This is a genomic window from Burkholderia arboris (genome assembly GCF_902499125.1).
Lineage (GTDB): Bacteria > Pseudomonadota > Gammaproteobacteria > Burkholderiales > Burkholderiaceae > Burkholderia > Burkholderia arboris.
Genome location: NZ_CABVPX010000008.1, coordinates 225,262 through 272,623, shown reverse-complemented (window position 1 = coordinate 272,623; position 47,362 = coordinate 225,262). Strand labels below are relative to the sequence as shown.

The following is a 47,362-nucleotide window of genomic DNA, read 5'->3' as shown; positions in this document are numbered from 1 at the left end:
GGCCGCGCCGGACGGCTGCGGCGCGGCCGCCGATTTCATCGAACGATTCGTGCCGACGCGCGCTCGCGTGGCCGCGCGGGCCGATCTCGCGGTGGCCGGCGCATGAGCACCGCATCGCCGCTTCACGACGGGCCCGTCGCGCCGTCCGCGTTCGACGCGCCGGCGCCTGCGCCGGCCGCGCAGCCGGTGCGCGGGATCCGGCTCGCGCTGCTGACGTTCGCGCTGTCGCTCGCGACCTTCATCGAGGTGCTCGACTCGACCGTGACGAACGTCGCGGTGCCGGCCATCTCCGGCAGCCTCGGCGTATCGAACAGCCAGGGCACGTGGGTAATCAGCTCGTATTCGGTCGCGGCCGCGATCGCGGTGCCGCTGACGGGCTGGCTCGCGCGCCGTGTGGGCGAGCTGCGGCTGTTCGTCGGCGCGGTGCTGCTGTTCACGCTCACGTCGCTGCTGTGCGGGTTCGCGCGCGACCTGCACGTGCTGGTAATTTGCCGCGCGCTGCAGGGGCTGTGCTCGGGGCCGATGGTGCCGCTGTCGCAGACGATCCTGCTGCGCACGTTCCCGCCCGACAAGCGCACGATCGCGCTCGCGCTGTGGGCGATGACGGTGCTGCTCGCGCCGATCTTCGGGCCGGTGGTCGGCGGCTGGATCGTCGACAACTTCTCGTGGCCGTGGATCTTCCTGATCAACTTGCCGATCGGGCTGTTCTCGTTCGCGGTGTGCACCGCGATGCTGCGCCCCGACGCGCAGCGCGGCGCGGCCGGCCCGATCGACGTGCCGGGCATCGTGCTGCTCGTGATCGGCGTCGGCTCGCTGCAGGCGATGCTCGACCTCGGCCACGACCGCGGCTGGTTCGGTTCGCCGCTGATCGTCACGCTCGCGGCGGTCGCGACGCTCGCGATCGTGTCGCTGCTGATCTGGGAGGCGGGCGAAGCGCATCCCGTCGTCGATCTCAGCCTGTTCCGCGACCGCACCTTCTCGTTCTGCGTGCTGATCATTTCGCTCGGGATGATGAGCTTCTCGGTGGTCGGCGTCGTGTTCCCGCTGTGGATGCAGGCCGTGATGGGCTACAACGCGTTTCATGCGGGGCTCGCGACCGCGTCGCTCGGCGTGCTCGCGCTCGTGTTCTCGATCCTCGTCGGGATCCACGCGCACCGCTTCGACGCGCGCGTGCTCGCGACCTTCGGCTTCCTCGTGTTCGCGGCCGTGCTCGCGTGGGATGCGCATTTCACGCTGAAGATGACGTTCGCGCAGATTGCCGCGCCGGGGCTGATCCAGGGGATCGGGCTGCCGTGCTTCTTCATTCCGCTGACCGCCGCGACGCTGTCGCGCATTCCGGACGACCGGCTCGCCGCCGCGTCGAGCCTGTCGAACTTCCTGCGCACGCTGTCCGCTGCGTTCGGCACCGCGATGAGCGTGACGCTGTGGGAAAACCGCGCAACCTATCACTACGACGTCGTGTCGCAATCGGTCACGCACGCATCGGCGAACACGCAGCGATTCGTCCACGCGCTGAACGCGATGGGCGTGGACGGTGTGCGCGAGCTATCCACGCTGCACCAGGTCGTGATGCAGCAGGCGTACATGATGGCGACCAACGACATGTTCTGGATGGCGAGCATGACGTGTCTCGCGCTCGCGGCGATGATGTGGCTGACGCGGCCGAAGCGTGGCGCGGCCGCGTCGTTCGGGCATTGAGGAGAAGACCATGACGACACTCGGCGCACTCGTGATCCTGTATCACCCGAGCGATGCGCAGCTCGATGCGCTCAAGGCATGGCGGCACGCGTGCGACGCGCTGCTCGTCGTCGACAACACGCCGCAGCCCGATGCACGGGCGCGCGCGCTGTGCGACGGGGAAGGCATCGCGCTGCTGCATCACGGCAATCGCGGCGGCATCGCGGGCGCGTACAACGCGGGGCTCGCGGCGCTGTTCCGCGACCGCATCGACGCGGTCGCGCTGTTCGACCAGGATTCGTCGGTGCCGGCCGCGTATTTCCCGGTGATGCGCGACGTGTGCGCGGGGCTCGCGGGGCGCGCGTTCCTGGCCGGCCCGCGTATCTTCGACGAGAACGCGCGCAGCTTCCTGCCCGAACTCGCGACGAACGGCATCGGCTTGCGCCGCCTGCGCATCGAGCCGGGCGCGCCGCTGCAGCGCTGCGCATTCCTGATCTCGTCGGGCTGCGTGGTGTCGCGCGACGCGTTCGATCTGCTCGGCCGTTTCGACGAGACGCTGTTCATCGATCACGTCGACACCGAATACAGCTTCCGCGCGCTGTCGCGCAACGTGCCGCTCTATGTCGTGCCGTCGCTGGTGCTGCCGCACCGGATCGGCGCGAAGCAGCGGCATGCGATCGGCCCTTTCGAAATGACGTCGATGAATCATTCGTGGCAACGGCGCTACTACAGCGCGCGCAATGCGGTGCAGCTCGGGATGCAGTACGGGCTGCGCTTTCCGGTGGCGATCGTGCCGAACCTGCTGACGGTGTGGCAGGTCGTGCAGATCGCGCTCGTCGAGCGCGACAAGCGTGCGAAGCTGGCCGGCATCCTGTTCGGCGTCGCGGACGGCCTGTTCGGCCGGCTCGGCCCGCTCGAGCGCACGCGGCCGCGTCTGGCCGCGCGTGCACAGCGCGTTCAGCAGGGGTGACGATGCGGCGCATGGGGAAAGCGGCGGGCTCGGCGCGCGGCGTGAAGGGCGGCTCGATGATCGCAGCGGCGGTTGCGCTGCTCGCAATGAGCGGATGCGTGCCGTCGGGCTTCCTGCCTTCGCTGTCGCTGCGCGCGCCGGCCGACGATGCGCTCGCGCATGCGACCGGCCCCGGTGCGAACGGCGCGTGGCCGGCGCCGGATTGGGTGAAGCAGCTTCAGGATCCGCAGCTCGACGACCTGGTGGCCGACGCGTCGCAGAACAGTCCCGATCTACAAGTCGCGCAGGCGCGGTTGCGGATCGCGCAGGCGCAGCTTCAGCAGTTCGATTCGCTGACGGGACTCACGGGCACGGCCGGCGCGACGATCAGCCGCGCGCGGATGCCGAAGCCCGGCGACATCGCCGACGTGACGGCCGGCGGCTATCGCGTGCCGGTACAGATCTTCGGCGATCCGAACGTGTCACCGTCGTCGATCTTCGTCGGGCTGAACTACCAGCTCGACCTGTGGGGCAAGAACCGCGCGGCGACGAAGAGCCTGATGTCGCTGCGAGATGCGGCCGGCGTCGAAGCCGAACAGGTGCGGCTGACGCTCGCCGTTGCGATCGTCACCGTGTACTGCCAGCTCGATCAGGCGTACGCGGCGCGCGACCTGTTGCAGCAGAAGCTGAAGATCGGCCAGCGCGTGACGGCCGTGCTGCGCGAGCGCACCGCGCGCGGCCTCGACAACGCGTACGACGCGAGCGACGCATCGATCAAGCGCAGCCGCCTGCTCGAACAGATCGCGTTGAACGACGAGCAGATCAAGCTCGCGCAACTGCAGCTCGGCGTGCTGTCGGGGCGTGGCCCCGAGCGCGGGCTCGCGCTGCAGCGGCCGCGCGTCGGCGCGTTCGCGGGCGGTGCGGTGCCTGCGCGGCTGCCGGCCGATCTCCTCGGCCGCCGGCCCGATATCGTCGCCGCACGGCTGCGCGTCGAAGCCGCGTTCGCGAATGCCGATTCGACGCGCGCGCAGTTCTATCCGGACGTGAACCTCGTCGCGCTCGGCGGCGTATTTGCGCTGACGCCCGCGTCGTTGTTCTCGCGCGATTCGCTCGCCGGCTCGGTCGGCCCGGCGATCTCGCTGCCGATCTTCGATCGCGGCCGGTTGAAGGCGAAGCTCGGCGCGGATGTCGCGCAGGCCGACGTCGCGATCGGGCTGTACAACAAGACGGTCGACGACGCGCTCGGGCAGGTCGCGCAGCTCGTCACGTCGCTGCAGACGTCGCAGACGCTCGTCGCGCAGCAGCAGGACGCGGTCGCGGCCGCGCAGAAGATCGTGCAGATCGCGGCCGACCGCCACCGGCGCGGCGTGCTGATGCAGAAGGATGTCGATGTCGCGGATCTCACGCTGATCGACGAGCGCGCGCAGATGATCGCGTTGCTTGGCCGGCAGCGGTCGCTGCGCGTTGGGCTGATCGGTGCGCTCGGCGGCGGGTTCGATGCGGGCGCAACGGTGGCGCAGGCGCAGATACCGGCGGTGCATCGGGCGCATAGCGGGGCGGCGCGGCGTGGCACAGCGACCTCGGCGTCTGCTGCTGCCGCGAACCGCGCTGCGGCCGCCGGACCGGCGGACGACGGACGCGCGGGGAGCACGGCCACGTCACCGGCCGGAGCCGCGGCGAGCGCCGCCCCCGTCCTTGCGCGGCGTGACGATTCGGCGCGCCGGTCGACGGCCGGTGCGACGCCTCGCAGCACGCCGGTTCTCGCCCGTGCGGCAGCGACGATCGCGGTACCGGCCCCGTCGATTCCCCAGCCGATCCCCCTGTTCCAGCACGATCGACTGATTGTTACGCAAAGCGACTGATGCACCACGACAACCTCCATACCGCCGCGCCGCCGGCCGCACCGACCGGCTCGGCACTCGATGCGCGCCGTGCGACGCGCCGCAAACGCTTCACCGTATTCTTCGCGATCGTGCTGCTGGCCGCGATCGCATGGATCGCGTACTGGCTGCTGAGCGACCGCTATTACGAAGACACCGACGACGCATACGTCGCGGGCAGCATCGTGCAGGTCGCCGCGCAGACTCCGGGTGCCGTGACCGACGTGCTGGTGGCCGATACGCAGGCCGTGCGCGCGGGGCAGACGCTCGTGAAGCTTGACGACACCGAAGCGTCCGTTGCGTTCGCGCAGGCGAAGGCGCAGCTCGCGCAGGCCGTGCGGCAGGTCGCGAACGCGAGGATCTCGAACACGATGTACGTCGAGGCCGTGAATGCGCGGCGCGCCGACCTGTCGCTCGCGCAGCGCGCGTTCGTCGCCCGCTCGGGCGCGTCGGTCGAGATCGTCGCGCCCGAGGAACTGGCGCGCGCGCGTGCGGCGGTGGCCGGCGCGCAGGCGAACCTCGCGGCCGCGCAGGCGCAGCTCGACGCGGCGCGCGCGCTCGGCAGCAAGCTGCCCGTCGACGAAAGCCCGGCCGTCGTGCAGGCGGCCGCGCAGTTCAAGCTCGCGTACCGGAACCTGAAGCGCACGACGATCGTCGCACCCGTCGACGGCACGATCGGGCAGCGCTCGGTGCAGGTCGGCCAGCAGGTCGGGCCCGGCGTGCCGCTGATGTCGGTCGTGCAGCTCAACCGGCTGTGGATCGAGGCGAATTTCAAGGAAGGGCAGATTCGCCACATGCGCGTCGGCCAGCCGGTCGAGGTCGTGTCGGATCTCTATGGCTCGCGGATCGCCTATCGCGGCCGCGTGCAGGGCTTCTCGGCCGGCACGGGCAGCGCATTCTCGATGCTGCCGTCGCAGAACGCGGCCGGCAACTGGATCAAGGTCGTGCAGCGCGTGCCGGTCGTGATCGCGCTCGATCCGCGCGATCTCGCCGCGCATCCGCTGCGCGTCGGGCTGTCGATGCGCGCGACGGTCGATACGCACGACCGCAACGGTCATGCACTCGACAGCGAGCCGCCGACGCCGGCCGTCAGCACGCGCGTGCACGACGGCGTCGCGAGCGAAGCGGAAGCGGCGGCCGCGGCGATCGTCCGCGAGAATCAGGGCGGGTAACGCCCGTCAGCAAAGGAGCGGACCGTCCGCGAACGGCGGTCCGACCCTCGGCACGGCGCACTCGCGGCCGAAGCCTTCCCGTCGTTTCCCGCCCGACTTTCGTCTTTCCGCCATCGATGTCGGCGCCGATCAAACGCATGTCGCGTTTGAGACATCGGCGCCCCTGCCTCCGGGACTACTCTCGAACAGCACGTTGCGTGTGCGCCGCATGAGCCGGCGCGCCGCGACGCCATCCAACGAGACATGGAGACAATACGATGAGCAGCAATCGAGGTGTCGTCTATCTTGGACCGGGCCAGGTCGAAGTCCAGAAAATCGATTATCCGAAGATGGTCGACCCGAGCGGCCGCGCGATCGGCCACGGCGTGATCCTGAAAGTGGTCAGCACGAACATCTGCGGCTCCGACCAGCACATGGTGCGCGGCCGCACGACCGCACCGGTCGGCCTCGTGCTCGGTCACGAGATCACCGGCGAAGTGGTCGAAGTGGGCCGCGACGTCGAGACGCTGAAGATCGGCGATCTCGTGTCGGTGCCGTTCAACGTCGCCTGCGGCCGTTGCGCGATGTGCAAGGACACGCATACCGGCGTGTGCCTGAACGTGAACCCGTCGCGTGCCGGCGGCGCGTACGGCTACGTCGACATGGGCGGCTGGATCGGCGGCCAGGCCGAGTACGTGCTCGTGCCGTACGCCGATTTCAACTTGCTGAAATTCCCGGACCGCGATCAGGCGATGTCGAAGATTCGCGACCTGACCTGCCTGTCCGACATTTTGCCGACCGGTTATCACGGTGCGGTGAGCGCAGGCGTGAAGCCGGGCTCGACGGTCTATATCGCGGGCGCGGGCCCGGTCGGCATGGCGGCGGCCGCATCGGCGCGCCTGCTCGGCGCGGCCGTGACGATCGTCGGCGACATGAACGCGGAACGTCTCGCGCATGCGCGTGCGATGGGCTTCGAGACGGTCGACCTGTCGAAGGACGCCTCGCTCGGCGAGCAGATCGAACAGATCCTCGGCGTGCCCGAGATCGACTGCGCGGTCGATTGCGTCGGCTTCGAGGCGCACGGCCACGGTTCGTCGGGCCATTCGGAGGAAGCGCCCGCGACGGTGCTGAACTCGCTGATGGAAATCACGCGCCCGGCCGGCGCGATCGGCATCCCGGGGCTGTACGTGACGGACGATCCGGGCGCGAAGGACAAGGCCGCGCAGCACGGCAGCCTGAGCATCCGCTTCGGCCTCGGCTGGGCGAAGTCGCACTCGTTCTTCACGGGCCAGACGCCGGTGCTGAAGTACAACCGCAACCTGATGCAGGCGATCCTGTTCGACCGGCTGCCGATCGCGAAGATCGTCAACGTCGAAGTGATCTCGCTCGACCAGGCGCCGGAAGGCTACAAGAAGTTCGACGGCGGCGCACCGCGCAAATTCGTCATCGACCCGCACGGGTTGCTGGCGGCCTGATGCACTAGCGTTCGTTCGCTACGCGTGCGACGACACGGGCGGCTCCGGAAACGGGCCGCCCGTTTTCGTTGGAGGCATGCCGGTGCGGGAGAGTGACCCATTGAACGTCATGCGTCCGTCGCGGCACAAACGAGGTTTTATGAAGGGTGGGTCAGAAGAATGAATCGTCGGCCGAGAAGGCGCGAATCGCGCGCTCAGTGGCCGCGATAGAGTTTCGCGATCCCGGCGTTGCCGGATGCGGTGTACCGCCCGTGGCGCGCATGCAGGCTCACGCGGCGGATCGGATGCGAGCGATGCGCGGCATCGCGGCTGCCTTTCCAGTCCGCCACGCGAACCGTGCTGGCGTGTGTCCGGTCGGGTACGCGCATCGACGTTGCGGCTTGCGCAACCTGCATCTTGCCTGCAGGCGGGCTGGCATTCGCGTCGTCGTGTGGCGGAATGGCTGCCGGTTGCGGCGTTCCGTCGGGCGCATGAAACGGAAAAACGGGCGTCGGCAATACCGGCAGTACCGGCTCGTTCACGGTATGCAAGCCGGATTCGGTCGCGGCCGCTGCCGGCGTACCGGAACCGCGGCAGACGGGATCGGCCTTGCACGTTCGATCGACCACCACGTAACCGCCGACCAGCAGGACGAGCGTCAGGATGCTCAGGATCGGTGCGCTCGACGCACTCGGCCGCCGGAACGCCGCATCGCGCAGCGCGTGCGCGACGCGCGACGACCACGAACGGACGGCATGCGGCGCCTGTGCGGCGTGCGCAGGGTCGGGCGTATGGCGAATCGGATCGAACGGCCAGTCCCACTGGCCGCAGACGGGGCAGCGCTCGAGTGCGCGGAGCGTGACGAATCCGCATTCCCGGCAACGGCAGCTCGCGGCGTGCCGCGATTCGGCGCGTGAGTTCAACACGGCGCGCCACGCATCGCGCGTGCGCACGTTCCGGTTGGGCAGGACGCGCATCGTCAGCGGCGGGCGGGCGCCATCAACGGAGCACACGCCGGCTGTCGTTCGCATTCGGTGTTCATGTGATTCTCCATAACATCGGACGCGAGGAATCCGTTCGTCCGCGGCTGCCTGTCGCTTCATTCTTTGCCGCTTGCGCGTGAAAGGCAAGGACGATGTCGGTCGTCGTGGGCCGCGCGCCGGGCGCTAACCGTCGTGCCGCTGGCGCGCCGCAAGCGTCCCGATGGTCTCCATCGCGCGCTCGACGGCCGGTGTCCACGGCCGGCCGTAGTTGAGGCGCAGATAGCGGCGGAATCCGCCGGTCGCGGAAAAGATCGGCCCCGGCGCGATGCTGACGCCGCTTGCCATCGCGGCGTCGAACAGGTGCATCGCGTCGACGCGCGGCGGCAGTTCGAGCCACAGGAAATACCCGCCGCGCGGCGCGAATACTTCGGTGTCCGCCGGAAAATACGCGCGCACGGCCGCGAGCATCTGCTCCTGGTGCGCGGCGAGATTGCGCCGCAGCTTGCGCAGGAAGCGGTCGTATGCACCGTCGCGCAGGTAGCTCGAGATCGCCAGCTGCGCGGGCACGTCGGCGGCCGGCGCGCTCGCGCCTTTCGCCTGACGGATCTGCCGCACGAAGCGTCCGGCCGCGACCCAGCCGATCCGGAACCCGGGCGCGAGACATTTCGAGAACGACCCGCAATGCAGGACGAGCCCACTGTCGTCATACAGTTTCGCGGGGCGCGTGGGCGCCGTGCCGAAATGCAGTTCGGCGTATACGTCGTCCTCGATCAGCGGCACGCCGCGCGACGCGAGCAGGTCGATCAGCGCGCGCTTGCGCTCGTCGGACAGTGTCGCGCCGGTCGGGTTGTGGAACGACGTCATGAACCAGCACGCGCGCACCGGATGCGTGTCGAGCACCTGCGCGAGCGCATCGAGATCGAGGCCCGTGCGCGGGTCGACCGGAATCTCGACGGCTTTCAGGTGCAGGCGCTGCACGGCGTGCAGCACCGCGTGGAATGCCGGGCGTTCGATCGCGACGATGTCGCCGGGGCGCGTCAGCGCCTGCAGGCAGAGTGTCAGCGCTTCGAGCGCGCCGGTCGTAATGACGATCTCGTCCATCGGCAATGCAGCGCCCGCATTCAGGTAGCGCAGCGCGATCTGGCGCCGCAATGCGTCGTTGCCGGGCGGCAATCCCGACAGCAGTTTCGTGCGATCCATGCTGCGGGCAGCCGACGCCACGTAGCGCCACAGGCTGCTCATCGGGAACAGCGAATAGCTGGCGAATGCCGAGCCGAGCGGGACGATGTCCTCGCATTTGAGGGAATCGAGCAGGCGGAGCAGCGTATCGTCGTCGCCGGCCGGCGGGGGGGCGGGCTTGCGCGGGGGATCGTGGCCGATCCGCACGCGCTTGTCTTCGACGTTCGCAACGAAATATCCGGACCGCACCCGCGCGACGATCAGACCCTCGCTCTCGAGCGCGTAGTACGCGCGGAACACGGTGGACGGGCTCACGCCATACGCGCGGCACGCGGCGCGCACGGTGGGGATGCGCGCACCGGCCGCCAGGTCGCCGCGCCGGATCGCGTCGGCGATCGTCTGTGCCAGCGCCGCATATCGCTTCATGCCTGCCCCCCGGCCGCTCGAAGCCTCGCTGAAAAAAGAGTAGGGCACCGCACCCGTCGCACGCAAGCGCACCCCCAATCGCTGATCCGTATGTTTTTTGAGCGCTCTGATGCTGTTCTTTCGTCTGACAAGCAGGCATCCTGCAGCACGTTTTATTCCCGATATCCAACCGAGACGGAATCCACGCTGCCTGGCAGCGGCTCCGTGACCCACGCGCGTCTTGCATGGGTTCTTGTCTGCGGCGTCCTGACCCTACCCGGAAGCATCCAGCGTGAAACTGAAGACCCTCGCCGCCGGCCTCGTGGCCGGCATCGCACTCAACCTGTTCAGCGGCGTCGCAGCCGCGGCCTGCATCAACAATCCGGCGGCGCAGCCGAACGCGACGTTTCCCGCCGCGCTGACCGGCAAGCTCGTGTACCACAGCTACGTGAAGTACGGCGACGGCACGAGCCAGCTGTTCCTCTACGACTTCTCGGCCCATACGCTGACGCAACTGAGCAAGAGCACGTGGGGCATCACCGATCCGATGAACGGCGTGTTCAGCCCCGACGGCAAGTGGCTGGCGTTCATGGGCATCAGCAACGGCGCGTGGAACGTGTTCATGCTGCAGCTCGGCGCCGGCACGCCGCCCGTCAACCTGACGAACAGCACGGGCGCGACGCGCAACGAGGACCCGAAGTTCAGCGCGGACGGCAAGACGCTGGTGTTCAAGCAGAACGGCGACGTCAAGCAGGCGACGCTGTCGTACACGAGCGCGGGCCCGACGTTCACGTCGGTTGTGAGCCTGACGAATGCACCGGCCGGCGCCGAGTATTCGATGCCGTATCTCGCGCCCGATTCGAGCGCCGTGTACTACGCGACGGGCACCGGCGCGAACATGGGGCTCATGAAGCGCACGCTCGCGACTGGCGTGACCGCGACGTTCGACAATCCGGCCGGGCTGCAGACGTACTACCCGATCGTGCGTGCGGACGGCATGGTGTTCTACGCGCGCTGGAAAGACAGCGGCCAGGCCGACCAGATCTATACGAAGACCGCGGACCCGGCTTCGACGCCGAACGCGTTGCCGATCAACGACTGCGTGAGCAACAACTCGGATCCGGCGCCGGTGAGCGGCACGAACTACGTGTTCTTCTCGTCGACGACGGCAGGCGGCTATCAGCTCTACGTCGGCGACGTGACGACCGGCCAGCGCTGGAGCCTGTCGCAGTTCGGCGTGAACGCCGACACGACGAAGGCCAAGCTTGGGTCGAGTTACTACGGCGGCCCGGCCGCCGCGCAGCCGACGCTGCTGTCGCAGGGGCACCCGGCCGCCGCGTCGGCGAGTTACAACGCGTCGCTTACGCCGGACAAGGCGTTCGACGGCAACACGACGAGCACGCGCTGGGATTCACCGGAAGGCGCCGGTGTCGGTTCGCAATGGATCTCCGTGGATCTCGGCGCGGTGAAGCACATCGATCACGTCGATCTGTACTGGGATGCGGGCGCGCTCGTTTATCAGATCCAGACGTCGAACGACAACGTCAACTGGACGACGATCTATTCGACGAGCAACGGCGTTTCATATACCCACGTCACGCTGCCGCATCTCAACGGCAGCGGTCGTTACGTGCGGATGCTCGGCACGCAGCGCGCGACGCAGTGGGGTTACTCGCTCTATGAAATGCAGGTGTGGGGATCGTAATCGCAAAGAAAAAAGCGGCCGCCAGGGCCGCTTTTTTCATGTGCCGGTCGCGGTGACGCTTATGCGTGCAGCACATGCGCCGGAAAGGCGGGGCTGGCGCTCGCCACACCCTGCGCGAGCGGCGCGACCTGCTTGCGGCGTTCGCGCGTCGGCGCAACGCCGAACGCGTCGCGATAGCTCTTGCTGAAATGGCACGCCGACTGGAAGCCGCACGCCATCGTGATGTGCATGATCGACATGTCGGTCTGCAGCAGCAACTCGCGCGCACGGCGCAGCCGCAGCGTCAGGTAGTAATGCGTCGGCGTCATGCCGAGGTGTTCGCGGAACAGGCGCTGCAGTTGCCGCTGCGACATGTTCGCGAGCCGCGCGAGCTCCTCGCGCGACAGCGGCTCCTCGATGTTGTTCTCCATCAGCGAGATCACTTCGAACAGCGACTTGTTCGCCGAGCCGAGCCGCGCGACGAGCGGCATGCGTTGCTGCGCGCTGGTGTCGCGCACGTGTTCGACGATGAACTGCTCGGCGATCTGCGTGACGCGCGCGGTGCCCACGCGCGCGGCGATCAGGTTCAGCATCATGTCGAGCGGCGCGACGCCGCCCGTGCACGTGATGCGGTCGCGGTCGATCACGAACAGTTCCTTCAGGAAGCGCGTGTCCGGAAACTCTTCCTTCAGCGCCGACATGTTTTCCCAGTGGATCGCGCACGCGTAGCCCGCGAGCAGCCCCGATTTCGCGAGTGCATAGGTGCCCGTGCACAGGCTGCCGAGCGGGATGCCCGAGCGCGCGAAGCGGCGCAGCGTCGACAGGTGGGCCGGCGTGGTTGCGCGCTGCACGTCGACGCCGCCGCACACGAAGACGATGTCGGGCTGCACCACGCATTCGGCCGGGCCCGTGTCGACCGTGAGGCCGTTGCTCGCCGTGACCGGGCCGCCGTCCGGGCTGATCACCGACCAGCGGTAGAGCGGCTGGCCGCTCAGGTAGTTCGCCATCCGAAGCACCTCGATCGCATTGGTGAACGCGATCATCGTGAAATTCGGTAACGGCATGAACGCGAAGTGGGACAGCGACGCTGTGCGGTCGGGCGACATGGGGAGCGTTCCTAGAATCTCTAATAGCTATACGCCCGGGAGGCACGGATCGGGCTGCGGTATTGTGTGAGCGAGCGCAACAAGCGTGCCATACGGCTAAACCCTAGCTCCATACGTTGTCTGGGTGTAAGGGCGATGTTGCACTGCACCGCATCCGGGAGATGTCGCACCCCGAACGGGCGGCAAACGCACTGCCGGTGTGCGTGTCCATAGGTGAACAGCCGACGCCGTTTTGGTGGGTCATCCGAAAAAGCACGACCGGTCACTTGTATAAAACGGACGTGCATGGCGGAAAAGGCAAAGAACGCGTCTAAATTCATCAATCCGCCGAAAATCCGAACGACAAGAATAGAGCCGTCGGCAACCTTGCACTGGCGTAGCGGGAAACCCAGGCAGGGCGGGCCTTGAGCTTTGGTTGCAGCCCTTTATTCTTCGTCACGGACGCACTATGTCGAACACCCAGCCTTTCTTCTCGCAGCCCCTGGCCGAGCGCGACGCGCCGGTGCGCAGCGCCATCCTGAAGGAACTCGAGCGTCAGCAGTCGCAGGTCGAGCTGATCGCGTCGGAAAACATCGTGTCGCGCGCCGTGCTCGAGGCGCAGGGCTCGGTGCTGACGAACAAGTACGCGGAAGGCTATCCCGGCAAACGCTACTACGGCGGTTGCGAGTTCGCCGATGAAGTCGAGGCGCTGGCGATCGAACGCGTGAAGCAGATCTTCAACGCCGGCTATGCGAACGTGCAGCCGCACTCGGGCGCGCAGGCGAACGGCTCGGTGATGCTCGCGCTGGCCAAGCCGGGCGACACGGTGCTCGGCATGTCGCTGGATGCCGGCGGCCACCTGACGCACGGCGCGAAGCCGGCGCTGTCGGGCAAGTGGTTCAATGCCGTCCAGTACGGCGTGAACCGCGACACGATGCGGATCGATTACGACCAGGTCGAGGCGCTGGCGCACGAGCACAAGCCGAACCTGATCATCGCCGGCTTCTCGGCGTACCCGCGTGCGCTCGACTTCGCGCGCTTCCGCGCGATTGCCGACAGCATCGGCGCGAAGCTGATGGTCGACATGGCGCACATCGCCGGCGTGATCGCCGCGGGCCGCCACGCGAACCCGGTCGAGCACGCGCACGTCGTCACGTCGACCACGCACAAGACGCTGCGCGGCCCGCGCGGCGGCTTCGTGCTGACCAACGACGAGGACATCGCGAAGAAGATCAACTCGGCCGTGTTCCCCGGCCTGCAGGGCGGCCCGCTGATGCACGTGATCGCCGGCAAGGCCGTCGCGTTCGGCGAAGTGCTGCATGCGGACTTCAAGACCTATATCGACAACGTGCTCGCGAACGCTCAAGCGCTCGGCGAAGTGCTGAAGGCCGGCGGCGTCGATCTCGTCACGGGCGGCACCGACAACCACCTGCTGCTGGTCGACCTGCGCCCGAAGGGCCTGAAGGGTGCGCCGGTCGAGCAGGCGCTGGAACGCGCGGGCATCACCTGCAACAAGAACGGCATCCCGTTCGACACAGAGAAGCCGACCGTTACCTCGGGCATCCGTCTCGGCACGCCGGCCGGCACGACGCGCGGCTTCGGCGTCGCGGAATTCCGTGAAGTCGGCCGCCTGATCCTCGAAGTGTTCGACGCGCTGCGCGCGAACCCGGAAGGCGACCACGCGACCGAACAGCGCGTGCGCCGCGAGATCTTCGCGCTGTGCGAACGCTTCCCGATCTACTGATCGACCCCACAAGAACAGACCCACGAGCGAGAGCAGATATGAGCACGCTGCATCAGGACAGCATCATCATCGACGGACTGAACATTTCGAAGTTCGAGAAGCCGGTGTTCGAGGACATGCGCCGTGGCGGCATCACGGCCGCGAACTGCACGGTGTCGGTGTGGGAGAACTTCGCCAAGACCGTCGACAACATCGGCGTGATGAAGAAGAAGATCCGCGACAACGGCGAGCTGCTGACGCTCGTGCGCACGACGGACGACATCTTCCGCGCGAAGAAGGAAGGCAAGACCGGGATCATCCTCGGCTTCCAGAACGCGCATGCGTTCGAGGACAACCTCGGCTACATCGAAGCGTTCGCCGACATGGGCGTGCGCGTGGTGCAGCTCTGCTACAACACGCAGAACCTGGTCGGCACCGGCTGCTACGAGCGTGACGGCGGCCTGTCGGACTTCGGCCGCGAAGTGATCACCGAGATGAACCGCGTCGGCATCATGGTCGACCTGTCGCATGTGGGCGGCAACACGTCGTCGGAAGCGATCGCGTTCTCGAAGAAGCCGGTGTGTTACTCGCACTGCCTGCCGTCGGGCCTGAAGGAGCATCCGCGCAACAAGAGCGACGTGCAGCTGAAGGAGATCGCCGATGCGGGCGGCTTCGTCGGCGTGACGATGTTCGCGCCGTTCCTGAAGCGCGGGATCGAAGCGAACATCGACGACTACATCGAGGCGATCGACTATGTCGTGAACCTGATCGGCGAGGACGCGGTCGGCATCGGCACGGACTTCACGCAGGATTTCGCGAAGGAATTCTTCGACATGCTGACGCATGACAAGGGCCGCTATCGCCAGCTGACGAACTTCGGCAAGGTGATCAACCCGGACGGCATCCGCACGATCGGCGAGTTCCCGAACCTGACCGCGGCGATGGAACGCCACGGCTGGAAGGAGTCGCGTATCCGCAAGATCATGGGCGAGAACTGGGTGCGCGTGTTCAAGGACGTGTGGGGCGCATAAGCGCCGCATCGAGCCGAACCGCTACCCGCGATTCAACATTAGAAAAATCGGGACGTGCCCGCGCAAGCCGCGCGGGCGCGCGGACGATGTCGCGCCTGCGCACTGAGCCGCGCGGCCACTTTCCTCACGGAGTCACCACGATGCAACCGCAACTGCCGATCAACGTCGATCCCGATACCGGCGTCTGGACCACCGACGCGCTGCCGATGCTGTACGTGCCGCGCCACTTCTTCACGAACAACCACGTTGCCGTCGAGGAAGCGCTCGGCGTCGAAGCGTATGCCGAGATCCTCTACAAGGCCGGCTACAAATCGGCCTACCACTGGTGCGACAAGGAAGCGAAGCTGCACGGCCTGACCGGCATGGCGGTGTTCGAACACTACCTGAAGCGCCTGTCGCAACGCGGCTGGGGCCTGTTCTCGATCATCGAAGCCGATCCGGCCAGCGCGCGCGCGAAGATCGAGCTGCGCCACTCGTCGTTCGTGCTCCAGCAGCCGGGCAAGGAAGGCAAGCTCTGCTACATGTTCGCGGGCTGGTTCGCCGGCGCGATGGACTGGGTCAACGACACGACGCCGGAAGGCAAGGGTGCGCCGCGCGCGCAATCGAAGGAAGTGCAGTGCGCGGCCGAGCATCACGACCACTGCGTCTTCGAAGTGTCGCCGATCGCGCACTGATGCACTGACTCACTGAAACAGAACAACACCCGCAACACGAGACATTCGAACGCCAGAGGTCGCCAGCGATGCGTTATCCCCACCTGTTCAAACCCATGCAGCTGAACCAGCTGACGCTGCGCAACCGGATCGTCAGCACCGCGCACGCGGAGGTGTATGCCGAGCCGGGCGGCCTGCCGGGCGACCGCTATATCCGCTACTACGAAGAAAAGGCCAAGGGTGGCGTGGGCCTGGCCATCTGCGGCGGGTCGAGCCCCGTGTCGATCGACAGCCCGCAGGGCTGGTGGAAATCGGTGAACCTGTCGACCGACAAGATCATCGATCCGCTCACGCGTCTCGCCGACACGATGCACAAGCACGGCGCGAAGATCATGATCCAGGCGACGCACATGGGCCGCCGCTCGTCGTTCCACGGCGAGCACTGGCCGCACCTGATGTCGCCGTCGGGGGTGCGCGAACCCGTGCACCGCGGCAATGCGAAGATCATCGAGATCGAGGAAATCCGCCGCATCATCGGCGATTTCGCGGCGGCCGCGAAGCGCGTGAAGGCAGCCGGCATGGACGGCATCGAGATCTCGGCCGCCCACCAGCACCTGATCGACCAGTTCTGGAGCAAGCGTTCGAACCACCGCACCGACGAATGGGGCGGCAGCCTCGAAAACCGCCTGCGCTTCGGCATCGAAGTGCTGACGGCCGTGCGCGAAGCGGTCGGCAAGGATTTCTGCGTCGGCCTGCGCATGTGCGGCGACGAATTCCACGAGGACGGCCTCGATCACGAAGCGCTGAAGGAAATCGCGCAGGCGATGTCGGAGACGGGCCTGATCGACTACCTGAGCGTGGTCGGCTCGGGCGGCGACACGCACAACACGATCGCGAACTGCATGCCGCCGATGGCATTGCCGCCGGAGCCGTTCGTGCACCTCGCGGCCGGCATCAAGTCGGTCGTGAAGATTCCGGTGATGCACGCGCAGAGCATCCGCGACGCGGGCCAGGCCGAGCGCCTGCTCGCGACCGGCATGATCGACCTGGTCGGCATGACGCGCGCGCAGATCGCCGATCCGCACATGGTGATCAAGATCCGCGACGGCCGCGAAGACGAAATCAAGCAGTGCGTCGGCGCGAACTACTGCATCGACCGCCAGTACAACGGCCTCGACGTGCTGTGCATCCAGAATGCGGCGACGTCGCGCGAAGCGACGATGCCGCACGTCATCGAGAAGTCGCGCGGTCCGAAGCGCAAGGTCGTGGTGGTCGGCGCGGGCCCGGCGGGCCTCGAGGCGGCGCGCGTCGCGAAGCTGCGCGGCCACGACGTCGTGCTGTTCGAGAAGAACGCGGAAGTGGGCGGGCAGGTGATGATCGCCGCGAAGGCGCCGCAGCGCGAGCAGATGTCGGGGATCATCCGCTGGTTCGACATGGAAACGAAGCGCCTGGGCGTCGACCGCCGTCTCGGCGTCGCCGCCGACGAGAAGATGATCATGGCCGAGAAGCCGGACATCGTCGTGCTCGCGACGGGCGGCTCGAGCTTCACGTGGCAGGTTCCGGGCTGGGGGGTGGCCGAAGGGCTCGCCGTCAGCTCGTGGGACATCCTGACCGGCAAGGTCGAGCCGAAGCAGAACGTCCTGCTGTTCGACGGCGTGAGCACGCATGCGGGCGCCGGCGTGGCCGATTTCATGGCGAGCCGCGGCTCGAAGGTCGAGGTCGTCACGCCGGACGTGAAGGTCGCCGACGATTGCGGCGGCACGACGTTCCCGATCTTCTATCGCCGCCTGTACGCGTTCGGCGTGATCCCGACGCCGAACACGATGCTCGATCGCGTCTACGAAGAGGAAGGCAAGCTGATCGCCGTGCTGCGCAACGAGTACACGGAAGAACTGGAAGAGCGCGCGGTCGACCAGGTGGTGATCGAGAACGGCTCGTCGCCGAACGACGAACTGTACTGGAAGCTCAAGCCGGAATCGGTGAACCGCGGCCAGATCGATCCGCACACGCTGTTCGCGGCCGAGCCGCAGCCGTGCCTGTCGGAAGCGCTCGGCAACGGCCGTTTCCTGCTGTTCCGTGTCGGCGACTGCATCTCGATGCATAACGTCCACGGTGCGATCTACGACTCGCTGCGTCTCGTGAAGGATTTCTAAAAGATGAATCCGTCCTTCCTCATTACCGCCCTGTTGTGGCTGTCGGTGGCGGGGCTCGCGTTCGCGGTCGCGAAGCGCTCGTCCTACTGGCGTCTGGGCCGCGCCACGGCGCCTGGCTCGTTCGGTGTCGCGAACCTGTTCGCGATCCCGAAGCGCTATTTCGTCGACCTGCACCACGTGGTCGCCCGCGACCCGTACATCGCGAAGACGCACGTCGCGACCGCCGGCGGCGCGATCGGCGCGCTGGCGCTGGTGTTCATCAACTACGGCCTCGCGATCTACTCGCCGTGGCTCGACAAGCTGATCTTCCTCGCGGCGCTCGCGATGCTGGTCGGTGCGGTGTTCGTGTGGCGCCGGCGCGCGGCCAAGGATGTGCCGGCCCGCCTGTCGCGCGGCCCGTGGAATACGCTGCCCTGGCTGCTCGGCTCGTTCGCGCTCGGCCTCGTGCTGTTCATGCTGGTGCCGACCGGCGCGATGTCGGGCGCGTTCGCGGTGCTCTGCGCGCTGCTGATCGGCGTCGGCGCATTCACGATGACGGTCGGCGCCGCGAAGGGCGGCCCGATGAAGCATGCGATCGCCGGCCTGCTGCACCTCGCGTTCCACCCGCGCCAGGAGCGTTTCGCCGCGACGCGAGAATCGTTCACCGGCAACGGTACGGCCACGCCGCCGACCGCGCTGAAGCTGCCGGACATCGAGCATCAGGAATACGGCGTCGAGAAGCCGGTCGAATTCCGCTGGAACCAGCTGCTGAGCTTCGACGCCTGCGTGCAGTGCGGCAAGTGCGAAGCCGCGTGCCCCGCGTTCGCGTCGGGCCAGCCGCTGAACCCGAAGAAGCTGATCCAGGATCTCGTGGTCGGGATGGCGGGCGGCACCGACGCGGCGTACGCCGGCAGCCCGTCGCCGGGCCTTGCAGTCGGCCAGCATCGCGGCGAGCCGAACGGCCCGATCGTGTCGGGCCTGATCGAGGAACAGACGCTGTGGTCGTGCACGACCTGCCGCGCATGCGTGCAGGAATGCCCGATGCTGATCGAACACGTCGATGCGATCGTCGACATGCGCCGCAACCGCACGCTCGTGCACGGCACGGTGCCCGGCAAGGGCAAGGAAGTGCTCGCGAACCTGCGTGAAACGGGCACGATGGGCGGCTACGACACGGCCGCGCGCTACGACTGGTCGGTTGACCTGAGCGCGCCCGTCGCGCAGCCGGGCAAGCCGGTCGACGTGCTGTTCGTCGCGGGCGAAGGCGCGTTCGACATGCGCTACCAGCGCACGCTGCGCGCGTTCGTCACGGTGCTGAACAAGGCGGGCGTCGACTACGCGGTGCTCGGCTCGACCGAGACCGACACGGGCGACGTCGCCCGCCGGCTCGGCGACGAAGCGACGTTCCAGCAGATGGCGAAGCGCCTGATCGGCACGCTCGGCACGCTGTCGTACAAGCAGATCGTGACGGCCGACCCGCACGTGATGCACAGCCTGCGCAACGAATACCGTGCGCTCGGGCTGCGCGTGACGGTCAAGCATCACACGACCTATCTGGCAGAACTGGCCGACAGCGGCAAGATCGTGCCGAAGGCCGTCGAGGCGCTGCAGGAGAAGCGCACCACGTATCACGACCCGTGCTACCTCGGCCGCTACAACGGCGAGACGGAAGCGCCGCGCAAGCTGTTGAAGACGATCGGCATCCAGGTCGTCGAGATGGAGCGCAACGGCATGCGCGGACGCTGCTGCGGCGGTGGCGGTGGAGCGCCGCTGACCGACATCCCGGGCAAGCAGCGCATTCCCGACATCCGCATCGCCGACGCACGCACGATCGGCGCGGACGTGGTCGCGGTTGCGTGCCCGAACTGCACGGCCATGCTCGAAGGCGTCGTGGGCCCGCGCCCCGATGTGCTCGACGTCGCCGAACTCGTCGCCGCCTCGCTGGAGTGAATCGATGAACACGATCAAACGAATCGATCCGCGCCGGCCGTTCATCATCACGGCCGCCGGCCTGAAGCGCATCACGCTCGGCGAGGAAGGCAGCGCCGATGCGAACGCCGCGCAGTGGTCCGCGCACGGTCACGGCGCGGCGGCCGCGAAGCCTCGCCGCGCGTTGCAGGACCCGAAGCACGTGATGCTGGTGGTGGCGCACAGCGAGCGCGGTGCGCTCGACGACCATTCGCGGCAGGCGATTGCCGCCGCCGCGGTGCTGGCCGACGCACAGACCGAAGTCGCGCTGCTCGCGTTCGGCGAGCTGAAGGACGACGCGGCTGAACTCGGCGTCGACAAGCTGCTCGAGCTGACCGGCTTCGAGCGCCGCGCGTTCGATCCCGAAAGCGAACTGCAAGCGTTGCAGGCCTGTGTGGCCGCGCTCGCGCCGAAACACGTATTCGTGCCCGACAACGCGACGGGCGACGGCGATCTCGGCCGGCGTTACGCGGCGGCCGCCGGCGCGAGCGTCGCGACCCACGTCGTCGAAATCGACGCGAAGCATGTCGGCGCGTATGCGCAGGCCGGGCGTGCGTTTGCGACGCGAGCGCTCCCCGACGTGATCCTGCTTGCGCAGAACGCGGTCGACGCGAAGCTGCCGTTCGTCGGTGCTGGCGAGCGCCTGGCCGCCGACTTCATCCGCCCGGCAGGCGATGCCGCACAGCCATACCGCGATCTCGGCCTCGACGAAATCGACGCGGCCCAGGTTGCGCTCGAGGAAGCCGATTTCATCGTGTCGGCCGGCAACGGTGTGTCCGACATCGGCGCGTTCGAGCAGCTGGCCGGTGCGTTCGGCGCGGCGATCGGCGCGAGCCGCGTCGCGGTCGACAACGGCCACTTCACGCGCGACAAGCAGGTCGGCGCGACCGGCAAGACGGTCGAGGCGAGCGTGTACATCGCGTTCGGCATCTCGGGCGCGGTGCAGCACTTGCAGGGGATCAAGGATTGCCGCCACGTGATCGCGGTGAACCTCGACGGCAGCGCGCCGATCGCGAAGCGCGCGAACCTGACGGTGGTCGGCGACGCGCAGGGGACGATTGCCGCGCTGATCGAACAGGTGCAGGCTGCGCGCGCCGCGCGCGGCGAATCGCCGGCCGCGGTCGGCACGCGTGAACCCGAAGGAGTCGCCGCATGAACGCCCCCCGCCCGCTGCAACGCATCGCGGTGCTCGTGTCCGTCGGCCGGCATCCGGTCAGCGGCGTCGCGCGCTACAGCCGCAACGACGCAGCCGCGCTCGAAACCGGTCGCCAGCTCGCCGGGCAACATCGCGCGAAGCTCGACGTGATCCATGCCGGCGACCCCGCGAATGCGGCGCTTGCCGACTATCTCGCGCTCGGTGCGCGGGAGGTCGAAGTGCTGGCCTGCCGCGACGGCGACGATGCCGTGCACGCGCTTGCCGCACGCATCGAAGGCTACGACCTCGTGCTGACCGGCACGCGCGCCGAGGGCGCGTACGACACCGGGATGTTGCCGTATCGCATCGCCGCGGCGCTCGGCTATCCGCTCGTCGGCTCGGCCGTCGACGTGACGGTCGAAGGCGGCCGTGCGGCCGTCCGGCAATTTTTGCCGAAAGGGCTGCGGCGGCGCGTCGATGCCGCGCTGCCGGCCGTGATTGCCGTCCATCCGCTCGCCAATGCCGAGCCGCGCTACGCGTATGCGCGGCTGCGCGCCGGCGCGATCCGGCCGGCGCTCGCGGCGCCCGGCGCGGACGCCGACGCGGCCGCGTGGACGGTCGGGCCGGTCGAGCGTAAACCCGTAAAACTGGTCGCCGCCGAGAAGCGTTCCGGGCATGCCCGGATGCTGTCCGCGACGACGACCGAAAGCCGTGGCGGCAACGTCGTAAATGAAGGGAGTTCGGTCGAAAAAGCACAAGTGATCCTCGCGTATCTGCGAGAGCATCAGCTCATCGACTACTGATTTTGATGCCTGTCGGCAAGAACCCAGGGATGCAAGGAATCCGGAGCAAACGATGAAAGTATCGGCAGACATTCGTGCACTGATCGAGCGGCGCAAGGAAGGGCACAGCCTCGATGCACCGTTCTACACGAGCGAGGACATCTTCGCGCTCGACATGGAGGCGATTTTCCGCCAGCACTGGATCCAGGTGGCGGTCGAACCGGACATTCCCGAGCCGGGCGACTACGTGACCGTGGAACTGGGGAGCGATTCGATCCTGATCGTGCGCGACGACGACATGGCGATCCGCGCGTTCCACAACGTGTGCCGTCACCGCGGTGCGCGCCTGTGCAACGAGGACAAGGGCTCGGTCGGCAACATCGTGTGCCCGTACCACAGCTGGACGTACAACCTGACGGGCCAGCTGATGTTCGCCGAGCACATGGGCGAGAAGTTCGACCGCTGCAAGCACAGCCTGAAGTCGGTGCACGTCGAGAACCTCGCGGGCCTGATCTTCATCTGCCTGGCCGACGAGCCGCCGGTCGATTTCGCGCAGATGCGCGCCGAGATGGAGCCGTACCTGCTGCCGCACGACCTGCCGAGCACGAAGATCGCCGCGCAGATCGACATCATCGAGGAAGGCAACTGGAAGCTCACGATGGAGAACAACCGCGAGTGCTATCACTGCGTCGCGAACCATCCGGAGCTGACGATCTCGCTGTACGAATACGGCTTCGGCTACCAGCGTTCCGACGCGAACGCCGAAGGCATGGACGCATTTGCAGAGACGTGCGTGCGCCGCGGCAAGGAGTGGGCCGAGATGGGCCTGCCGTCCGAGGAGATCGAAAAGCTGCTGGACGTGACGGGTTTCCGCACGCAGCGCCTGCCGCTCGACCGCAGCGGCGAATCGCAGACGCTCGACGCGAAGGTCGCCTCGAAGAAGCTGCTCGGCGGCTTCGACAAGGCCGACCTCGGCGGCCTGTCGTTCTGGACGCAGCCGAACTCGTGGCACCACTTCATGAGCGATCACATCGTGACGTTCTCGGTGATCCCGCTGTCGGCCGGCAAGACGCTCGTGCGCACGAAGTGGCTCGTGCACAAGGACGCGAAGGAAGGCATCGACTACGACGTGAAGAACCTCACGGCCGTGTGGAACGCGACCAACGACCAGGATCGCGCGCTCGTCGAATTCTCGCAGCGCGGCGCGACCAGCAGCGCGTACGAACCGGGCCCGTATTCGCCGTTCACGGAAGGTCTCGTCGAAAAATTCTCGGCCTGGTACATCGGCCGGCTCGCCGAAAAAACCGGCGAATAGGTCATAGCAGCGGACAAGCGGAGCAAGACATGATGCGAGATGCGGCCAATTTCGAGCCGACGGACAGCCGGGTCACGCGCCCGGCGTTCTGGAACGCCCTTCCCGAGCGCTGGACGAGCGACGTCGAGGAAACGCTGGTGTGCTGCCAAGTGCGGCAGGAAACGCACGACGTGAAGAGTTTCTTCTTCCGTTCGCCGCAGGGCCGCTCGTTCTCGTTCGAGCCCGGGCAGTTCCTCACGCTCGAGCTCGACATCGACGGCGAAACGATCAACCGCTGCTACACGATCTCGTCGTCGCCGGCGCGGCCGCACACGGTGTCGATCACGGTGAAGCGCGTGCCGGGCGGCAAGGTGTCGAACTGGCTGCACGACAACCTGCAGCCGGGCGCACCGGTGCGCGTGCTCGGCCCGGCCGGCGAGTTCACGTGCGCACGGCATCCGGCGCGCAAGTACCTGTTCCTGTCGGCCGGCTCGGGCGTCACGCCGCTGATGTCGATGAGCCGCGCACACCATGATCTCGCGGAAGATCGCGACATCCTGTTCGTGCACAGCGCGCGCACGCCGGACGACATCATCTTCGCGCGCGAGCTCGACCTGATCGCGTCGAATCATACGAACTTTCGCACGTCGTTCGTCGTCGAGCGCCTGGGCGCGCGCACGAACTGGCCGGGCGTCACGGGCTTCCTGACGCTGCCGCTGCTGAAGCTGATCGCACCGGATTTCATGGAGCGCGAGATCTTCACGTGCGGCCCCGCGCCGTACATGAAGGCCGTGCGCGACCTGCTCGACGAAGCCGGCTTCGATCGCAAGCAGTATCACGAGGAGAGCTTCTCGTTCGAAACGCTCGCGCAGACCGCGAGCGACGAGCTGCTTGCCGATCTCGCGCCGCCGGCCGAAGGCGGCGACGCCGCGACGAAGCAGTTCACGGTGAGCTTCGCGAAGAGCAATCGAGAGATTGCGTGCGGGTCGGAGCAGCACGTGCTGGATGCTGCGCGCCAGTCGGGCGTGCGGCTGCCGGCCTCGTGCACGCAGGGCATGTGCGGCACCTGCAAGGTGAAGCTCGTGTCGGGGCAGGTCGACATGAAGCACAACGGCGGCATCCGCCAGCGCGAGATCGACCAGGGGATGGTGCTGCTGTGCTGCAGCAAGCCGCTGTCGGATCTCGTGATCGACAAGTAGTCGAAACCCGCCATCGGCTGTCCGGGTGCGTCGCACCCGGACAAGCATCCGTCGGAAAACAACGATACCGCGGATTTGTGGTTGAAGAACCTAGAGAGACAACGCGCACGGTGCGCATATCAAGGAGATCGACCATGAAGCTGTTCGGAAAACTGTTGTGGACCGGCGCACTGTCGGCGATGGTGGCACTGAGCGCGTCGGCGCTCGCCGATACGAAGCCGACGCTGAAGATCGGTTACGTCGAAGGCTGGGACGACAGCGTTGCGACCTCGAACGTCGCGGCGCGCGTGATCGAGAAGAAGCTCGGTTATCAGGTCCAGCTCGTACCGGTCGCTGCCGGGATCATGTGGCAGGGCGTCGCGCGTGGCGATCTCGATGCGACGCTGTCCGCGTGGCTGCCGGTCACGCACGGCTCGTACTGGGATGAATACAAGGCCAAGGTCGTCGACCTCGGCGCGAACTTCCCCGATGCCAAGATCGGCCTGATCGTGCCCGCGTACGTGAAGGCGAAGAGCATCGACGACCTGAATGCGGAGAAGGGCAGCTTCGGTGGCCGGATCGTCGGCATCGACGCAGGTGCGGGCGTGATGCGCAAGACCGACGACGCGATCAAGAGCTACGGCCTGAGCTACACGCTGATGCCGAGTTCGGGCAGCGCGATGACGGCCGAGCTGTCGCGTTCGGTCAATGCGAACAAGCCGGTGATCGTGACGGGCTGGGCGCCGCACTGGATGTTCGCGAAGTGGAAGCTGCGCTTCCTCGAGGATCCGAAGAAGGTGTTCGGCGGCGCCGAGCACGTCGACAGCGTCGTGAATCCGGGGCTCGAAACGAAGGCCAAGCCGGTTGTCGCGTTCCTGAAAAAATTCCAGTGGAAGCCGGGTGAAATCGATAGCGTGATGCTCGCGATCCAGAACGGATCGAAGCCCGAAGCGGCCGCCGATGCGTGGATTGCGGCGCATTCGGACCGTGTGAATTCGTGGACGGAAGGCGCGCAGTAAGTATCAGACGATACGTCATACGAACCATTAAAGAGACACGCCGGGAGTGGTACGCAGGAATCCGAAATAATCGTGATGCAATGCGGCCATTTCCCGGAATTGTTTTTCTGATTCTGCAAAAAAGCGCGTAAGTTGTTACACTAGCGCCCTTGTGCGGAGTCATCTGCTTTGCATCGGACCAGAGTAGGCGCTGAAGCGCCAACTCTGCTCGAGAGGAGGAATTGGATGAGTCAGGCAGGACTGCGTGCGAACAGCACCAGTGATGTTGAGGCAACCATCTCACATGATTCGACGGGCCACACGCTGCATCGTGGCCTGACTTGGAAAGACGCATTCTGGGTAACGAGCGGCGTGCCGGCAGGCGTGCTGTTCACGATCGGCGGCGTATGCGCGACGATCGGCCAGCCCGCGTGGGCGATCTGGATCGCCGCGATCACGATGGGGCTGATTCAAAGCGCGACTTATGCGGAAATATCGGGGCTATTTCCCCATAAATCGGGCGGCGCGTCGGTGTATGGCGCGATCGGCTGGGTCCGTTACAGCAAGCTGATTGCCCCGGTGTCCGTGTGGTGCAACTGGCTCGCGTGGTCGCCGATGCTCGCGCTCGGCTGCGGCCTCGCGGCGAGTTATGCGCTCACGAGCCTCTTTCCCGCCAACGCGGCGGTGCTGCAGTGGCAGCTCAAGATTGCGGATCTCGGGTTCATCAAGCCGGGTCTGTCCCTGCGGATCAATGCGACGTTCATCATCGCGACGATCCTGCTTCTCATCACGTTCAAGCTTCAGCACAGCGGTGCATCGAAGGCGGCGCGCACGCAGCGCATCCTCGGCATTGCATCGCTCACGCCGCTGCTGATCGTCGGCATCGTGCCGTTCGTCACCGGCGACGTGCCGATGTCGAACCTGCTCCCGCTGCTGCCGCTCGGTCACGACGCGCACGGCAACCTCACGGCCGCGACCTTCGGCTCGTGGAACGGGCAGGGCGTCACGATGGCGCTCGGCGCGATGTTCATGGCCGGCTGGGCGTCGTACGGCTTCGAAACGGCCGTCTGCTACACGCGCGAATTCCGCGATCCGCGCCGCGATACCGCGAAGGCGATCTTCTGGTCGGGCGCGCTGTGCCTCGTCGTGATGACGCTCGTGCCGCTGGCGTTCCAGGGCGCGCTCGGCACGCAGGCGATGCTCGATCCGTCGATCGGCGACGGCACCGGCGTCGCGGCTGCGATGGCGAAGATCGTCGGCGGCGGCGCGTGGGTCGCGAATGCGGTCGTCGTGATGCTGATGCTGTCGATCCTGCTGATCGTGATGACGTCGATGATGGGCTCGTCGCGCACGCTGTACCAGGCATCGGTCGACGGCTGGCTGCCGAAGTACCTGTCGCACGTGAACGAGCACGGCTCGCCCACGCGTGCAATGTGGACCGACCTCGGCTTCAACCTCGTGTTGCTGATGATGTCGGACTACATGACGGTGCTGTCGATCTCGAACGTCTGCTACATGCTGTTCGTATTCCTGAATCTTCAGTCGGGCTGGATCCACCGGATGGATCGCGGCAACTGGGATCGGCCGTTCCGCTGCCCGACCTGGCTGCTCGTCGCAGGCTCGCTGTGCGGCTACGCGAACCTCGTCTATGTCGGCGCGGGCGCGAACCTGCAGGGCGACGGCACGCTGCGCAACGGGCTGATCGCGATGCTGCTGATCGTGCCGGTGTTCCTGTTCCGCCACTACTGGCAGGATCGCGGCCGTTTCCCGGCGCAGATGCAGCGCGACATGGAGCTCGAAGTGCCGAAGCGCGCGATGTGGCTGAACCTGATGCCGTACGCCGCGCTGATCGGCGCGGGGCTGACGATCTGGCTGTCGTATTACTTCGCGTGGGTGAAGTGACGCGTCGGGCCGTGTAACGGCGCGCACCGCCCGGAAACCGCACACGGGCGGTGCGATCGATCTCGCGGCAAGCAACGAAAGCCCGACCGGCTGCAACCGGTCGGGCTTTCGTCGTTCAGGGCCGGCACCATTGCCGGCGTGCGCCGCGCAAGCAAGCGATCGACGGCGCTTGATTTTGGGAATGATCGGTTCTAATATCCGGACTCATGAGCCCGACCTCTCCCGGCTCCCGTGACAGGGGGCGCCCACGCGAATTCGACCCCGACGAGGTGATCGACGCGGCTGCGCGCGTGTTCTGGGAGCAGGGGTACCACGCGACGTCGATCGATACGCTGTGCGAGGCGACCGGCGTGTTTCGCGGCAGCCTGTACCGCACGTTCGGCGACAAGCACGGGTTGCTGGTCGCCGCGTTCGATCGTTACGCGGAAGGGGCGATCGCCCGGCTCAAGGAGCGTCTCGCGGCAGATCTGCCGCCGCGGCAGGCGCTCAGGGAAGCGCTGCTGTACTACACGGAAATCGGTGTGCGGCTGTCGGAGCGCCGCGGCTGTCTCATCACGAATTCGGCCGTCGAGCTGCTGCCCGGCGACGACGCGTTGCGGCCGTACATCGAATCGACGCTGCTGCGCATCGGCACGCAGTTCAGCCTTGCGGTCGCACGCGGCCAGCAGTCGGGCGATTTCGACCGGAACCTCGATCCGGAGGAGGTTGGCCGGTTCCTGCTGTGTCTGATCCAGGGCATGCGCGTGCTGGGCAAGTCGAGTGCGTCGGAGGCGGAACTGGCCTCGATCGTCGAAATCGCAATGCGGGCGCTGACCTGATTTTTTTGATTATTTTGAGAATGATCGGTTTCAAATGGTGCGTATTCCAGGTACGGCCGCAGAAACCATGAAGGGCCAGCAGATTCGGTAAGGAAGTTCAAGATATCCCGCCGCTGCACGCAGCCGCACCGGCGTCATTGTTCAATTAATTTGGGAATGATCGGTCATGAATGGCGAAAATTTCGCAGCACCCGCCGCAAGCGGCTACGGGAAAGGCATCGCGGCATGTGTATGCGCGACGATCCTGATGGGCGTGATGTTCCCGGTGATGACCGACGCGTTGCGATACATCGATCCGTTCACGTTTACGTCGCTGCGCTATCTGATCGCGGGCAGCGCGTTCATCGTGCTGTTGCGGATCGTCGAAGGGCCCGGCGCATTCCGCCCGGCGGGTGAATCCGTGCCGCTGGCATGGCTGCTCGGTTCGATCGGCTTTTGCGGCTTCGGATCGTTCGTGTTCCTGGGCCAGCAACTGGCCGGCGCCGAAGGCGCGCTGACCGCATCGATCATGATGGCGACGCAGCCGATGATGGGGCTGCTGCTCAACGCGCTGGTGCGACGCGTCGCGCCCGCACCGGTGTCGGTGCTGTTCGTCGTGCTGTCGTTTGCCGGCGTGGCGCTCGTCATCACGCGCGGCGACGTGATTGCCGCGCTGCACGAACCGCAGCACGAGGCGGCCAATGCGCTGATCGTCGCCGGTGCGTTGTGCTGGGTCGTCTACACGTTCGGCGCGGCGCGCTTCACCGGCTGGTCCGCGCTGAAGTACACGACGTTCACGACGTGCCTCGGCCTGACCACGATCGTCGCGGTCAATCTGGTGCTGATCGCGACGCACGGGATCGCGGCGCCGTCATGGGCCGCCGTGCGCGCGGTGCTGCCGCATCTCGCGTACATGGGGCCGGTGGCCGGTTTCGGCGCGATCCTGCTGTGGATGACGGGCAACCGGATCCTGGGGCCGATGAACGGCGTGCTGTTCATGGACGTCCTGCCGATCACCGCGTTCATCGTGTCTGCCGCGACGGGCGTGGTGCCCAATCGCGCGCAGATCGCGGGTGCCGCGCTGACGGGCGTGGCGCTGATTCTCAACAACCTGTATCTGCGGCGCCGGGCGCGGCGCATCGGCACGGCGCCTGCGCGCGTGCCGTCGCCTTCCGCATGACGCACGGCCGTTGCCGTGGCCGGGCGCTTACGAAAACACCACCGTGCGATCGCCGTTCAGGAACACGCGCCGCTCGATGAACGCCTTCACTGCGCGCGCGAGCGTGATGCTTTCGACGTCGCGCCCGACCGCGAGCAGTTGCTCGGGGCGCAGCGCATGATCGACGCGCTCGACGACCTGCTCGATGATCGGGCCTTCGTCGAGATCGTCGGTGACGAAGTGCGCGGTCGCGCCGATCAGCTTCACGCCGCGCGTATGGGCCTGGTGGTACGGCTTCGCGCCCTTGAAGCCGGGCAGGAACGAATGATGGATGTTGATCGCGCGGTTCGCGAGCTTCGCGCTCGTTTCCTGCGACAGCACCTGCATGTAGCGTGCGAGGATCACGAGCTCGGCGCCGCTCGATTCGAAGAAGTCGAGCCACTGCGCTTCCTGCTGCGCCTTGGTATCGGCCGTGATCGGGAAGTGCCGGAACGGCAGCCCGTGCTGCGCGGCGAGCGGCTCGAAATCGGGGTGGTTCGACACGATACCGACGATGTCCATCTTCAGCTCGCCCATCCGCCAGCGGAACAGCAGGTCCGCGAGGCAGTGCTCGAGCTTCGACACCATGATCAGCACCTTCGGCCGCGCGTTCACGTCGTGGATCGCCCACTGCATGTCGCCCTGCGCGCCGCCGAGGCTGGTGGCGATCGGCGCGAATTCCTGGCGCAGCGCGTCGATCTGCAGCGTTTCATCCGTCGGATGAAAGACGCAGCGCACGAAGAAGCGGTTACTGAGATCGTCGTCGAATACGTTCAGCGCGTCGACATAGCAGCGATGGCGATCGAGAAAGCCGACGACGGCGGCGACCTGGCCGGCCGCGCTCGGGCACGACAGCGTCAGGACGAATTGATCGGGGCGGTGCTCGGCGGTCATGAGACTCCTCGGATGGCATGGGGCGCACGGCCGTGCGGCGGCGCACGACGGCGCCGCACCGCGCGGGTAGCGGGAGGCTCAAGTAAATCAGGACGATTTCGGGGCGGATAGAACCAACGCGCCGTGTGGCTGGTATCGGCGCGCCAGCAAGCGGCGGCGGGCGCGCCCGGTCAGGCCCCCGCGCACGCGTCGAGCAGCCAGCGCCGGAACACGTGGGTCGCGTCCGGCTCGGGCCGCTGCGGCGGCCGCACCAGGAAGTAGCCGCGCGAGGTGACGACGGGCGCGTCGACGAGCTTCACGAGCTGGCCGGACGCAACGAGCTCGTCGACCAGCGGCGACCAGCCGAGCGCGACGCCTTCGCCGAGCAGCGCCGCATGGATCACGAGCGCGTAGCTGTTGAAGGTCACGCCGCGCGCGGCGGCCGGCGGTTCGAGGCCGTGCGCGTCGAACCAGCCCGGCCACGACAGCCAGCGTTCGGGGCGCGTCGGCTGCACGTGCAGCAGCGGCAGCGCGAGCAGGTGGTCGGCCCGCGCGACGTCGGGGTGCGTATCGCGGAACGCGGGCGAGCATACCGGCGTGACCGATTCGGGAAACAGCCGCGCGGCCGTGCACGACGGCCAGTGGCCGTCGCCGAACAGGATCGCGATGTCGCCGTGGTCGCGCTGCGCGTCGTAATCCTGTGACGTGACGACGCGCACGTCGACGTCCGGCATCACGCGCTTCAGCCCGGCCAGCCGCGGCATCAGCCAGTAGGTCGCGAAGCCGAAGTCGGTGACGATCGTGAGCGCGCCGTGCTCGCGGCGCGCGCGCAGCGTCGCGGTCGCGCCGCGCAGCGTGTCGAGGCTCAGCCGCACCGCCTCGTACAGGCACTGGCCGTCGGCCGTCAGCGTGACGCCGCGCGGGCTGCGTTCGAACAGCGGCACGCCCAGTTCGGCTTCGAGCTGGTACACCTGCTGGCTCACGGCCGGCTGCGTCGAGCCGAGCTCGCGCGCGGCGGCCGTGAAGCTCGCGAGCCGGGCGGCCGATTCGAACGCGCGCAGCGCCTGCATCGACGGTAACGGTTCGGGTTTCGACATAAGTCTCTCTAATGGCCCCATAAGGGCCGGACGCCTACCCGCGCGAATTCGGGCGGGCGATAGTGCATCGGACGGTACGGCACACACGCTTCACGCGCACCGCGCAACGCATTCCGCGATTCTAGCCAGCGCGGCCCGTACGCGCGGCACTTTCTGCGGGCCGCTTCCGTCATGCCGGACGTCTTGCCGCCCGAGCGGCGCGCCGTTCCATTCGAACACCGTTTTCCCCACGACCGCCGATGACGAACCCGACACCCAACATCCTGATCCTGATGGCCGACCAGCTTACGCCGTTCGCGCTGCCGGCCTACGGCAACCGCGTCGCGCGCACGCCGACGCTCGACCGGCTCGCCGCGCAAGGCGTGGTGTTCGACGCCGCGTACTGCGCGAGCCCGCTGTGCGCGCCGTCGCGTTTCTCGCTGCTGACCGGCAAGCTGCCGTCGGGGATCGGCGCCTACGATAACGCCGCCGAATTGCCGGCGCAAACGCTGACGTTCGCGCATTACCTGCGCGCGGGCGGCTACCGGACGATGCTGTCCGGCAAGATGCACTTCTGCGGGCCCGACCAGCTGCACGGTTTCGAGGAGCGCCTCACGACCGACATCTATCCGGCCGATTTCGGCTGGGTGCCCGACTGGGACCAGCCGACCGAGCGGCCCAGCTGGTATCACAACATGAGTTCGGTGCTGGAGGCCGGCCCGTGCGTGCGGACCAACCAGCTCGATTTCGACGACGAAGTCACGTTCGCCGCGAAGCAGAAGCTCTACGACGTCGCCCGCGAGCGTGCGGCCGGGCACGATGCGCGGCCGTTCTGCATGGTCGTGTCGCTGACCCATCCGCACGATCCCTATGCGATCACGCGCGACTACTGGGATCTCTACCACGACGACGAGATCGACATGCCGGCCGTGCGGCTCGATGCGGCGGAAAGCGACCCGCATTCGCAGCGGTTGCGCTTCGTCTGCGAGAACGACCGCACGCCGCCCACCGACGCGCAGATCCGTGCCGCGCGCCGCGCGTACTACGGCGCGACGTCCTACGTCGACACGCAGTTCGGCAGCGTGCTGGCCGCGCTCGAACAATGCGGGTTCGCCGACGACACGATCGTGATCGTCACGTCCGACCACGGCGACATGCTCGGCGAGCGCGGGCTCTGGTACAAGATGACGTTCTTCGAAGGCGGCTGCCGCGTGCCGCTGATCGTCCATGCGCCGGGCCGTTTCGGCGCCGCGCGCGTGCGCGGGCCGGTGTCGCATCTCGACCTGCTGCCGACGCTCGTCGATCTGGCCGGCGCCGCGCCGGCCGGCGGCTGGCCCGATCCCGTCGACGGCGCGAGCCTCGTGCCGCACCTGCACGGCACGCCCGCGCACGACGTCGCGCTCGGCGAATACCTCGCGGAAGGCGCGGTCGCGCCGGTGGTGATGATCCGCCGCGGCGACTGGAAGTACGTGCATTGCCCGCTCGATCCCGACCAGCTCTACAACCTGTCGGACGACCCGCGCGAGCTGACGAACCTGGCCGGCGTGCCCGAAGCCGCCGACGTGCTTGCCGCGTTCCGCGCGGAAGCCGCGCGGCGCTGGGACCTGCCCGAACTCGACCGGCAGGTGCGCGCGAGCCAGCGGCGCCGCCGCTTCCATTACGCGGCGACGACGCAGGGCCGCATCCAGGCGTGGGACTGGCAGCCGTTCACCGACGCGAGCCAGCGTTACATGCGCAATCACATCGAACTCGACACGCTCGAGGCGATGGCGCGTTTTCCGCGTGTCGGGCGCTGAGTGGCCCGCATCGCGAACCTGAACGAACGACGGAGGAAGCGGACGATGAAACGGCAATGCAATGCAGCAATCCGGATCGGCGCGGCGCTCGCCGCGGCCGCGTGCCTGATGACGGCGCAGGGCGCACACGCGGCCGACGCGCAGACGTGCAACGACGTGAAGATGGCGGCGCCCGGCTGGACCGACATCGACGCGACGAACGCGATGGCGGGCGTCGTGCTGAAGGCGCTCGGCTACCGGCAGGACGTGGCGAACCTGTCGGTGCCGATCACGTACCAGGGGTTGAAGAAAGGGCAGGTCGACGTGTTCCTCGGCAACTGGATGCCCGCGCAGGCGCCGCTCGTGAAGCCGTTCGTCGACGACAAGTCGATCGACGTGCTGCACGCGAACCTGAGCGGCGCGAAGTTCACGCTTGCGGTGCCCGACTACGTGGCGGCCGCCGGCGTGCATACGTTCGCCGACCTTGCGCGCAACGCAGACCGCTTCGGCGGCAAGATCTACGGGATCGAGCCCGGCGCCCCCGCGAACCAGAACATCAAGCGGATGCTCACCGACCACGCGCTCGGCCCGGCGAACTGGTCGCTGGTCGAATCGAGCGAGACGGGCATGCTCACGCAGGTCGAGCGCGCGGTGCGCGACAAGCGCTGGATCGTGTTTCTGGCGTGGGAGCCGCATCTGATGAACACGAAGTTCCATCTGACCTATCTGTCGGGCGGCGACGCGTACTTCGGCCCGAACTACGGCGGCGCAACGGTCAATACGGTCACGCGTTCCGGATTCGCGGGCAAGTGCGCGAACCTCGCGCGGCTGTTCCGGCAGATGACGTTCTCCGTCGACGTCGAGAACCGGATGATCGCCGACATGCTCGACAACAAGGCGTCGCCCGCGCTCGCGGCGCAGCATGCGCTGAAGGCCGACCCGGCACTGGTCGCCGGCTGGCTGGACGGCGTCACGACGGCGGCCGGCGCACCGGGCCTGCCGGCCGTGCGCGCGGCCCTCGACGGCCATTGATCCCCTCCCTCCGGGCGGCCGGTTTTACCGCGCCGCCTGTCTACGTGTTTTCCCGACCGGTCGCATCGTGACCATTTAGTGTCGCCTTCAGACGGGTGATGCGAAATATGGGTTTGTATTTTTCGCCAATGGCTGCGTTATTGCGAAAAACGAAATGCCGAAGCCAGCGGGCGTATTGAATTCGAATCCACCTGCGCATCGCGGTACGCGCCGGGACGAGATTCTATCCATCGAACGGTTCAGGGAGGGTGGTCGACAATGAAGCACACGAAAGTTGCCGTAGCCGCCGCGCTTGCATGCGCGGCCTGTATTCCCGCCATCGGGCATGCACAGAGCAGCGTGACGCTGTACGGGATTCTCGACGCGGGCATTACGTACGTGAACAACACGGGCGGCTCGCACGTCGTCAAGTTCGACGACGGCGTTGCCTACGGGAACCGCTTTGGTCTCAAGGGCACCGAAGACCTGGGCGGCGGCCTGAAGGCCGTGTTCACGCTCGAGAGCGGGTTCCGCCTCGGCAACGGGCAACTCGGCTTCGGCGGCGCCGAATTCGGCCGGCAGGCGTATGTCGGCCTGCAGAACGACTGGGGCACGCTGTCGTTCGGCAACCAGCTCGACATCACGAACGAACTCGTCTCGATCTACAACATCTCGGCGTGGGGCAGCGGCTATGCGATCCACCAGGGCGACTTCGACCGCTTCAACGGCGACCGCCTGCCGAACTCGGTGAAGTTCCTGTCGAACGACCTCAGCGGCTTCAAGTTCGGCGCGATGTACTCGTTCGGCAACGTCGCGGGCAACTTCCACCGCAACAGCGCGTGGAGCGCGGGCGCGAGCTACACGAAGGGCGACTTCTCGATCGGCGCCGCGTACACGCGCCTGAACAACCCGAACGGCATCTACGCGTTCGACCCGTACGCGATGATCGGCACGCACACGTTCCTCGGCCAGCAGACGGTGACCGTCGATCCGGCGACCGGCGCGCGCACCGACCTGTTCTCGAACACGGCGATGGACGTCGACAGCCAGGGCACGTTCGGCATCGGCACGAGCTACACGATCGGCAAGCTGACGCTCGACGGCAACTTCTCGTACACGACCATCAAGGGCTTCGGCCAGTCGTCGCACATGCAGGTGTATGAAGGCGGCGGCTCGTACCAGTTCACGCCGGCGCTGAGCCTGATCGCGGGCTACCAGCACACGCGCTTCGAAGGCCATCACTGGAACCAGGGCACGGCGGGCCTGCATTACCTGCTGTCGAAGCGCACCGACGTGTACATCTCCGGCGACTACCTGCGCGCGTCGCAGGGTGTCGATGCGGTGATCGGCTACAGCTTCACGCCGTCGACGACGCAGACGCAGGCCGATGTGCGGATCGGGATGCGGCATTCGTTCTGAGCGGGGCGGTGTGGCGTAGCGATGTCTTCAGCGAGGTCTCTCTTTGGCGCGAACCGAGGTTCGCGCTTTTTTTTGTTCGCCGGGTGTGAGCGGGCACGAGATCCGTCCCGTCGATGCCGACGGCCTGGCCGGCGCCCCGGGATCGTCACCGGGAACGGCGGTCGGATGGTCTTGACCTGTGCCGTCCATAGACGCTAGCATCGTCCGCATGCTTGATCGCACCCATTCCCTCTCCTCGGTTACCCGTGCATGTTGTCAGAACGTGCCAGGGGGAATTTGCGTCTAGCGAACTCGCTAAACTTTCAAGCAATCGCCTTCCGGCCGCCTGTGATGCAAAACAGGCGGCCTTTTTGTTTTTGGGCCCACCTCTTCGGAACGGAGAAACTCGATGCCGCTTGCGCTGTATGACACCTGGTCGCGTACCGTGCGCCCGTTCACCCCCATCCGTGCCGGGCAGGTGGGTATGTACTGCTGCGGCCCCACGGTCTACGACGATGCGCATATCGGCAACCTGAGAACCTACGTGTTCGAGGATCTTCTGCGCCGCGTACTGGAGCGCAACGGATACGCGGTCCGGCACGTCGTCAACATCACCGACGTCGGCCATCTGACTTCGGATGCGGACGAAGGCGAAGACAAGATGGAGAAGGGGAGCCGTCGCACCGGCGAGTCGGCATGGGCCATCGCGCGGCGCTACACCGACGCGTTCGTCCGGGACTGGCGCGCGCTCCACCTGCTCGAGCCGACGGTCTGGTGCCGTGCCACCGATCACATCGCCGAACAGGTCGCGTTCATCGATACGCTCGACCGGGCCGGCTACGTCTATCGGACGGACGATGGCCTCTACTTCGATACCAGCCGGCAGGACGACTACGGCTATCTCGCGCGGCTGGACCGCGCCGGGTTGCAGGCGGGCAAGCGGGTTGCGCTGGGCGAGAAGCGGAGCATCACGGATTTTGCGTTGTGGAAGTTCAGCCCGGCCGGCGTCAAGCGGCAAATGGAATGGGACAGCCCGTGGGGCCGGGGCTTTCCGGGCTGGCATATCGAATGCTCGGCGATGTCGGCGAAGTATCTCGGGACGTTGTTCGATATTCACTGCGGCGGCGAGGATCATATCGCCGTGCATCACAGCAACGAGATCGCGCAGACCCGGGCGGCCCACGGCACGCAGCTCGCGAACTACTGGATGCACGGGCACTTTCTGACGCTCGACGCCGATGCGAAGATGTCGAAGTCGAGCGGCGACTTCATCCGTCTGCAGTCCTTGCAGAGCCGGAACGTCGATCCGCTCGCGTACCGTTACCTGTGCCTGACGGCCCACTACCGAAGCAAGCTGCATTTCACGTGGGCGTCGCTCGACGCGGCGCACACCGCGCTGAATCGACTCCGGCACCTGTACGCCGGCTGGCCGGAAGGCGGTCGCGTCGACGCCGATTTCGCCGCGCGGTTCGACGCCGAAGTGAACGAGGACCTGAATCTGCCCAGGGCACTCGCGGTGCTGTGGGATCTGGTCAGGGGCAACCTGCCGCCCGCGACCCTGAAGGCGACCGTGGACAGCTTCGACACCGTGCTTGGTCTCGGCTTACGCGAATGGCGGCCGGTTGCGTTCGACGTTCCGGAACACGTTCGCGTGTTGCTCGGTGATCGTGAGCGCGCGCGGGCGGACCGGGACTGGGCGCAAGCCGACCGGATACGGGAGGCGTTGAGCGCCGAGGGCTGGCGAGTCGAGGACACCCGGGAAGGCCAGCGCCTGTTCAGCATCGCGATGGACTCGACCGATACGGGCGGCCCGCCGCGGTGAAACTTGCGGGCCGCGTGCGTCGAACGATCCGGTGCACCCGCCACGCCCCGGCGGCCACGATCGACGCGGCCGCCGGAATCGTCGGCACCCGCACCCGCACGATGTCGCCGGCGTTGCCCCCGGCCCGTTTTCCGAGGTTGGCGATATCATCGCGATTTGGCCGCGCCTGCACCGTTGTCGCGCCCCTGCATCGGCGGGCGTCGTCGTGTTCCGGACGGTTGCCGTGCGCAGTGCCGCCCGCCCAGACCCCGATGACCGACCCCGTGCCCGACTCCAGTCCTTTATCCCCGTTACCCGTCAATCTGTTCCGCCACGCGCCGTTCCAGCGTTTCTGGGGCACGCGCGTGATGTCCTCCCTGGCTTTCCAGATCCTGTCGGTCGCAATCGGCTGGTATGTCTACGCGCTCACGCACAGCGCATTCGCGCTCGGCCTCGTCGGGCTCGCGCAGTTCGTGCCGATGTTCGCGCTGACGCTCGTTGTCGGGCAGGTGGCCGACCGCTACGACCGCCGGCGCATCGCGACGATCTGCCAGGGCGTCGAGGCGCTGGCTGCCGGCGTGTTCCTGCTCGGCGCCGTGCAAGGATGGCTGGCCGCGCCGGCCGTGTATGCGCTCGCGGCGATCGTCGGCACGGCCCGCGCGTTCGAGTCGCCGTCGGTGTCGTCGCTGCTGCCGGCCGTCGTGCCGCGCACCGACCTGCCGCGCGCGACCGCGCTGTCGACGTCCGCGAACCAGGCCGCGCAGATCCTCGGGCCTGCGTTCGGCGGGTTGCTCTATGGTGTCGGTGCGCCGGCCGCGTTCGGCACGAGCGTCGTCGCATTCGCGATCGCGGCCGTGCTCAGCGGCACGATTCCGCTGCGCAGCGCGCTGCCGGCTCGCGAGCCGGTCACGCTGCGCTCGGTGTTCTCGGGAATCGCGTTCATCCGGCGCGAGCCGGCGATTCTCGGCGCGCTGTCGCTCGACCTGTTCGCGGTGCTGTTCGGCGGCGCGACCGCGCTGCTGCCGATCTACGCGCGCGACATCCTGCAGGTCGGGCCGTGGGGCCTCGGGGCGCTGCGCGCGGCGCCCGCGGTCGGTGCGCTCGCGGGCACGCTGTGGCTCACGCGTTTCCCGTTGAAGGGGCGGCCGGGCCGCGCGATGTTCGGCGGCGTGATCGCGTTCGGCATCGCGACGATCGTGTTCGGGTTGTCGCGGCACGTCGCGCTGTCGCTCGTCGCGTTGGCGGCGCTCGGCGCGTCGGACGTGATCAGCGTCGTCGTGCGCCTGTCGCTCGTGCAGTTGCGCACGCCCGACGACATGCTCGGGCGCGTGAGCGCAGTCAATGCGCTGTTCATCGGCACGTCGAACCAGCTCGGCGAATTCGAATCGGGCGTAACGGCCGCCTGGTGGGGCGCCCCGACGGCGATCGTCGTCGGCGGCGCGGCGACGATCGCGGTGGCGCTCGCATGGATGCGGCTGTTTCCGCAGCTCACGAACATGAAGTCGCTCGAGCGCGACGCGTGACGCGCCGGGCCGCGGCCCGGCCCCGTCAGAAGAGCCGGTGGCCGAGCCACCATCCGCCGGCTGCGAACAGCGCGGCTGCCGGTAGCGTCAGCACCCACGCCCACACGATGTTGCCGGCCACGCCCCAGCGCACGGCCGACAGCTTCTGCGTCGCGCCGACACCGACGATCGCGCCGGTGATCGTATGCGTGGTCGACACCGGAATGCCGAGGAACGACGCGATGAACAGCGTCATTGCGCCACCGGTTTCCGCACAGAATCCGCCGACCGGCTTGAGCTTCGTGATCTTCTGGCCCATCGTGCGCACGATGCGCCAGCCGCCGAACAGCGTGCCAAGGCCCATCGACAGGTAGCACGCGCCGATCGCCCACGCAGGCGGCGCATCGGCGGTGGCCGATGCGTAGCCGCTCGCGATCAGCAGCATCCAGATGATGCCGATCGTCTTCTGCGCGTCGTTGCCGCCGTGGCCGAGACTGTACAGGCCGGCCGACAGCAGCTGCAGCCGGCGGAAACGCCGGTCGACCTTGCTGGGCGCGGTACGGAAGTACAGCCACGACACCCCGAGCATGAACAGCGAACCGAGGATGAAACCGAGCAGCGGCGAGATGAAGATGAACGCGACGGTCTTCAACAGCCCGTCGATGTTCAGCGAGCTCCAGCCCGACTTCGCGAGCGCCGCGCCGACGAGGCCGCCGATCAGCGCGTGCGACGAGCTCGACGGAATCCCGTAGTACCAGGTGATCACGTTCCAGCCGATCGCACCGACCAGCGCGCCGAAGATGACGTAGTGGTCGACGATCTCGGGATCGATCGTGCCTTTACCGACGGTCTGCGCGACTTTCAGGTGGAAGATGAAATACGCGATCACGTTGAACGCGGCCGCGAACACGACGGCCTGCCGGGGTTTCAGCACCCCGGTCGACACGACGGTGGCGATCGAGTTCGCCGCGTCGTGAAAGCCGTTCATGAAGTCGAATACGAGCGCGACGAGCACCAGCGTCGCGACCATCCACAGGGCGAGTTGGATCGAATGCATCTTCTTCAGTCACTCACGCGTTTTCCAGCACGATGCCTTCGACGATGTTCGCGACATCCTCGAATTTGTCGGTGATGCGTTCGAGCAGGTCGTACACGCCCTTCAGCTTGATCAGTGTCTTCACGTCGATATCGTCGCGAAAGAGTTTCGATATCGCCGCGCGCAGCACGCGGTCGGCGCGGGTTTCGAGCGCATCGATTTCTTCGCATGCCTTGAGGATCCGCGGCGATTGCTTCAGGTCGTACAGGTGGTTGATCGCCAGTTGCGCCTGCATTGCCGACTGCACGACGATGTCCGCGAGTTCACTCGCTTCCGCGGTGACGGACTTCAGGTCGTAGACCACGACGGTGGTCGCGACGTCCTCCATCAGGTCGAGGATGTCGTCCATCGTCGTGATCAGCTTGTGGATCTCGTCGCGATCGAGCGGCGTGATGAACGTCTTGTGCAGCAGGTCGATCGCCTCGTGTGCGAGCGTGTCGCCGGTGCGTTCGGCGGTCTGCACGTTGGCCATGCCCGATTCGGCGTCGTCGAGATTGTCGAGCAGCATCTGAAGCTCGCAGGCGGCTGACACGATGTGCTGCGCATGCGTATCGAAGAGATCGAAAAACCGGTTCTCGACCGGGAGGAAGCGTCCAAGCATGGTGTCTCCGGGGGAAAGTCGGGCGGGAGGAGTCGGGTCAGGCCGCGCAAGGGCGGCCCAGCGTGCTGTTGCCGAACGCGACGTGTCTTTGCTCGGCAAGGGCCCGCAGGTCCAGCGGCCGCCGGTGGACGATCGTGCTGGCGTATCCCGCCGACAGGTCGGGATTGACGAAATACATCAGCGACGTGCGCCGCACGCGCGCGCGCGGCCGCTCGACGGCGTGCTGCATTGCCGGCACTTCGCCGTCGGTCAGCGCCTCGAGGAGCGAGCCGGCCAGCACGATCATTTCGTCCGGCCGCGGCAGCGCGGAAACCGGCGATGAATCGGGCAGCAGCACCAGGCCGGGGGCGGCCGGCCGGATGAACGACAGCAAGTGGCCGTCCTCGTGCGGATCCTGCAGGTACGCACGGTCCTGGCTGCAATGGTGTGGCTCGTATGCGCAGAACTGCAGGTAGGAGCTGTGCCGGACCGGCGGCTGCGCGGTGCCGCCGAGGTTTTCGCATACCGCATCGAGCAGGTCCTGCGCGATCGCGTTGATGCAGGCTTCGTATGCGGCCAGCTCGCGATAGAACGCGGACTTGGTCAGCGCATAGCCGTGATGCGCATCGCGGCGCGCAACCCAGTAGCAGAACCGGTCGCACAGATCGGGCCGCTCGGGCGTACGCGAGTATTCGAGGCCGAACGGCAGGAATCCGTCGGTATGTTCAGGAAACGAGAATGCATGTTTTTGCCGCCGATCCAGTTGGTCGTAGGCGGCCGCGATCCGGTCGGAATGCAGATGCAGCGCGTACGGCATCCTGAAGTAGACGTAGCTGTCACGGATCAAGCGGCTGGCATGGAGTTTCATCGTGGGTTGCATGGTGTTCTCCCGGTACATCGGACATGGAGTGAGTCGTGCGGGTCCGGCCGGCGGCGATTGCGAAAGACGGGCTTCGCGGCCTTGCCGGAACATGGAGATGACGCGCGGCGCGGGCGAGCCGGACCGTGTCATCGCGAAGTGCGTGACGGCAGCGAGGCGGATTGCCGCAGAGGCCAGGGAGGGCCGCGACGCGGGAAGGCGTCGTACCGGTTGTGGTGAACGGGCCGCGGTTGCGCGGCCGGATGGGCGAGAAAGGCGAGTCGTGTCATGCGTGCTCCTGGCGCCGGACTGCACACGGCGGGAGCGTCATGACGTCAGCGACGGACGAACGCTTCCCGCCGCGCCGCGTCGGGCGCGATCGGCTGATGAAGGGCTGGGAGTCGGGTGCGTGCCGGCATGGCGTGCGAACGCGCGCCGGCGCAGCTTAATCGGCTACTGTCGTCGTCCATTTCGAACTCCTGTCTATCGAGGCGACGCACGCGTGCACCGGCCGCGCATGCACGAGCATGCGGCCGGACACACGCGCGCGACGCGGGTCACGCACGGACGCCGCTCGAGCGTCGAGCGGCAACTGAATTGTCGAGTACGGGATTTTCGGATCGACGGTACGCCGATCCTGAAAGACACCGCATCCTGCTATCCCGGGATGCGGCAGAAGACAAGGCTCTGCGAAGCTTCCTCAGGCGGCAGTCAGGTTGGTCCAGGACCAACTACAACTCGCATCGGTAGGCACAGACGCCTCCATGAATTGAAACGAGTGCGATGGTAAGAGGGAACCGCGCGGCGCGTCAATCGAAAACTTCGCACGCGTTTCGCGCGGTTTCCACCGCCCGGGCCGGCTTCGGGCATCAAGCCGGTGCGACAATGACGGCCGTGCCGTAGCAGATCACTTCGGTCACGCCCGAACCGATTTCGGTCGAGTCGTAGCGCATTGCGACGATCGCATTCGCGCCGAGCTTGCGCGCATCGGCGAGCATCTTGTCGAAGGCCTGCTGGCGCGCCTTCTCGCACAGCGACGTATAAAGCGTGATGTTGCCGCCGAAGATCGTTTGCAGCGAGGCGCCGAACGAGCCGACGATCGAGCGCGAGCGCACGATGATGCCTTGTGCGACACCGAGCGAGCGAACCGTCGTATGGCCGGGCAGGTCGAATGCAGTCGTGACGCGGGCGGGCGGCAGGTCGTCGTAGGAGCGGGTGGATTCGGTCATGGCGGAAGTGTGTCGCGGAGTGGACGAATGACGATTCTAGCCGCACGCGCGGGCATGAACGGCAACCCGAACGGGAGGTGGACAGTGTTTAACGAATGTATCGATGCGTTCTGGCAGCAGAAATTTTCAGGAAACCGGCGCATTTACGAGGGTGACGATCTGCAGATTGCCGTCAGCGCCGAACTGGACGACGAGCAGGGCATGATTCTCGTACCGACCGACGGGAGAAGCCGGATCGTCGTGCAGGGCGAGGTTGCGCGGAGGCTGCGCCTGAACGAAACGAACGCATGGTCGATGACCGCGTTCCTCGACCGGCTGTCGGCATCCGGCGGCGAACTGTGCGGTGCGGACCATCTCTTCTACTATCCGGCGTCGGTGTTGGCCGACCTGTCGGCGCACGTGTTGCCCGAGCGGGTCCGGTTGCTGACGGCAACGGATCGCGCGGCGTTCGAGGCATTCCGCGCCGCGATGCCGGAGGACGATTTCGATACGGCGAGCGTCGAACTCGGCCATTGGCGCGTCTTCGGCGCGTTCGAGCAGGATCGGCTGGTCTGCGCGGGCAGCGTGTACGCGTGGTGGGAATCCTGTCTGGCCGACATGGGCGTACTGACGCTACCCGAATTCCGGGGGCGCGGCCACGCGCGCGGGGTCGTTCACGCAATGAGCATGGCAGCCCTGGGTGACAGGCTCGAACCGCAGTACCGGTGCCAGCTGGACAATCCGGCTTCCGCAGCGGTCGCGCTCGCATTGGGCATGTGTCTGTACGGGACGCTGGACGAGCTCGTCTGAGCGCAGGAAGGCGTCGGGAAGGAAGCGTGCGCGGGCCTCGCGTACACGCTTCCTTCATTCTCGGGCGTCAGGGCTTCGCAGCTGTCCCGCCATTGCCGCCGAGATCAACCGCATAGGCCAGCGCCAGCTTGCCGAATTTCAGCGCGTGGTTCGCCTGCCGGTCCGAATTCTCCAGCGTGTCGTTCACCGTATGGATGTACGGGCTGTCGTTCTGGTCGGCCTCGAACGGGAACGACGCCGGATACCCCTGCGCATTCCACGACGCGTGATCCGAGCACGCATACCCGCACTGCGACGTGCCGATCGCGAGCTCCGGCAGGTAGGTCTTCGCCAGGTTCGTCACGTAGGTGTTCTGCGCCGCGTTCGTGTAGTCGGTGATCAGGTAGATATCCTTCGGATCGCCCTTGTAGTTCGTCATGTCGAGCTGCAGCACGCCGACCACGTTCGCATTCTGCATGCGGAACTGCTTCGCGATCGCCTTCGAGCCGAGCAGGCCGGCTTCCTCGGCCGCATACCCGACGAACTTGATCGTCCGCTTCGGCCGGTAGTTGTTCGCGAGCAGCACGCGCAGCGCTTCGGTGAGGCTGGCGATGCCCGACGCATCGTCGTCCGCACCGGGCGAGCGCGTGTTCTCCGTCGTGCGGCCGACGGTCGAATCGAGATGGCCGCCGAGCACGACGGTACCCGCCGCCGGATCGCTGCCGCGGATCGTCAGGATCACGGATTTCTGCGGAAAACCGGTATGCGTGAACTGTTCGACGGTGATGTCGGCACGCGAGCCGGCCAGCTGTTTCCACTGGAGCGCGAGCCAGTCCGATGCGGCGACGCCGTGTGACGTCGTGTAGTACCGGTTCGTGAAGCCGGACAGCGACGTGATCGTGCCGACGATGTTGCTGGCCTGCAGCTGCTGGATCCAGGTGCCGATCTGCGGCGCGTTCGATATCTTGTACGCGGGGGCTGCGGCCTGCTTGGCCAGCGTGGCCGGCAAGGGCTGCAGCGCCTGCCGCGCTTCGTCGAACGAGTCGTGCACGACGTAGCCGGGCCCGTGGCCGCGCGTATGGTGGACGGCGTGTGCCAGCTCGCCCAGCCGTGAATCGTCGATCTCGACGACGTGAACGGTTTCGCGGCGCGCGGCGCCGTCGGCCGTCTTGCCGGCGTCGACGGTCGTGCTGTACTGCGCGGTGGCGCTTGCGTCGATGCGTTGAAGCTGGCGGAACGCGGTGTCGCCGAGCGTGATCCAGACAGGTGTCGCGTGCGCGGCGGCGGTCAGCAGCATGCCGCCCAGTGCGGCGCTCAGGCGGGTCAGTGTCAGAGTAGGCATGTTCGATCTCGTGAGGATGGCGATGTCGATGAAGGGAGCGCGCCGCAGGTCGTGCGACGCGCCCCCGCCTGCTGCGGGGAACTACGACTTCTGCGGGACGGTCACGCCGTACGTGCAGCTCTTGTTGTACGCGTTGCCGATCGCGGTGAGTTGCGCGCTGCTGTAGCCGAGCGCGGATGCGGCCGTCAGGACGGCCTGCGCGGCGGCCTTCTGGTTGGTCGAGCTGTTGGTCATCGACAGCCCCTTCAGGAACGCCTTGTCCATCGCCTGCGCGCCGATCGCGTCGCGCGCGACGAGGTTGCACGACGCCCAGTACTGGCCGGCCGTGTGGATTTCCGCCCCGCGTGCCTGCGCATAGGTACGCCCGACGTTCCAGTTGGTCACGCGGCCGCCCCAGAACTCGTTGTGGCCGTCCCAGTTGTAGACCCAGTGGTACTGCGCGTCCGACGGGCTCCACTGGTTGAAGTCGCGGCTGTAAGCGGCGGCGAGATAGTCGCCGGTGCCTTCGGACAGCCCTTCCTGCTGCGACAGGCCGCCGTTCGTCACCCAGTCGTGGATGCCGTGGCCAAGCTCGTGGATCACGACGTCCGCATCTTCCGCGTCGTCGACGCCGCCCTGGCCGAAGGTCAGCCGGCCGCTGCTCGACGAGTACGACGAGTTGTCGTCGCCCGATTCCCCGTGCGGGTCGTACTGCACGCCGCCCGTGTACTGATAAGGCAGCGCCTTGATGCCGAGCGTCTGGTTCACGTAACGCAGGAACGTGTCGATGTGGTAGTACGCGTTCACGGCCTCGAAATACAGGTTGCCGCGCGTGAACTCGAACGCAGGCGTCGACTGCGTGGGACAGGCCTTGTCGAGCGGTGCATCGAAATCGACGCACGCCGCGTACGGGCCGGTCAGCGTGTAGCGCGAGCCCGACTGCGCGAGATCCTTGAGCGTGACGCGCACGCGCGCGGCCGTGAGCTGCGTCGAATCGGCGTCGTTGTTGTCCTTGTAGCCCGTGCTGCCGTAGCTGCTCTTCGTCGGCGAAAGCGGATCGGGCCGGAACACGAAGCCGGTGCCGTCGGTCGCATAGAACGCCTTGTCCTCGGCGCGCAGCACTTCGCCGCTGCCCGAGTCGATCAGCAATTCCCAGTCGCCCTTCGGGCCGTCCTGCGGGCGGCCGCGCACCTTCCACGCGGTATGCGTGCCGGTCTTGTCGACGAATGCGACGAGCTGCGCGTCGAGATTCGTGAAACCGCTGACGCCGAGATACGCGCGGGCGCGGTCGAGCGCCTGCTGCTGGTCGACGGCCTGAGACTTGCGCGTTGTCGCGACCACGCCGTTGACCGTGTTGCTCGCGACGTACAGGATGCGGCCGTCCTTCGCGACCGTCACCGCGATCTCGCTGCCGTACACGGGCAGTCCGGCGGCCTGCTGCTGCAGACGCACGACGGTGAAGTCCGCGTCGTTGCGCTCCGACGTGACGACGAGACTCGCGAGTGCGGCCGAGTCGAGCCCGAGCTGTGTCGCCTGCGATGCGACGAAATCGCGTGCGGTGGCGGCGGGCGTCGTGGCTGCTTTCTTGACGCGATAGGCCGGGTTGTACAGCGTGACGGCGACGCCGTCCGCGCGGAACTGCCCGCCGGCCGTATCGGATTTCGCGGCCGGCGGCGCGACGCCGCGCGTCAGGCTTTCGCGCAGGCTCACTGCCTGCGGATTCGAGACTTTCGTATCGGCCAGGGTGCCGCCGACGATGCCGAAACCGAGCGCGAGACCCAGGGCGAGCGGCAGTGCTTTGCGTGATGTCTGCATACGTGATCCTCATCTCAACGGTTGGACACGCCCGCGCGCTTGTGGCGGGCAGGCACGACACGGCCCGCGCGCCGGTTCGATGGAACCGGTGCGGCGAAGCGGTGTTGGGAGTGTCGACTGACTAAGGAACCCTAAATGTCAGGTCGAAAAGAAACGGGCGGAAGAGGCGAATGAGAAGCGAACGGCAGGCAGGTGCGGCGACGGCGAATCGAGCATCGTCATGTCATACCCCTCGGATCGATATTGATATCGGTGGCAGCCTGCGTGGCGCGACGTGCGTCGAGCCTGAGGATCGTCTCGTTAGGCAGCCTATCTAATTTCAACTTATGTTACAGAATATTTTCAGCGACATTCCAAATTATTTTCGATGATCGCTTCGGTCGGCCGATCAATCGCCGGCATTGTTCAGCGAACGGCGGGAAACGCTGCCGGAACGCGTAATACCGCGCCGGATTGTGATTAAAACGCGCGACGATCAGCGCGTCGCACGCCGGTCGCTGCGCGGGCTGACGCCGAAGCGTGCGCGATAGGTGCGTGAGAAATGCGACGGCGATTCGAATCCGCACGCGACGCACACGGACGTGATGCTCATGTCGGTCTGCTGCAGCAGCTCGCGTGCGCGATCGAGGCGCAGGTTCAGGTAGAAGTGCGTCGGCGTGTCGTTCAGCGTCGCGCTGAACAGCCGTTCGAGCTGACGCCGCGTGATCGACACATCCTGCGCGAGCGCGTCGGAGCCGAGCGGGTTCTCCATGTGCTGCTGCATCGTGCCGATCACCTGGATCAGCTTGCGGTTGTGCACGCCGTAGCGCGCGGCGATCTCGAGCCGCTGGCTGTCCGAACGCTGCCGGATACGGCTGACGACGAACTGCTCGGAGATGGCCGCCGCGAGATCGGCGCCGTGCCGTCGGCCGATCAGGTCGAGCATCATGTCGATCGACGCAGTGCCGCCCGCGCACGTGATGCGCCGGTCGTCGATCTCGAACAGCTCCTGCGTCGCGTTGAGGCCCGGATAGCGCTCGC

General features: G+C 66.8%; 37 protein-coding genes (1 of these 37 cut by a window edge). 25 read left to right on the top strand and 12 right to left on the bottom strand.

Features of this window, described 5'->3' with window-relative positions; all coding sequences use genetic code 11:
* Positions 1 to 102: 102 nt before the first annotated feature.
* The 5 genes from BLA15945_RS12955 (at position 103) to fdhA (ending at position 7,132) form a co-directional block, all read left to right on the top strand.
* Positions 103 to 1,698, top strand: a complete 1,596-nt coding sequence (locus BLA15945_RS12955) for a DHA2 family efflux MFS transporter permease subunit (protein ID WP_174992534.1) — start codon at positions 103 to 105, stop codon at positions 1,696 to 1,698.
* Positions 1,699 to 1,708: 10 nt separating this feature from the next.
* Positions 1,709 to 2,647 carry a glycosyltransferase family 2 protein gene (locus BLA15945_RS12950; protein WP_174992533.1) on the top strand — a complete coding sequence of 313 codons (939 nt, stop codon included), beginning with the start codon at positions 1,709 to 1,711 and terminating at the stop codon, positions 2,645 to 2,647.
* Between the two features lie 2 nt (positions 2,648 to 2,649).
* Positions 2,650 to 4,488 carry an efflux transporter outer membrane subunit gene (locus BLA15945_RS12945; protein WP_174992532.1) on the top strand — a complete coding sequence of 613 codons (1,839 nt, stop codon included), beginning with the start codon at positions 2,650 to 2,652 and terminating at the stop codon, positions 4,486 to 4,488.
* Positions 4,488 to 5,678, top strand: coding sequence for an HlyD family secretion protein (locus BLA15945_RS12940; protein ID WP_174992531.1), 1,191 nt, complete (start codon positions 4,488 to 4,490; stop codon positions 5,676 to 5,678). Before BLA15945_RS12945 ends, BLA15945_RS12940 begins: the two co-directional genes overlap by 1 nt.
* Before the next feature lie 257 nt (positions 5,679 to 5,935).
* Entirely contained in the window at positions 5,936 to 7,132 is a 1,197-nt protein-coding gene (gene fdhA / locus BLA15945_RS12935) for a formaldehyde dehydrogenase, glutathione-independent (protein WP_059239222.1), read from the top strand.
* 194 nt (positions 7,133 to 7,326) lie between these two features.
* On the opposite strand, the gene BLA15945_RS12930 is transcribed toward fdhA, so the two are convergent.
* Entirely contained in the window at positions 7,327 to 8,088 is a 762-nt protein-coding gene (locus tag BLA15945_RS12930; protein ID WP_174992542.1) for a hypothetical protein, read from the bottom strand.
* Between the two features lie 189 nt (positions 8,089 to 8,277).
* Positions 8,278 to 9,699, bottom strand: a complete 1,422-nt coding sequence (locus BLA15945_RS12925; RefSeq protein ID WP_174992530.1) for an aminotransferase-like domain-containing protein — start codon at positions 9,697 to 9,699, stop codon at positions 8,278 to 8,280.
* Between the two features lie 271 nt (positions 9,700 to 9,970).
* Here BLA15945_RS12925 and BLA15945_RS12920 point away from each other — a divergent pair, with 271 nt between their 5' ends.
* Positions 9,971 to 11,383, top strand: coding sequence for a discoidin domain-containing protein (locus tag BLA15945_RS12920; protein ID WP_174992529.1), 1,413 nt, complete (start codon positions 9,971 to 9,973; stop codon positions 11,381 to 11,383).
* 59 nt (positions 11,384 to 11,442) lie between these two features.
* Here BLA15945_RS12920 and BLA15945_RS12915 read toward each other — a convergent pair whose 3' ends face one another.
* The gene (locus BLA15945_RS12915; protein ID WP_174992528.1) at positions 11,443 to 12,468 is read right to left on the bottom strand and encodes a GlxA family transcriptional regulator; all 1,026 of its coding nucleotides are present in this window, start codon (positions 12,466 to 12,468) and stop codon (positions 11,443 to 11,445) included.
* 448 nt (positions 12,469 to 12,916) lie between these two features.
* On the opposite strand from BLA15945_RS12915, the gene BLA15945_RS12910 reads away from it, so the two are divergent.
* From BLA15945_RS12910 to BLA15945_RS12850, 13 genes are all read left to right on the top strand, one after another.
* On the top strand, positions 12,917 to 14,191 hold the full coding sequence (locus BLA15945_RS12910) for a serine hydroxymethyltransferase (RefSeq protein ID WP_174992527.1): 1,275 nt from the start codon (positions 12,917 to 12,919) through the stop codon (positions 14,189 to 14,191).
* A 38-nt stretch (positions 14,192 to 14,229) separates the two neighbouring features.
* On the top strand, positions 14,230 to 15,201 hold the full coding sequence (locus BLA15945_RS12905) for a dipeptidase (RefSeq protein WP_059239233.1): 972 nt from the start codon (positions 14,230 to 14,232) through the stop codon (positions 15,199 to 15,201).
* A gap of 140 nt (positions 15,202 to 15,341) precedes the next feature.
* Entirely contained in the window at positions 15,342 to 15,875 is a 534-nt protein-coding gene (locus BLA15945_RS12900) for a DUF5943 domain-containing protein (RefSeq protein WP_006488993.1), read from the top strand.
* A gap of 68 nt (positions 15,876 to 15,943) precedes the next feature.
* Positions 15,944 to 18,007, top strand: coding sequence for an NADH:flavin oxidoreductase (locus BLA15945_RS12895; protein ID WP_174992526.1), 2,064 nt, complete (start codon positions 15,944 to 15,946; stop codon positions 18,005 to 18,007).
* 3 nt (positions 18,008 to 18,010) lie between these two features.
* Positions 18,011 to 19,936, top strand: coding sequence for a (Fe-S)-binding protein (locus BLA15945_RS12890; RefSeq protein ID WP_174992525.1), 1,926 nt, complete (start codon positions 18,011 to 18,013; stop codon positions 19,934 to 19,936).
* Positions 19,937 to 19,940: 4 nt separating this feature from the next.
* Complete coding sequence (locus BLA15945_RS12885; protein ID WP_174992524.1) at positions 19,941 to 21,110, top strand: electron transfer flavoprotein subunit alpha/FixB family protein; 1,170 nt, start codon at positions 19,941 to 19,943, stop codon at positions 21,108 to 21,110.
* Entirely contained in the window at positions 21,107 to 21,892 is a 786-nt protein-coding gene (locus tag BLA15945_RS12880; protein WP_059239241.1) for an electron transfer flavoprotein subunit beta/FixA family protein, read from the top strand. Before BLA15945_RS12885 ends, BLA15945_RS12880 begins: the two co-directional genes overlap by 4 nt.
* A gap of 52 nt (positions 21,893 to 21,944) precedes the next feature.
* Positions 21,945 to 23,186, top strand: a complete 1,242-nt coding sequence (locus tag BLA15945_RS12875; RefSeq protein WP_059239243.1) for an aromatic ring-hydroxylating oxygenase subunit alpha — start codon at positions 21,945 to 21,947, stop codon at positions 23,184 to 23,186.
* 29 nt (positions 23,187 to 23,215) lie between these two features.
* Positions 23,216 to 24,364: a hybrid-cluster NAD(P)-dependent oxidoreductase gene (locus BLA15945_RS12870; protein WP_059239245.1), complete on the top strand. Its 1,149-nt coding sequence runs from the start codon at positions 23,216 to 23,218 to the stop codon at positions 24,362 to 24,364.
* Positions 24,365 to 24,498: 134 nt separating this feature from the next.
* A complete protein-coding gene (locus BLA15945_RS12865; RefSeq protein ID WP_174992523.1) occupies positions 24,499 to 25,362 on the top strand; it encodes a glycine betaine ABC transporter substrate-binding protein in 864 nt (287 codons plus the stop codon).
* 225 nt (positions 25,363 to 25,587) lie between these two features.
* Complete coding sequence (locus BLA15945_RS12860) at positions 25,588 to 27,243, top strand: APC family permease (protein WP_059239249.1); 1,656 nt, start codon at positions 25,588 to 25,590, stop codon at positions 27,241 to 27,243.
* A gap of 206 nt (positions 27,244 to 27,449) precedes the next feature.
* Positions 27,450 to 28,061, top strand: coding sequence for a TetR/AcrR family transcriptional regulator (locus BLA15945_RS12855; protein ID WP_059239251.1), 612 nt, complete (start codon positions 27,450 to 27,452; stop codon positions 28,059 to 28,061).
* Between the two features lie 166 nt (positions 28,062 to 28,227).
* Entirely contained in the window at positions 28,228 to 29,220 is a 993-nt protein-coding gene (locus tag BLA15945_RS12850; RefSeq protein ID WP_174992522.1) for a DMT family transporter, read from the top strand.
* Between the two features lie 27 nt (positions 29,221 to 29,247).
* Here the strand turns inward: BLA15945_RS12850 and purU are convergent, their stop codons facing one another.
* Complete coding sequence (purU, locus tag BLA15945_RS12845; protein WP_059239255.1) at positions 29,248 to 30,132, bottom strand: formyltetrahydrofolate deformylase; 885 nt, start codon at positions 30,130 to 30,132, stop codon at positions 29,248 to 29,250.
* Between the two features lie 170 nt (positions 30,133 to 30,302).
* Positions 30,303 to 31,208, bottom strand: coding sequence for a choline sulfate utilization transcriptional regulator (locus BLA15945_RS12840; RefSeq protein WP_174992521.1), 906 nt, complete (start codon positions 31,206 to 31,208; stop codon positions 30,303 to 30,305).
* A 239-nt stretch (positions 31,209 to 31,447) separates the two neighbouring features.
* Here BLA15945_RS12840 and betC point away from each other — a divergent pair, with 239 nt between their 5' ends.
* From betC to BLA15945_RS12815, 5 genes are all read left to right on the top strand, one after another.
* Complete coding sequence (gene betC, locus BLA15945_RS12835; RefSeq protein ID WP_059239259.1) at positions 31,448 to 32,983, top strand: choline-sulfatase; 1,536 nt, start codon at positions 31,448 to 31,450, stop codon at positions 32,981 to 32,983.
* Between the two features lie 45 nt (positions 32,984 to 33,028).
* Complete coding sequence (choX, locus tag BLA15945_RS12830; RefSeq protein ID WP_174992520.1) at positions 33,029 to 33,994, top strand: choline ABC transporter substrate-binding protein; 966 nt, start codon at positions 33,029 to 33,031, stop codon at positions 33,992 to 33,994.
* 258 nt (positions 33,995 to 34,252) lie between these two features.
* Positions 34,253 to 35,392 carry a porin gene (locus tag BLA15945_RS12825; protein WP_059239261.1) on the top strand — a complete coding sequence of 380 codons (1,140 nt, stop codon included), beginning with the start codon at positions 34,253 to 34,255 and terminating at the stop codon, positions 35,390 to 35,392.
* Between the two features lie 388 nt (positions 35,393 to 35,780).
* Positions 35,781 to 37,193 carry a cysteine--tRNA ligase gene (gene cysS, locus BLA15945_RS12820; RefSeq protein ID WP_174992519.1) on the top strand — a complete coding sequence of 471 codons (1,413 nt, stop codon included), beginning with the start codon at positions 35,781 to 35,783 and terminating at the stop codon, positions 37,191 to 37,193.
* 251 nt (positions 37,194 to 37,444) lie between these two features.
* The gene (locus BLA15945_RS12815; protein WP_174992518.1) at positions 37,445 to 38,695 is read left to right on the top strand and encodes an MFS transporter; all 1,251 of its coding nucleotides are present in this window, start codon (positions 37,445 to 37,447) and stop codon (positions 38,693 to 38,695) included.
* Between the two features lie 25 nt (positions 38,696 to 38,720).
* Here BLA15945_RS12815 and BLA15945_RS12810 read toward each other — a convergent pair whose 3' ends face one another.
* The 4 genes from BLA15945_RS12810 to BLA15945_RS12795 all read right to left on the bottom strand — a co-directional run bounded on the left by BLA15945_RS12810 (position 38,721) and on the right by BLA15945_RS12795 (position 42,438).
* Positions 38,721 to 39,731, bottom strand: coding sequence for an inorganic phosphate transporter (locus BLA15945_RS12810; protein ID WP_174992517.1), 1,011 nt, complete (start codon positions 39,729 to 39,731; stop codon positions 38,721 to 38,723).
* A gap of 13 nt (positions 39,732 to 39,744) precedes the next feature.
* Positions 39,745 to 40,371 carry a DUF47 domain-containing protein gene (locus BLA15945_RS12805; RefSeq protein WP_059239268.1) on the bottom strand — a complete coding sequence of 209 codons (627 nt, stop codon included), beginning with the start codon at positions 40,369 to 40,371 and terminating at the stop codon, positions 39,745 to 39,747.
* Between the two features lie 37 nt (positions 40,372 to 40,408).
* Positions 40,409 to 41,230 (bottom strand): 2OG-Fe(II) oxygenase family protein, encoded by an 822-nt coding sequence (locus BLA15945_RS12800; RefSeq protein ID WP_174992516.1) that lies wholly within the window; start codon positions 41,228 to 41,230, stop codon positions 40,409 to 40,411.
* Between the two features lie 848 nt (positions 41,231 to 42,078).
* A complete protein-coding gene (locus BLA15945_RS12795) occupies positions 42,079 to 42,438 on the bottom strand; it encodes a YbjQ family protein (protein ID WP_059239270.1) in 360 nt (119 codons plus the stop codon).
* A gap of 27 nt (positions 42,439 to 42,465) precedes the next feature.
* Here BLA15945_RS12795 and BLA15945_RS12790 point away from each other — a divergent pair, with 27 nt between their 5' ends.
* Positions 42,466 to 43,227: a GNAT family N-acetyltransferase gene (locus tag BLA15945_RS12790; RefSeq protein ID WP_174992515.1), complete on the top strand. Its 762-nt coding sequence runs from the start codon at positions 42,466 to 42,468 to the stop codon at positions 43,225 to 43,227.
* Between the two features lie 67 nt (positions 43,228 to 43,294).
* Here BLA15945_RS12790 and BLA15945_RS12785 read toward each other — a convergent pair whose 3' ends face one another.
* From BLA15945_RS12785 to BLA15945_RS12775, 3 genes are all read right to left on the bottom strand, one after another.
* Positions 43,295 to 44,548 carry a M20/M25/M40 family metallo-hydrolase gene (locus BLA15945_RS12785; RefSeq protein WP_174992514.1) on the bottom strand — a complete coding sequence of 418 codons (1,254 nt, stop codon included), beginning with the start codon at positions 44,546 to 44,548 and terminating at the stop codon, positions 43,295 to 43,297.
* An 81-nt stretch (positions 44,549 to 44,629) separates the two neighbouring features.
* The gene (locus BLA15945_RS12780) at positions 44,630 to 46,342 is read right to left on the bottom strand and encodes a M36 family metallopeptidase (RefSeq protein ID WP_174992513.1); all 1,713 of its coding nucleotides are present in this window, start codon (positions 46,340 to 46,342) and stop codon (positions 44,630 to 44,632) included.
* Positions 46,343 to 46,817: 475 nt separating this feature from the next.
* On the bottom strand, positions 46,818 to 47,362 hold the 3' portion of the coding sequence (locus tag BLA15945_RS12775) for a GlxA family transcriptional regulator (RefSeq protein ID WP_174992541.1). 400 nt of this gene lie beyond the right edge of the window; 545 of the gene's 945 nt are visible here — the last part of the coding sequence; its start codon lies beyond the right edge, outside the window; it ends in the stop codon at positions 46,818 to 46,820.

What these genes read in the sequence shown, in the direction of transcription:
- BLA15945_RS12955 (WP_174992534.1), top strand. Translation starts at nt 103, where the DNA reads ATGAGCACCGCATCGCCGCTTCACGACGGGCCCGTCGCGCCGTCCGCG.
- BLA15945_RS12950 (WP_174992533.1), top strand. Translation starts at nt 1,709, where the DNA reads ATGACGACACTCGGCGCACTCGTGATCCTGTATCACCCGAGCGATGCG.
- BLA15945_RS12945 (WP_174992532.1), top strand. Translation starts at nt 2,650, where the DNA reads ATGCGGCGCATGGGGAAAGCGGCGGGCTCGGCGCGCGGCGTGAAGGGC.
- BLA15945_RS12940 (WP_174992531.1), top strand. Translation starts at nt 4,488, where the DNA reads ATGCACCACGACAACCTCCATACCGCCGCGCCGCCGGCCGCACCGACC.
- fdhA (WP_059239222.1), top strand. Translation starts at nt 5,936, where the DNA reads ATGAGCAGCAATCGAGGTGTCGTCTATCTTGGACCGGGCCAGGTCGAA.
- BLA15945_RS12930 (WP_174992542.1), bottom strand. Translation starts at nt 8,088, where the DNA reads ATGCGCGTCCTGCCCAACCGGAACGTGCGCACGCGCGATGCGTGGCGC.
- BLA15945_RS12925 (WP_174992530.1), bottom strand. Translation starts at nt 9,699, where the DNA reads ATGAAGCGATATGCGGCGCTGGCACAGACGATCGCCGACGCGATCCGG.
- BLA15945_RS12915 (WP_174992528.1), bottom strand. Translation starts at nt 12,468, where the DNA reads ATGTCGCCCGACCGCACAGCGTCGCTGTCCCACTTCGCGTTCATGCCG.
- BLA15945_RS12910 (WP_174992527.1), top strand. Translation starts at nt 12,917, where the DNA reads ATGTCGAACACCCAGCCTTTCTTCTCGCAGCCCCTGGCCGAGCGCGAC.
- BLA15945_RS12905 (WP_059239233.1), top strand. Translation starts at nt 14,230, where the DNA reads ATGAGCACGCTGCATCAGGACAGCATCATCATCGACGGACTGAACATT.
- BLA15945_RS12900 (WP_006488993.1), top strand. Translation starts at nt 15,342, where the DNA reads ATGCAACCGCAACTGCCGATCAACGTCGATCCCGATACCGGCGTCTGG.
- BLA15945_RS12895 (WP_174992526.1), top strand. Translation starts at nt 15,944, where the DNA reads ATGCGTTATCCCCACCTGTTCAAACCCATGCAGCTGAACCAGCTGACG.
- BLA15945_RS12890 (WP_174992525.1), top strand. Translation starts at nt 18,011, where the DNA reads ATGAATCCGTCCTTCCTCATTACCGCCCTGTTGTGGCTGTCGGTGGCG.
- BLA15945_RS12885 (WP_174992524.1), top strand. Translation starts at nt 19,941, where the DNA reads ATGAACACGATCAAACGAATCGATCCGCGCCGGCCGTTCATCATCACG.
- BLA15945_RS12880 (WP_059239241.1), top strand. Translation starts at nt 21,107, where the DNA reads ATGAACGCCCCCCGCCCGCTGCAACGCATCGCGGTGCTCGTGTCCGTC.
- BLA15945_RS12875 (WP_059239243.1), top strand. Translation starts at nt 21,945, where the DNA reads ATGAAAGTATCGGCAGACATTCGTGCACTGATCGAGCGGCGCAAGGAA.
- BLA15945_RS12870 (WP_059239245.1), top strand. Translation starts at nt 23,216, where the DNA reads ATGATGCGAGATGCGGCCAATTTCGAGCCGACGGACAGCCGGGTCACG.
- BLA15945_RS12865 (WP_174992523.1), top strand. Translation starts at nt 24,499, where the DNA reads ATGAAGCTGTTCGGAAAACTGTTGTGGACCGGCGCACTGTCGGCGATG.
- BLA15945_RS12860 (WP_059239249.1), top strand. Translation starts at nt 25,588, where the DNA reads ATGAGTCAGGCAGGACTGCGTGCGAACAGCACCAGTGATGTTGAGGCA.
- BLA15945_RS12855 (WP_059239251.1), top strand. Translation starts at nt 27,450, where the DNA reads ATGAGCCCGACCTCTCCCGGCTCCCGTGACAGGGGGCGCCCACGCGAA.
- BLA15945_RS12850 (WP_174992522.1), top strand. Translation starts at nt 28,228, where the DNA reads ATGAATGGCGAAAATTTCGCAGCACCCGCCGCAAGCGGCTACGGGAAA.
- purU (WP_059239255.1), bottom strand. Translation starts at nt 30,132, where the DNA reads ATGACCGCCGAGCACCGCCCCGATCAATTCGTCCTGACGCTGTCGTGC.
- BLA15945_RS12840 (WP_174992521.1), bottom strand. Translation starts at nt 31,208, where the DNA reads ATGTCGAAACCCGAACCGTTACCGTCGATGCAGGCGCTGCGCGCGTTC.
- betC (WP_059239259.1), top strand. Translation starts at nt 31,448, where the DNA reads ATGACGAACCCGACACCCAACATCCTGATCCTGATGGCCGACCAGCTT.
- choX (WP_174992520.1), top strand. Translation starts at nt 33,029, where the DNA reads ATGAAACGGCAATGCAATGCAGCAATCCGGATCGGCGCGGCGCTCGCC.
- BLA15945_RS12825 (WP_059239261.1), top strand. Translation starts at nt 34,253, where the DNA reads ATGAAGCACACGAAAGTTGCCGTAGCCGCCGCGCTTGCATGCGCGGCC.
- cysS (WP_174992519.1), top strand. Translation starts at nt 35,781, where the DNA reads ATGCCGCTTGCGCTGTATGACACCTGGTCGCGTACCGTGCGCCCGTTC.
- BLA15945_RS12815 (WP_174992518.1), top strand. Translation starts at nt 37,445, where the DNA reads ATGACCGACCCCGTGCCCGACTCCAGTCCTTTATCCCCGTTACCCGTC.
- BLA15945_RS12810 (WP_174992517.1), bottom strand. Translation starts at nt 39,731, where the DNA reads ATGCATTCGATCCAACTCGCCCTGTGGATGGTCGCGACGCTGGTGCTC.
- BLA15945_RS12805 (WP_059239268.1), bottom strand. Translation starts at nt 40,371, where the DNA reads ATGCTTGGACGCTTCCTCCCGGTCGAGAACCGGTTTTTCGATCTCTTC.
- BLA15945_RS12800 (WP_174992516.1), bottom strand. Translation starts at nt 41,230, where the DNA reads ATGCAACCCACGATGAAACTCCATGCCAGCCGCTTGATCCGTGACAGC.
- BLA15945_RS12795 (WP_059239270.1), bottom strand. Translation starts at nt 42,438, where the DNA reads ATGACCGAATCCACCCGCTCCTACGACGACCTGCCGCCCGCCCGCGTC.
- BLA15945_RS12790 (WP_174992515.1), top strand. Translation starts at nt 42,466, where the DNA reads ATGACGATTCTAGCCGCACGCGCGGGCATGAACGGCAACCCGAACGGG.
- BLA15945_RS12785 (WP_174992514.1), bottom strand. Translation starts at nt 44,548, where the DNA reads ATGCCTACTCTGACACTGACCCGCCTGAGCGCCGCACTGGGCGGCATG.
- BLA15945_RS12780 (WP_174992513.1), bottom strand. Translation starts at nt 46,342, where the DNA reads ATGCAGACATCACGCAAAGCACTGCCGCTCGCCCTGGGTCTCGCGCTC.